This window comes from Providencia sp. wls1916 (assembly GCF_009706585.1).
Classification (GTDB): domain Bacteria; phylum Pseudomonadota; class Gammaproteobacteria; order Enterobacterales; family Enterobacteriaceae; genus Providencia; species Providencia lanzhouensis.
Map to the genome: position 1 here is coordinate 1 of NZ_WLUL01000009.1, position 55,899 is coordinate 55,899.

63 protein-coding genes (1 of these 63 only partly in view) are annotated in these 55,899 nt (G+C 41.7%); 36 read left to right on the forward strand and 27 right to left on the reverse strand.

Going from position 1 to position 55,899, the window contains the following annotated elements:
- From GKR61_RS03195 to GKR61_RS03205, 3 genes are all read left to right on the forward strand, one after another.
- The coding region (locus tag GKR61_RS03195; RefSeq protein ID WP_154599336.1) for a YbgA family protein at window positions 1–939 on the forward strand (939 nt) is incomplete at its 5' end.
- A 392-nt stretch (window positions 940–1,331) separates the two neighbouring features.
- Complete coding sequence (cspE, locus tag GKR61_RS03200; RefSeq protein WP_036954791.1) at window positions 1,332–1,544, forward strand: transcription antiterminator/RNA stability regulator CspE; 213 nt, start codon at window positions 1,332–1,334, stop codon at window positions 1,542–1,544.
- A gap of 346 nt (window positions 1,545–1,890) precedes the next feature.
- Entirely contained in the window at window positions 1,891–2,346 is a 456-nt protein-coding gene (locus tag GKR61_RS03205) for an Hsp20 family protein (protein WP_036954788.1), read from the forward strand.
- 779 nt (window positions 2,347–3,125) lie between these two features.
- On the opposite strand, the gene GKR61_RS03210 is transcribed toward GKR61_RS03205, so the two are convergent.
- Window positions 3,126–3,359, reverse strand: coding sequence for a DUF1161 domain-containing protein (locus GKR61_RS03210; protein WP_036954782.1), 234 nt, complete (start codon window positions 3,357–3,359; stop codon window positions 3,126–3,128).
- Between the two features lie 169 nt (window positions 3,360–3,528).
- Window positions 3,529–3,660 (reverse strand): entericidin A/B family lipoprotein, encoded by a 132-nt coding sequence (locus GKR61_RS03215; protein WP_154599335.1) that lies wholly within the window; start codon window positions 3,658–3,660, stop codon window positions 3,529–3,531.
- A gap of 314 nt (window positions 3,661–3,974) precedes the next feature.
- Between GKR61_RS03215 and GKR61_RS03220 the strand changes: the two genes are divergently transcribed.
- A complete protein-coding gene (locus GKR61_RS03220) occupies window positions 3,975–4,124 on the forward strand; it encodes a DUF4113 domain-containing protein (protein ID WP_230082494.1) in 150 nt (49 codons plus the stop codon).
- Between the two features lie 42 nt (window positions 4,125–4,166).
- On the opposite strand, the gene GKR61_RS03225 is transcribed toward GKR61_RS03220, so the two are convergent.
- On the reverse strand, window positions 4,167–4,511 hold the full coding sequence (locus GKR61_RS03225; protein WP_036954774.1) for a hypothetical protein: 345 nt from the start codon (window positions 4,509–4,511) through the stop codon (window positions 4,167–4,169).
- Window positions 4,512–4,691: 180 nt separating this feature from the next.
- On the opposite strand from GKR61_RS03225, the gene GKR61_RS03230 reads away from it, so the two are divergent.
- From GKR61_RS03230 to GKR61_RS17570, 4 genes are all read left to right on the forward strand, one after another.
- The gene (locus tag GKR61_RS03230) at window positions 4,692–5,048 is read left to right on the forward strand and encodes an MmcQ/YjbR family DNA-binding protein (RefSeq protein WP_036954770.1); all 357 of its coding nucleotides are present in this window, start codon (window positions 4,692–4,694) and stop codon (window positions 5,046–5,048) included.
- Between the two features lie 91 nt (window positions 5,049–5,139).
- The gene (locus GKR61_RS03235) at window positions 5,140–5,589 is read left to right on the forward strand and encodes a carboxymuconolactone decarboxylase family protein (RefSeq protein WP_036954767.1); all 450 of its coding nucleotides are present in this window, start codon (window positions 5,140–5,142) and stop codon (window positions 5,587–5,589) included.
- 142 nt (window positions 5,590–5,731) lie between these two features.
- Entirely contained in the window at window positions 5,732–5,953 is a 222-nt protein-coding gene (locus GKR61_RS03240; RefSeq protein ID WP_108478997.1) for a YdcH family protein, read from the forward strand.
- Between the two features lie 133 nt (window positions 5,954–6,086).
- Window positions 6,087–6,230: a hypothetical protein gene (locus GKR61_RS17570; protein WP_187369791.1), complete on the forward strand. Its 144-nt coding sequence runs from the start codon at window positions 6,087–6,089 to the stop codon at window positions 6,228–6,230.
- 82 nt (window positions 6,231–6,312) lie between these two features.
- Here the strand turns inward: GKR61_RS17570 and GKR61_RS03245 are convergent, their stop codons facing one another.
- On the reverse strand, window positions 6,313–6,549 hold the full coding sequence (locus GKR61_RS03245; RefSeq protein ID WP_036954760.1) for a helix-turn-helix domain-containing protein: 237 nt from the start codon (window positions 6,547–6,549) through the stop codon (window positions 6,313–6,315).
- A gap of 131 nt (window positions 6,550–6,680) precedes the next feature.
- Complete coding sequence (locus GKR61_RS03250; protein WP_108478225.1) at window positions 6,681–7,379, reverse strand: aspartate/glutamate racemase family protein; 699 nt, start codon at window positions 7,377–7,379, stop codon at window positions 6,681–6,683.
- Window positions 7,380–7,769: 390 nt separating this feature from the next.
- On the opposite strand from GKR61_RS03250, the gene sra reads away from it, so the two are divergent.
- From sra to GKR61_RS03275, 5 genes are all read left to right on the forward strand, one after another.
- Window positions 7,770–7,988, forward strand: a complete 219-nt coding sequence (sra, locus tag GKR61_RS03255; RefSeq protein ID WP_230082493.1) for a stationary-phase-induced ribosome-associated protein — start codon at window positions 7,770–7,772, stop codon at window positions 7,986–7,988.
- Window positions 7,989–8,255: 267 nt separating this feature from the next.
- Entirely contained in the window at window positions 8,256–9,035 is a 780-nt protein-coding gene (locus GKR61_RS03260) for a YaeF family permuted papain-like enzyme (protein ID WP_036954749.1), read from the forward strand.
- Between the two features lie 485 nt (window positions 9,036–9,520).
- A complete protein-coding gene (locus tag GKR61_RS03265) occupies window positions 9,521–9,949 on the forward strand; it encodes a universal stress protein (RefSeq protein WP_006660028.1) in 429 nt (142 codons plus the stop codon).
- A gap of 117 nt (window positions 9,950–10,066) precedes the next feature.
- Window positions 10,067–10,405, forward strand: coding sequence for a hypothetical protein (locus GKR61_RS03270; protein WP_036954745.1), 339 nt, complete (start codon window positions 10,067–10,069; stop codon window positions 10,403–10,405).
- A 188-nt stretch (window positions 10,406–10,593) separates the two neighbouring features.
- Entirely contained in the window at window positions 10,594–11,043 is a 450-nt protein-coding gene (locus GKR61_RS03275; protein ID WP_036954742.1) for a universal stress protein, read from the forward strand.
- 70 nt (window positions 11,044–11,113) lie between these two features.
- Here GKR61_RS03275 and GKR61_RS03280 read toward each other — a convergent pair whose 3' ends face one another.
- Window positions 11,114–11,407 (reverse strand): DUF5339 domain-containing protein, encoded by a 294-nt coding sequence (locus GKR61_RS03280; protein ID WP_036954805.1) that lies wholly within the window; start codon window positions 11,405–11,407, stop codon window positions 11,114–11,116.
- 246 nt (window positions 11,408–11,653) lie between these two features.
- On the opposite strand from GKR61_RS03280, the gene GKR61_RS17890 reads away from it, so the two are divergent.
- Window positions 11,654–12,061, forward strand: coding sequence for a hypothetical protein (locus GKR61_RS17890; RefSeq protein WP_051422785.1), 408 nt, complete (start codon window positions 11,654–11,656; stop codon window positions 12,059–12,061).
- Here GKR61_RS17890 and GKR61_RS03290 read toward each other — a convergent pair.
- Entirely contained in the window at window positions 12,056–12,694 is a 639-nt protein-coding gene (locus GKR61_RS03290; protein WP_036954735.1) for a TetR/AcrR family transcriptional regulator, read from the reverse strand. The two genes, GKR61_RS17890 and GKR61_RS03290, sit on opposite strands and share 6 nt — an antisense overlap.
- 148 nt (window positions 12,695–12,842) lie before the next feature.
- On the opposite strand from GKR61_RS03290, the gene GKR61_RS03295 reads away from it, so the two are divergent.
- The 4 genes from GKR61_RS03295 to phoH all read left to right on the forward strand — a co-directional run bounded on the left by GKR61_RS03295 (window position 12,843) and on the right by phoH (window position 16,677).
- Window positions 12,843–13,655, forward strand: a complete 813-nt coding sequence (locus tag GKR61_RS03295; protein ID WP_154599333.1) for a threonine/serine ThrE exporter family protein — start codon at window positions 12,843–12,845, stop codon at window positions 13,653–13,655.
- The gene (locus GKR61_RS03300) at window positions 13,655–14,116 is read left to right on the forward strand and encodes a threonine/serine exporter (RefSeq protein WP_080675670.1); all 462 of its coding nucleotides are present in this window, start codon (window positions 13,655–13,657) and stop codon (window positions 14,114–14,116) included. Before GKR61_RS03295 ends, GKR61_RS03300 begins: the two co-directional genes overlap by 1 nt.
- Before the next feature lie 323 nt (window positions 14,117–14,439).
- A complete protein-coding gene (locus GKR61_RS03305; protein WP_148444747.1) occupies window positions 14,440–15,405 on the forward strand; it encodes an endonuclease in 966 nt (321 codons plus the stop codon).
- Between the two features lie 486 nt (window positions 15,406–15,891).
- The gene (gene phoH / locus GKR61_RS03310) at window positions 15,892–16,677 is read left to right on the forward strand and encodes a phosphate starvation-inducible protein PhoH (protein ID WP_036954719.1); all 786 of its coding nucleotides are present in this window, start codon (window positions 15,892–15,894) and stop codon (window positions 16,675–16,677) included.
- 71 nt (window positions 16,678–16,748) lie between these two features.
- On the opposite strand, the gene GKR61_RS03315 is transcribed toward phoH, so the two are convergent.
- From GKR61_RS03315 to GKR61_RS03330, 4 genes are all read right to left on the reverse strand, one after another.
- Window positions 16,749–17,588, reverse strand: coding sequence for a siderophore-interacting protein (locus tag GKR61_RS03315; RefSeq protein WP_272537272.1), 840 nt, complete (start codon window positions 17,586–17,588; stop codon window positions 16,749–16,751).
- 154 nt (window positions 17,589–17,742) lie between these two features.
- Window positions 17,743–17,922, reverse strand: coding sequence for a DUF2474 domain-containing protein (locus tag GKR61_RS03320; protein ID WP_071992173.1), 180 nt, complete (start codon window positions 17,920–17,922; stop codon window positions 17,743–17,745).
- Window positions 17,879–18,889, reverse strand: a complete 1,011-nt coding sequence (gene cydB / locus GKR61_RS03325; protein ID WP_036954711.1) for a cytochrome d ubiquinol oxidase subunit II — start codon at window positions 18,887–18,889, stop codon at window positions 17,879–17,881. Before cydB ends, GKR61_RS03320 begins: the two co-directional genes overlap by 44 nt.
- Window positions 18,879–20,216, reverse strand: coding sequence for a cytochrome ubiquinol oxidase subunit I (locus GKR61_RS03330; protein WP_036954708.1), 1,338 nt, complete (start codon window positions 20,214–20,216; stop codon window positions 18,879–18,881). Before GKR61_RS03330 ends, cydB begins: the two co-directional genes overlap by 11 nt.
- A gap of 244 nt (window positions 20,217–20,460) precedes the next feature.
- On the opposite strand from GKR61_RS03330, the gene GKR61_RS03335 reads away from it, so the two are divergent.
- On the forward strand, window positions 20,461–21,879 hold the full coding sequence (locus GKR61_RS03335; protein WP_036954705.1) for an aminotransferase-like domain-containing protein: 1,419 nt from the start codon (window positions 20,461–20,463) through the stop codon (window positions 21,877–21,879).
- Window positions 21,880–21,925: 46 nt separating this feature from the next.
- Here GKR61_RS03335 and GKR61_RS03340 read toward each other — a convergent pair whose 3' ends face one another.
- Window positions 21,926–22,537, reverse strand: coding sequence for a LysE family translocator (locus GKR61_RS03340; RefSeq protein WP_154599331.1), 612 nt, complete (start codon window positions 22,535–22,537; stop codon window positions 21,926–21,928).
- Between the two features lie 151 nt (window positions 22,538–22,688).
- On the opposite strand from GKR61_RS03340, the gene GKR61_RS03345 reads away from it, so the two are divergent.
- A complete protein-coding gene (locus GKR61_RS03345; protein ID WP_051422784.1) occupies window positions 22,689–23,213 on the forward strand; it encodes an Lrp/AsnC family transcriptional regulator in 525 nt (174 codons plus the stop codon).
- A gap of 132 nt (window positions 23,214–23,345) precedes the next feature.
- On the opposite strand, the gene GKR61_RS03350 is transcribed toward GKR61_RS03345, so the two are convergent.
- The gene (locus GKR61_RS03350) at window positions 23,346–23,804 is read right to left on the reverse strand and encodes a hypothetical protein (RefSeq protein WP_036954698.1); all 459 of its coding nucleotides are present in this window, start codon (window positions 23,802–23,804) and stop codon (window positions 23,346–23,348) included.
- Between the two features lie 294 nt (window positions 23,805–24,098).
- Between GKR61_RS03350 and GKR61_RS03355 the strand changes: the two genes are divergently transcribed.
- Complete coding sequence (locus tag GKR61_RS03355; RefSeq protein ID WP_154599330.1) at window positions 24,099–25,091, forward strand: acyltransferase family protein; 993 nt, start codon at window positions 24,099–24,101, stop codon at window positions 25,089–25,091.
- Window positions 25,092–25,180: 89 nt separating this feature from the next.
- Here GKR61_RS03355 and GKR61_RS03360 read toward each other — a convergent pair whose 3' ends face one another.
- From GKR61_RS03360 to GKR61_RS03370, 3 genes are read right to left on the reverse strand one after another with little or no spacing between them, the layout of a single operon-like run.
- Window positions 25,181–26,416 (reverse strand): c-type cytochrome, encoded by a 1,236-nt coding sequence (locus GKR61_RS03360; RefSeq protein ID WP_154639545.1) that lies wholly within the window; start codon window positions 26,414–26,416, stop codon window positions 25,181–25,183.
- Window positions 26,413–26,964 (reverse strand): (2Fe-2S)-binding protein, encoded by a 552-nt coding sequence (locus tag GKR61_RS03365; RefSeq protein WP_108478219.1) that lies wholly within the window; start codon window positions 26,962–26,964, stop codon window positions 26,413–26,415. The genes GKR61_RS03360 and GKR61_RS03365 overlap by 4 nt, the downstream gene beginning before the upstream one ends.
- Window positions 26,961–29,756: a xanthine dehydrogenase family protein molybdopterin-binding subunit gene (locus GKR61_RS03370; RefSeq protein WP_154599328.1), complete on the reverse strand. Its 2,796-nt coding sequence runs from the start codon at window positions 29,754–29,756 to the stop codon at window positions 26,961–26,963. Before GKR61_RS03370 ends, GKR61_RS03365 begins: the two co-directional genes overlap by 4 nt.
- 207 nt (window positions 29,757–29,963) lie before the next feature.
- Here GKR61_RS03370 and GKR61_RS03375 point away from each other — a divergent pair, with 207 nt between their 5' ends.
- The 3 genes from GKR61_RS03375 (at window position 29,964) to GKR61_RS17895 (ending at window position 32,064) form a co-directional block, all read left to right on the forward strand.
- The gene (locus GKR61_RS03375; protein WP_154639546.1) at window positions 29,964–30,524 is read left to right on the forward strand and encodes a nucleotidyltransferase family protein; all 561 of its coding nucleotides are present in this window, start codon (window positions 29,964–29,966) and stop codon (window positions 30,522–30,524) included.
- 25 nt (window positions 30,525–30,549) lie between these two features.
- Window positions 30,550–31,515, forward strand: coding sequence for an XdhC family protein (locus GKR61_RS03380; RefSeq protein ID WP_154639547.1), 966 nt, complete (start codon window positions 30,550–30,552; stop codon window positions 31,513–31,515).
- 78 nt (window positions 31,516–31,593) lie between these two features.
- Window positions 31,594–32,064, forward strand: a complete 471-nt coding sequence (locus GKR61_RS17895) for a hypothetical protein (protein WP_036954676.1) — start codon at window positions 31,594–31,596, stop codon at window positions 32,062–32,064.
- 108 nt (window positions 32,065–32,172) lie between these two features.
- Here the strand turns inward: GKR61_RS17895 and ychF are convergent, their stop codons facing one another.
- Both ychF and pth read right to left on the reverse strand, forming a co-directional pair.
- Entirely contained in the window at window positions 32,173–33,264 is a 1,092-nt protein-coding gene (gene ychF, locus GKR61_RS03390; RefSeq protein WP_036954672.1) for a redox-regulated ATPase YchF, read from the reverse strand.
- Window positions 33,265–33,366: 102 nt separating this feature from the next.
- Window positions 33,367–33,957 (reverse strand): aminoacyl-tRNA hydrolase, encoded by a 591-nt coding sequence (pth, locus tag GKR61_RS03395; RefSeq protein WP_036954667.1) that lies wholly within the window; start codon window positions 33,955–33,957, stop codon window positions 33,367–33,369.
- Between the two features lie 309 nt (window positions 33,958–34,266).
- Between pth and GKR61_RS03400 the strand changes: the two genes are divergently transcribed.
- Window positions 34,267–34,539: a DUF2583 family protein gene (locus GKR61_RS03400; RefSeq protein WP_036954662.1), complete on the forward strand. Its 273-nt coding sequence runs from the start codon at window positions 34,267–34,269 to the stop codon at window positions 34,537–34,539.
- Window positions 34,540–34,861: 322 nt separating this feature from the next.
- Here the strand turns inward: GKR61_RS03400 and prs are convergent, their stop codons facing one another.
- From prs to lolB, 3 genes are all read right to left on the reverse strand, one after another.
- Window positions 34,862–35,809, reverse strand: coding sequence for a ribose-phosphate diphosphokinase (prs, locus tag GKR61_RS03405; protein ID WP_006661866.1), 948 nt, complete (start codon window positions 35,807–35,809; stop codon window positions 34,862–34,864).
- Between the two features lie 67 nt (window positions 35,810–35,876).
- Entirely contained in the window at window positions 35,877–36,752 is an 876-nt protein-coding gene (gene ispE / locus GKR61_RS03410) for a 4-(cytidine 5'-diphospho)-2-C-methyl-D-erythritol kinase (RefSeq protein ID WP_036954657.1), read from the reverse strand.
- Window positions 36,749–37,393, reverse strand: a complete 645-nt coding sequence (lolB, locus tag GKR61_RS03415) for a lipoprotein insertase outer membrane protein LolB (RefSeq protein ID WP_187129832.1) — start codon at window positions 37,391–37,393, stop codon at window positions 36,749–36,751. Before lolB ends, ispE begins: the two co-directional genes overlap by 4 nt.
- 357 nt (window positions 37,394–37,750) lie before the next feature.
- Between lolB and hemA the strand changes: the two genes are divergently transcribed.
- The 7 genes from hemA to GKR61_RS03450 all read left to right on the forward strand — a co-directional run bounded on the left by hemA (window position 37,751) and on the right by GKR61_RS03450 (window position 44,432).
- The gene (gene hemA, locus GKR61_RS03420) at window positions 37,751–39,013 is read left to right on the forward strand and encodes a glutamyl-tRNA reductase (RefSeq protein WP_036954652.1); all 1,263 of its coding nucleotides are present in this window, start codon (window positions 37,751–37,753) and stop codon (window positions 39,011–39,013) included.
- A gap of 31 nt (window positions 39,014–39,044) precedes the next feature.
- The gene (prfA, locus tag GKR61_RS03425; protein ID WP_036954647.1) at window positions 39,045–40,127 is read left to right on the forward strand and encodes a peptide chain release factor 1; all 1,083 of its coding nucleotides are present in this window, start codon (window positions 39,045–39,047) and stop codon (window positions 40,125–40,127) included.
- Window positions 40,127–40,960, forward strand: coding sequence for a peptide chain release factor N(5)-glutamine methyltransferase (gene prmC / locus GKR61_RS03430; RefSeq protein ID WP_036954644.1), 834 nt, complete (start codon window positions 40,127–40,129; stop codon window positions 40,958–40,960). Before prfA ends, prmC begins: the two co-directional genes overlap by 1 nt.
- Window positions 40,961–40,984: 24 nt before the next feature.
- Window positions 40,985–41,794, forward strand: a complete 810-nt coding sequence (locus GKR61_RS03435; RefSeq protein ID WP_036954641.1) for a transglutaminase family protein — start codon at window positions 40,985–40,987, stop codon at window positions 41,792–41,794.
- A gap of 43 nt (window positions 41,795–41,837) precedes the next feature.
- Window positions 41,838–42,692, forward strand: coding sequence for a 3-deoxy-8-phosphooctulonate synthase (gene kdsA / locus GKR61_RS03440; RefSeq protein WP_036954638.1), 855 nt, complete (start codon window positions 41,838–41,840; stop codon window positions 42,690–42,692).
- Between the two features lie 12 nt (window positions 42,693–42,704).
- Window positions 42,705–43,607: a TIGR01212 family radical SAM protein gene (locus GKR61_RS03445; RefSeq protein WP_154599326.1), complete on the forward strand. Its 903-nt coding sequence runs from the start codon at window positions 42,705–42,707 to the stop codon at window positions 43,605–43,607.
- Window positions 43,608–43,679: 72 nt separating this feature from the next.
- Window positions 43,680–44,432, forward strand: a complete 753-nt coding sequence (locus tag GKR61_RS03450) for a tetratricopeptide repeat protein (RefSeq protein WP_036954628.1) — start codon at window positions 43,680–43,682, stop codon at window positions 44,430–44,432.
- 95 nt (window positions 44,433–44,527) lie between these two features.
- On the opposite strand, the gene dauA is transcribed toward GKR61_RS03450, so the two are convergent.
- The 6 genes from dauA to GKR61_RS03480 form a co-directional block, all read right to left on the reverse strand.
- Complete coding sequence (dauA, locus tag GKR61_RS03455; RefSeq protein ID WP_154599325.1) at window positions 44,528–46,243, reverse strand: C4-dicarboxylic acid transporter DauA; 1,716 nt, start codon at window positions 46,241–46,243, stop codon at window positions 44,528–44,530.
- 280 nt (window positions 46,244–46,523) lie between these two features.
- Complete coding sequence (locus tag GKR61_RS03460) at window positions 46,524–46,937, reverse strand: hypothetical protein (RefSeq protein ID WP_036954619.1); 414 nt, start codon at window positions 46,935–46,937, stop codon at window positions 46,524–46,526.
- Window positions 46,934–48,274: a phosphatase PAP2/dual specificity phosphatase family protein gene (locus GKR61_RS03465; protein WP_036954615.1), complete on the reverse strand. Its 1,341-nt coding sequence runs from the start codon at window positions 48,272–48,274 to the stop codon at window positions 46,934–46,936. Before GKR61_RS03465 ends, GKR61_RS03460 begins: the two co-directional genes overlap by 4 nt.
- A gap of 167 nt (window positions 48,275–48,441) precedes the next feature.
- Entirely contained in the window at window positions 48,442–50,208 is a 1,767-nt protein-coding gene (locus GKR61_RS03470; RefSeq protein WP_036954612.1) for a bifunctional alpha/beta hydrolase/class I SAM-dependent methyltransferase, read from the reverse strand.
- A 9-nt stretch (window positions 50,209–50,217) separates the two neighbouring features.
- On the reverse strand, window positions 50,218–50,841 hold the full coding sequence (locus GKR61_RS03475) for a CDP-alcohol phosphatidyltransferase family protein (RefSeq protein ID WP_036954608.1): 624 nt from the start codon (window positions 50,839–50,841) through the stop codon (window positions 50,218–50,220).
- 299 nt (window positions 50,842–51,140) lie between these two features.
- The gene (locus GKR61_RS03480) at window positions 51,141–51,980 is read right to left on the reverse strand and encodes an AraC family transcriptional regulator (protein ID WP_154599324.1); all 840 of its coding nucleotides are present in this window, start codon (window positions 51,978–51,980) and stop codon (window positions 51,141–51,143) included.
- A 152-nt stretch (window positions 51,981–52,132) separates the two neighbouring features.
- On the opposite strand from GKR61_RS03480, the gene GKR61_RS03485 reads away from it, so the two are divergent.
- The 4 genes in view from GKR61_RS03485 to GKR61_RS03500 are tightly spaced (at most 15 nt apart) and all read left to right on the forward strand, a layout consistent with a single transcriptional unit that may run on beyond the window.
- Window positions 52,133–53,083 carry a 4-hydroxyproline epimerase gene (locus GKR61_RS03485; protein ID WP_154639548.1) on the forward strand — a complete coding sequence of 317 codons (951 nt, stop codon included), beginning with the start codon at window positions 52,133–52,135 and terminating at the stop codon, window positions 53,081–53,083.
- A 9-nt stretch (window positions 53,084–53,092) separates the two neighbouring features.
- Window positions 53,093–54,340 (forward strand): NAD(P)/FAD-dependent oxidoreductase, encoded by a 1,248-nt coding sequence (locus GKR61_RS03490; RefSeq protein ID WP_154599323.1) that lies wholly within the window; start codon window positions 53,093–53,095, stop codon window positions 54,338–54,340.
- 15 nt (window positions 54,341–54,355) lie between these two features.
- A complete protein-coding gene (gene dapA / locus GKR61_RS03495) occupies window positions 54,356–55,222 on the forward strand; it encodes a 4-hydroxy-tetrahydrodipicolinate synthase (RefSeq protein WP_108478204.1) in 867 nt (288 codons plus the stop codon).
- A gap of 11 nt (window positions 55,223–55,233) precedes the next feature.
- Window positions 55,234–55,899, forward strand: the beginning of a protein-coding gene (locus GKR61_RS03500; RefSeq protein ID WP_036954587.1) for an aldehyde dehydrogenase. 819 nt of this gene lie beyond the right edge of the window; the window shows 666 of its 1,485 coding nt (coding positions 1–666); it begins with the start codon at window positions 55,234–55,236; its stop codon lies beyond the right edge, outside the window.

Consider the following 55,899-nt stretch of genomic DNA (forward strand, 5'->3'; position numbering starts at 1 on the left):
GTAGGTATTAGCTCATGCTTATTGGGTGATAGCGTTAGATTTGATGGTGGTCATAAGCGCTTTCACTTTGCTGTAGATGAGTTATCAGATTATTTCGAATACCAACAAGCATGCCCGGAAATGGCGATTGGTTTACCAACACCTAGACCTGCATTGAGGCTAGTTAAATCTGACGAAAATAGCGTTAGACTCAAGTTCAGCGATGGTCGTGAAGGCGATTTAACTGAAGAGATGCTTCAGTTTTCGACCACTTATTTGAGTGGGCTTTTAAATTTAAGTGGTTATATTGTATGTAAAAACTCACCTAGCTGTGGCTTGGAAAGGGTTCGAGTATATGATTCAGTTGGCAATGGTAATAAAAAGTCTGGAATTGGGCTTTTTACTGAACAATTACTCAAAGTAATGCCTTGGTTGCCTGTTGAGGAAGATGGCAGGTTAAGCGATCCTCATATTCGAGAAAATTTTATTATACGGGTATTTGCTCTTCATGAGCTAAATGAACTAAAGAAAAACTCCTTCAATCGGCACTCATTAATCGACTTTCATACTCGATATAAGCTCCTTTTATTGGCGCATTCACAGCCTCTTTATCGAGAACTTGGTCGTTTTGTTGCTAGTAACAATGAATGGGATTCAATCGATTCTTATTTTGATGAGTATCGAAATAAGTTTATGAATTTATTACAACACCAAGCGACTAGGCGCAATCACACTAATGTGCTTATGCATATCCAAGGTTACTTTAAACGTTATCTGACATCAAACCAAAGGCAAGCATTGAGTAAGTTAATCCTCGAATACCGCCAAGGAACACAGCCTTTATTGGCTCCATTAACATTAATTACGCACTATTTATCTGAATATCCTGATAACTATTTGAATAATCAAAAATACTTTCATCCTTATCCTCAGTCATTAAGATTGAGATATGGGTTATGATATTAAAATACTACTTCAGTATTTTAAAGTTGCTCATATGATTGGTTCTTCCAATCATATGAATATTGAATCTAAAGACCATGTTGGCTATCTATATGAGTTATTTGAAAAAATTATTGCTAATGAATGGAGGGCACACTAAGCAAAATCCCCCCTTTTGCCGTGAAATTGAAAATTAAATTTGCTATCCCAGTGTTTGTGTGGCTTAATACTTCCACTGGTTTGGAAGTACAGACCTATTTATGAAAGCAAGTTTTGAAAAGTTCCCCCGTTTAGCGTTATCCCACAGATACCCATTCGTAGTGAATTCCTTCTAATTAGTTCCATAAGTATCAAGAAAAATCAAACCTATATGCCATGTGGCAACAATTAAAAATTCAAAGGAATTCAATATGTCTAATACAATGACTGGTTTAGTAAAATGGTTTAACGAATCTAAAGGCTTTGGCTTTATTTCTCCTGAAGATGGAAGCAAAGATGTGTTTGTTCACTTTTCTGCAATCCAAAGTGATAGCTTTAAAACTCTTAATGAAGGGCAAAAAGTCAGCTTCTCGGTAGAAAATGGTGCAAAAGGTCCAGCTGCTGTAAATGTAGTGGCTCTTTAAGATCGATCTCTTTATGAGATGTCCTTGAAATAAAGGTTCTCTATATAGACTCTATCATTTTGAAGCAACCAAAAGTAACCCTTCCGGTGTTAAATGCACTTTTGCAAAAGTACCATTGAAAGCTCAGACATGTTAGTCACCAGATTGGATATTTTTAAAAACCTCGCTATGGCGGGGTTTTTTTATGCTTGCTTACATTTAATGTAAAGAATTGTAAGTGTTGAATTGAAATTTTCATTAGCGACACTATATAAGTTATGCACCAAGATAAAGAGTTAATCCATACGGGCGAATGGCTAATGGTGCTTATGTAATAGGTAGTTAGTTTGATATTGAAGGAGAAATTATGTCTAACATTAGATCTTTTTCACTACTTCCAACATTATCTGATAACCTACTTTCTAGCAGGTTTGACCAAATGGATCGTTTATTCAGCCAATTAACTGGTAACCGACCATTAACCTCAGAGCATCCTTATAATTTAAAGCAAATAAATGAATCAAATTATCAATTAATTGTCAGTGTTCCTGGTTATAAAGAGGATGACTTAAGCGTATCCTTAAAAGGTGGGAAGCTCTATGTACAAGGTGAGCAATCAACTGAATTAGTTAATGATTCAGAGAAATGGATCCATAAAGGTATAACACAAAATAAATTTTCTCTTGAATTTAATCTCGGTAAGAATGTAAAAATTGAAAGCGCAGAATTATCAAGCGGTTTGTTAACATTAAATATTGAATATGAAATTCCGGAAGAAGAGAAACCTCAGATCATAGCTATTGAAAATAAAGATACAAAATAATTTTTCTGTATTTTTAACCCGTCAGCAATGGCGGGTTTTTTTTGCCTAATACATGTTAGTGCAGGGAACATGAAAGCCAGCTGTAAAAAATCGTAATTGTTACTGCCACTGGCTTGGATGATGTAATCACTGCTCGACCTACTGACTCCGCTACCCGAAATTATTGGTTATTCAGACAACGAATCGCGGAGTCCAAGCAAACGTTAATACCAATCAGTGAACGCTCTTGCGAAAAAAATTAAATTTATGAAAGCCAGAGTGCTTAACAAGTAGATAGAGAATTTTAAAAAAAGTGTCATTATATCTGGTTGTTTTTTATCTTGAGCAATAATGAATAGGATGCAGGCAAGGGCAGGGATAAATACGAGTAAGAGAATAATGGGGTTAGTATACATATATATCGATACTGCTCCCTTATGTAATGAAAATTTTATTCAATAGTAAAGTATATTTTTAACAGGAAAGCAATATGGAAAATTGAGCAGTAACGAATTTAACAATAGAGTGGTCAACAAATCCAATTGTTTAAATTGTTAATATATTAACAATTAATATAAAAATTTCACCAATACACAGATATCACTTCATAGCGGATCGAGTGATTTAACTTAAAGGGAGAGGGAACCTTGGCTACAATCGCGATCGTGGCAGTGAACTTTACAAATGCAACCAACATAAATCAATTTGTGGTTGGTGACCATTTGCAGGAAGATGATTGCGTCTTATTAAGTTGGTAATGAGAAATGAAAGGGCTTTGCAACAAGCCCTTTTGGGGAGAATTATTTTTTTGTATAAATAATTTTTTGTGTTTCATTAGAACAATTACCTACAACAGTACCTTGCTGTGAGGCTGCTTCTTCATTTGAAACGACGGTAATGGTAAAGCTCTCTTCAGGCACGCCATTGTTAATAATTTTTTGCGTAATTTCTTCAACAACGCTTTCACATGACGCACTCGCAATCGCTGGAATAAATAATGTTATTAATGTAGCAATAATTATTCTTCTTTTCATATGCAATATTCCTTATAAGCTGGAGTCATTTAATAGAAATTCTTTTAAAAAGCTTAATAAGTATACTTAAATGAAATATTTAAAGCTATCCGTTGATAGTAGTAAAACACTAGAAGGTATCTTCATCTCTAACCCGCTAGTGTTTTATTAATCTGTTAAATGTAGGTTTTTACTGGGCTACTCTCTGTATTGCCTTACCTCCAGCCTCTATGTCTTCACCAACACCTTTAGTGGTGTTACAGGCAGTTAATGTGAAAACAACAGCTAATGTGCAAATAAGAAAACTGATTTTTTTCAACATATTTTCTTCCTTTTAGGTGTGAAGTTATAAGTTACAAAAGATCATTTTTAATTATAGCAGAACAACTTGATTGATATTTTCACTTGCATAGAGCTGTCATATTTTTAGTGTTAATACTTTAAGTATTAACACTTATTATACTGTCAATCAACATTAGCAATGAAGGGTACATTCTATGAAATTAGAAGAGATATTTATCCGTATGCTTAATGTTTTTCAATGCTTGTTAGTCGGTATTCTTTTAATATTATTATCAATCGCTTTACCACTCTGGTTATGGCAATCAAAAACCATTTAAGAACGGCGATGAGCTTATGAAAACATTAGACACAATAAATAATAGTGGCCTAGGTAAAGTCTGGTTTGCTGCGAAAGGAAGCGATAGTGGATATCAGATGAAGCACGAAATGTCGTCACCAGTATACACGACAAATTTTGATGAGTTGCCTGTGGCGAGCGCTTGAAAAGATCATGCCTTGGGTCATGGAATTTAACTAGACGGTTTTTTACTCATCATCTAAATGGAATTTGTGTAACATTCGATGCGCAATAGGTGCAAATATCAATCCTAGAGTGGTCATAAAAACCAGACTGGTGAATACACCATAAAAAGCGAAAAAAATCTTTCCTGAAATGTTTTGCGGAACAATGTATGGACCAATTCCATTAGCTATAAAGGCACTGTTGAATGTGGCATCATGCCAACTTATGCTCGAATCAAAAGCTATATGCCCGACAATGCCAATGAGTAAAGTGGTAACGATAAGTGCAAAAGCGTAACCAAAATGTAATAGCATTCGCTTTAAAAAAGCGCGGAAAGAAATTAATGGCATATTTTTAGATTCAAACATAATTTTTCCTAAAAAGTAATTTAGTGAGGTAATTACATAATAAACTTATGTAAGATTACCTAAAATTTTTATTTTGACAATAGTGTCATAAGTTAGGCTAAATTCGCGTATTTTTTCGTTTGTTGCAATTTATATTCTCGCTAAGTTAGCATAACTGAAACTTATCAGTGGGATGGTGAGATGAACAAAAATGAACTTATGGAATATATCCAGAGTAATTATGGTGCTGTCGCTGAGTACCCATGGGCTAAGTTTCCTAGTTACATTATTTATAGACATAAAAATAACGCAAAGTGGTTTGCTGTCATTCTGACGATTTCTTCAAAGAGATTATACGAAAGCGAGAGTGATGAGATGGTTAATATTATAAACCTCAAATCTCCTCCTGAATTAGTTGGTTCATTGAGGTTAAAGGAAGGGGTATATCCAGCATATCATATGAATAAAGAGCACTGGATTACTATAAAGTTGGACAGTGGATTTCCTGAAGATGAGCTTAAAGCGTTGATTGACGAGAGTTACAAATTGACTGCATAAGCTTAATCATTGATAGTGCAACACTAAATCGATAGATGAATCTTATTTAAACTGGTTATATATACTCATTGCAATATAACTTGGAGTGAATATGAACAGAGCATCATTATCTAAAAGTTCTCCTGATGCGTATAACAAATTGATTGAGATTAGCAATTATATTGATGAGCAAGCAGTATCATTAGGATTGGAAGAAGGATTTATCCACCTGCTTAAATTGAGAGTTTCCCAAATTAACGGCTGTGCTTTTTGCGTGAGACTTCATACCCAAGACGCTCAAAAATGCAATGTGAGTATTGATAAAATCGCATTGGTTACTGTATGGGAAGAAGCAGATTATTTTTCAGAAAAAGAGAAAGCTGCATTCTTATTGGCTGAATCAGTCAATATGGTTCATGTGGGGCATATACCTAATGATGTTTATGAAAAAGCCGCGGAGCACTGGAGCGATGAGCAACTAGTATTAATTGAATGGGTATCTATCATCATAGGTTCTTTTAATCGCATTGCTATCGCGAGCCGCTATAAAGTGAAGCCGTAATTATAGCAGTCTTATTCGCTAGTCGAATTATAGGTTAATATTAGTGATACTTGTCCTATATTTACAATAAGTAAAGTGACTTCATTTTTAATCTACGTGACACTGGATCGTGCGTATTAATCAGCTAATGGAGTAATTACTTATGTTCCCAGAGTATCGTGATTTAATCTCGCAACTTCGTCAGTCAGATCCTGATTTTAGAGCCTTATTTAATAGGCATAATCAACTCGATCATGAAATAGCTAGACTGGAGCATCCAGACAGAAGTGGGTATGGCACTGATGTTATCGAGTTAAAAAAAGAAAAACTTCGTCTCAAAGAAGAGATACATCAAATACTTAAAAACCCGCCAGAATTGAGTTAAATCGATAAATTACGACAATTCATAGCCTCGCCAAGTGTGGGGCTTTTTATTGATTTTATTAGAAGTAATTTGCACTTAATCCTATATGCGGAACTACTTAGCTAAGATAGTGTGTCCGAAAAGGAGAATATATATGCCTGTATTTAACCCAATAGAAATGATCGCAGAAGTGATGATGAGCTCTATCAGTATGATTGCAACGCCTGTGGAATACCTACTTTATAGTGGAAAAATAACAGAAATATTCATGATGAATGTATTTTATATTCAACCCTAAGGGCGCTCTCAAATACATCAATAAACGAGACTTAGCATAAAGTGAAAGCTAAAGGCTTTATGCTAAGAGGAGAGTTTAAATATTATGATTCTGGATTTAAATAAGCGTCGAGCAGTGTGTGAAGTTCAACATTTAATACTGAGCTTAGTGCAATAAGATGTGCAACATATATAGATGAGGAGCCGTCTTCATATTGGGAGTATGTGCGCTCTGAAACTGAAATGGCTTTGGCTATCTCGGTGACAGTTATTTGACGAGCGAGACGCTGTTCTTTGATGAATTGACCTAAAGAGAGGTTGTTAAGTTTTCTTTCGTTCATCTGTACAGCCCTAAAATTAGTGGTGGACAATAAATAACATAGATATGTTAAACGTTAATAGGGAAGTATCTGCATTTTGGTGATGATAGGATAATTTTATGATAATTATCCTAATGTATGGTAATTCGCTCTTACTGGTTTTTTAGTGCGTATTGAACCGCACTTTGCGCATGAATTGCCGTGGTATCAAAGACGGGCACGGAAGTATCATCTCCATTTACCAGCAATGTAATTTCAGTACATCCAAGAATAATACCCTCAGCACCTTGTTCAACGAGTGATTTCATAATGCGTTGATACTCGGTTCGTGAAGCCTCAGAGATAACGCCTAAACACAGCTCATTGTAGATAATATCGTGAACGATTTTTCTGTCTGTCTCATTCGGTGTGATAACGCTTAAATTAAATTTATCAATCAGACGATCTTTATAAAAAGCTTGCTCCATGGTAAATGCAGTACCTAACAACCCAATAGTTTTAATGCCTGATTGTATTATTTTTTCGCCTGTTGCATCTGCAATGTGAAGGAGAGGAAGGTTTGATTTTTCTTCGATTTGGGAAGCAACTTTGTGCATCGTATTTGTACACAAAACTAAAAAATCAGCGCCAGCAGCTTGTAAACTCATCCCTGCTTTTGCTAAATGGTCAGCAGCAAGATCCCATTGACCGTGAGATTGAAAATGCTCCACTTCAGCAAAATCAACACTGTATAAAACAATCTTAGCGGAATGCAACCCTCCTAGTTTTTGCTTAACACCTTCATTTATTTGCTGATAATAGAGTTGGGTTGATTCCCAGCTCATTCCCCCGATAAGTCCTATAGTCTTCATTGCTAAGTACCTTATATGTGTTTTTTCTTACTATACTGAGCGTATTTATGGGGAGTCAATCCGTTAATATCATTTTTTATCAATAATATAAATAAAGCTGAGATTATTTTTAACTGATAACTATCTTACTAGTTTTAATATTGGAGTTATCTTTCTATAATTAATCGTATATTAGAGATTAACTTCATTTTTATTTTTTGAAAGATTAATTGATAACGCACAGGGACTGTCCAGTAAATCTTTATTAAATAATATTTTATTGCTGCTATACTACTAAAGTTACTTATTTTATTTTTTAGATAAATAGTAAGTAAAATAAACCTAGTGACCTACACTGACTATTTTTTTTGATGTTCAGTTTATGAATTTAAATTTTTAGTTAAGGAGTTTATGATGGTAAGTAATAATCAGGCTCGTCGTTTATTAGGGATGCCGTTTAAATTAAGTCGTTCTAAGCGTAATATTCAAGTCTCTGTGATTGCAAAGGAAAATGCTACGACTTTACCTGAAAACCTGAAAGATAAGCAATTTGTTGCGGTACAGAAAAATAAAGCAACCGAGAAGAAAACCTATCATTCCGTCAGCGTATTTTATCCAGAATATATCTAATTTAATTTTAGGGTAAGATGTGACCCTCTAGATTGACTAGAGGGTTTCTATTCCTCAATAATAAATTCCTTTCATATATCCATGTCTTTTTTTGAATTATCTGATGGTATTTTATCATTGGAATGGTTCATGATCCTTCAGTAATTTTTTGTGATCGCGACTAAGTTTCTATCTATTAAAAAAAATAAAATAGTGTGATAGTCATATTCTGTCGATAAAATCGGGAGCGAGAATAATGATAAATACAACTAAAATGGATATGTGTAGATGAAATTATGCCAATGGATGCTATTTTTTTGTTTTCTATTTATAAATGGTTGTTCAACACAATTTAAAACTGAAGATGAATCAAATAAGCTGAAGTTTAGTATTCAGCACGCTAACACGATCCCGATTAAGGATTCAGTTGAAACATTGACAGTGGCAGATATGCTGCCCGGAGATATCCTTTTGTCTTCAGCAACGGGGGTGAACTCGTGGGGGATCCGCTTATTTAGTGTGAGTGGGGTGAGTCACGCTTCTATTTATTTAGGATTTGGTCAGGTGGCAGAATCGGTTGGAAGTGGAGTCAGAATTATTCCTCTCGACCAAGCAATCACGGATTCTAATAATATGGTTGTATTACGGCATAACTTATTAACGTCATTTCATGCAGAAAAACTGCGTGAGTTTTCTACTGCTAATGACGGAGGCAAATACAACATGAAAGGGATCATCATGATTGCGCCGTGGATGCTGACAAAACGCGTGTGCGAATTACCACTAATTGGACAGACTATCCGTAATTTTTGCCTTAAAACACTGGCTACAGTGCAATTAGGGGATGATATTGAACAAGCCAACGGTTTCTTTTGTTCGCAGTTTGTCCTAGATGCGTATAAATATGCCGGTGTACCACTGTTTGAAGGGAACTCATCATGGATTACGCCTGCTGATATTTTGCACATGCGTTCAGGGGATGTACCAACCTTTATGCCGACAGAACGTTTAACCTATGTTGGACATTTGAAAAACTGGAGCTTTGGGGGCGCGATCCTCAATAAGTGATGAGGTATTGCAGGCGAAGTTTTGATGAAATACTGTTTGCCATAGAATAAAAAAAGGCCAACTCAAACGAGTTGGCCAGCTAAACTGGAAGCAATGTGAGCAATGTCGTTGTGAAAAGACCGAGTAATTTACTCAACTATTCACGGGATAAAAGATAACTATTCTCATTTAAGAAATCAACCCCTTTTTTCATATAACTATTATAATTTTTTATCCCATCATAAATCCCAAAAATGCTTAAAAAACAAATTGATCAATAGTTTTATTGGTTTGTTTTAATGGAATCTCAGTTAATTCCTACGAAAAATATTTAACATTTTTTGCTTTTTCTCTGAGTGATGAAGTGAATTTTAGTGCTGATAAAGAAATAATGTTGTTAATTTGTAGCCGGAGATCTCATTTATCTTTTGAGATAAGAGACATTTACGTACAGTTGATTATAATTTTATTGTTAATGTTTATTCGATAATTTATCAGGAGGGCTTATGTACAAAACAATTTTGGTCCCTATCGATCTCACTGAAGAAGAGTTGACCAGTAAAGCGGTTCGTCATGCGGTAAATTTAGCGAAACAATCTGGCGCAAAAATTCACCTGATCCACGTATTGCCTATCTCTTCGGCAATTATCAATGCATATGCGTTGGGTTATATGGAAATTAAAGACCGCGCGACAGTGAAAGCAGAAGAAGACATGAAAATGCTGATGGATTCGATTGATCTTCCTCATGATGATGTCAGTTACACTATTACGTTTGGTTCACCTCGTGATGAAGTGATTAACACCGCAAAAGATATTAATGCCGATATTATTGTGATTGGCTCTCGCCGTCCAAATATTACGACTCACTTGTTAGGCTCTACTGCGGCAGGAATTGTTCGTTACGCAGAAACATCCGTACTGGTTGTTCGTTAATTTATTCTTTTTTAAAACCTATGCAATGAAGTTCCCGTAATATTGCATAGGTTTTTTTATGTCGTTTGCAAGGTCATTGTTGAATTGGCATATCGGCATGGACTGAGTAGGATTTTTATGGAGAAATTCACTAAAGAATTAATGCGCATGGAACATTTTGTTTTACGAGTTCTGCGTTTTTATTTTTTAGCGTTATTAGTGTTTTTCATTGGCTTACTGCCTGGGATTATTGGTTTTTATTTTATTGAAGGGCATTCGATAATGGAATCTATGCTGAATGCATTATCAATGCTGAGCGGCCAAGCGATTGAGCCGGCACCAATCACCCAAACAGGCCGTTTCTTTATCGCTATTTACGGTTTATTTTTACAAAGTGTATTCATTATTAGTATTGGCTTAATCGTCACGCCGTTTATTCATCGCATATTACATAAGTGGCACTTAGAAGAGGATTAGATTGAATAAAGTGCCAAATGTTGTGGTTATTTTACTGAATTGATTTTCAGATTAGTAAACCAGTTCACGACATTTTGATTTTATTCAGACTATACTTTTATTGGCAAAAAATAACCATTAAACCGCTATCTCATCTATTCAAAAAACGAATAAATTGAATGAGAGATACATCCTTGAGAGGGGCTTATATGAATAAAACTATTTTGGTTCCCGTTGATATTTCTGAAGATGCATTGACTGATAAAGCGTTAAAGCAAGCTATTCATTTAGCAAAAATGGATAACGCTAACATCCATCTATTTCACTCAGTACCGGATGTTTCAAGATTTTCGATGAGTTATAGCTATCATTATGATTTGCTTGCATCATTTACAAAAAAGGCAATAGAACGTTCGGAAGAACAGCTTGTTGAACTGGTTAATCATATTGTGAAAGATATGGATTTCCCAGCAGATAGGATCTCTTATAAAGTGGAGTTCGGCTCTCCAAGAGAAAAAGTGTTAGATGAAGCTGAGAAAGTTCATGCCGACCTTATTGTGGTTGGCTCGCGTAACCCAAGTATTTCAACACACTTATTAGGTTCGAATGCTTCAGGGATCGTCTCTTATGCGAAAATATCCGTTTTAGTCGTAAGATAATTTTATTGTTTAATATACAGATTGGATTCATAGAAAAGACCTGAGTTATCAGGTCTTTTTTTTAGGGTAATTAAGATTTATTGACCGTTTCTTTAGCGTGCTCAATAGCTGTTAATGCTTGGCTACATGCTTGCTCTTGTGTATCTTCAGGATAACTTGCGAGGGTTTTTCTCGCGTCTTCTAATTGTGATTTCATTAATGCGATTTGTTCATTCGCATTAGGCTCATTTTTATATTGTTCTTCAGCTTGTTGAACTAGCGCATTCATTTCTTTGAAATATTTGTCACAAACTTGTCCTGCATTTGCATTCAATGCAGTCAGCGAAACAAATAGACCCAATGCAATTGGCAGAATATTTTTCATCATATTTTCACTTTCAAAAGTCATATTTCGGTCAGCATAGCATCCCATTTTTTAAAAAGACATCGACCAATGATGAATATTTCAGTGAGTTTTAATTTTTATCAAATTAATCATGCCAATATTAAAGCAAGTGGCTATAGCATAAATTGCAAACTATAAATGATAATCATTATTGACTGCGTGTAATAATAAAGTGTACATTTCAGTACATTTTATTGAGTTAACAACCCAACGTAAGGAATGATAATGAATAACAGTATTATGATTAATACTCAGAACTGGCCTGTCTGTGCTATGAATACGTTTCCAACGTCAATGATGGAAACTCAGTCATGGTTATCGGAACTTGAGCAATTGTTAGCAAAAAAGACTCCATTTGTTTTAATTTATCCGCCAATGGAACCGAAAGGAAAACCAACAGCAGAAGACATGGAATGTATGAAATTTGTACGTCGTTGGTTGAAAGAAGGAAGAGGGGCGATGGCTGAATATTGTCAAGCTATGGTGATCACATTACAGCCAGATGGGAGAGATAAAGATGAAATGGAACGTACAGCACCTGTTATTTCATCCCTGTATGGGCCTGAAGTTTTTTTAGTGGAAAGCTCCCAAGCTGCGCAACAGCGAGCCACTGAAATTTTAAATGGGCTATGATTTACTGGTACTAATTTTACGAATATAGCTAGCGATGATATCCACGGAAAGCCCAATTTGTTGATGGATAAATTCATCGCTAGGTTTAAAGTTTTCGACACAGAAAGTTTTGATAAAAACATCCGCTTTTAGCATCTCTAAATAACGGGATGAAATGCTTAACAGTGTGTCGTTATCGACTTTGACAGTCGGAATTTGTGCAAGCTTTTCGGCAAGGCGCTGATAGCTTTGTACGGGACCTTGTTCGAAAAAGAGTTGGCTAATCTCAGGGAAGCGGTTGTATTCCCCTAGTATTAAGCGGTATAGCCCGATAGATTGGGGTTTAATCACATTGACTAAAAAACGCGAACCATAAAACGATAATACCGCTTCAATGCTGTCTAAAGGCGGCTCTTTATGGTCTGGTTCAGTAAAAATATCGTCTATCATATATGCCACAACTGCGGCAAATAAACCTTCTTTATCCCCAAAGTTTTTATATAACGTCGAACGGGAACCGCCCGCGCGTTCGATGATCATATCTAATGTCGTGCCTTCAAAACCATATTGCAGAAAAATATCCGCCGCAGCCGTAATAAGTGCTTGGTGGCGACGCTGTCCTTTTGGTGTTTTGGCGGAACTTGTCTGGTTCATGAAATCAATTTCCTAACAAAATGGCGGCACGAGGCTAAATTATCTGAAAGAGGTCATAATTCAGTTTGTTATTTTCCTCTATGATGTATATGAATATTATCATGTTTAAATCAATATCTGAATTTTTGTCAAATCCTTGGGGGAGAGAATGAAGGATTGCACGATTGATGAAAAAACGCAGAGAGAAGAAGAAGTTGTTGATACACAGAGAGAAATTACAAAGCTGTGTATTGAATGCGGTTTGCTGCTATTACAGCATGGGGCTGAGAGTATGCTGGTTGAGCAATTAACAACACGCTTAGGTATCGCTTTGGGCGCTAACCAGGTAGATAGTGCGATTTCATCTAACTCACTCGTATTAACCACAATCATCGATGGGCGCTGTTTAACATCGACTCGGCGGATTATTGACCGTGGCATTAATATGCATGTAGTGACTGAAGTTCAGCATGCGGTGATCCTCGTTGAGCATCATTTACTTGACCGTAAACAACTACAAAAAAAATTAGCAGGTATCAAACCATTACGTTATCCCCGCTGGTTAATGGTGGTGATGGTGGCGCTTTCTTGTGCTTGCTTCAGTTCCCTTAACGGTGGTGGTTGGGAAAGTGCGTTGATCACCTTTATGGCGAGTGGCTGTGCGATGTATATCCGGCAAGTGTTAACATCTCGCCAGATTAACCCATTGATTAACTTCTGTATTACAGCATTTGTCGCGACATCCGTTTCGGGGTTATTACTCAAAGTACCTTATTTAAATGTGACTGAAACCATTGCAATGGCGGCAAGTGTGCTGCTACTAGTCCCAGGATTTCCATTAATTAATGCGGTGGCGGATATGTTTAAAGGCCATGTGAATACAGGGATCGCTCGTTGGATGATGGCGAGCTTATTAACGCTGGCAACTTGTATCGGCGTGGTACTGGCAATGATCATTTGGAATCTAAGGGAGTGGGCCTAATGTTTTTCATTGAGCTAATTGAGAAAATGGTCTTAGCGGCTGTCCCCGCCGTCGGCTTTGCAATGGTATTTAATGTGCCTGTGAGGGCGCTGAAATATTGTGGGCTATTAGGCGCGATTGGTTATGGTTCACGAATGATTTTAATGTCGCTGGGTTTGCAAATTGAATGGGCGAGTTTTCTTGCTGCGATTTTAATTGGCATGATTGGCATCCAGTGGTCGCGTTGGTGGCTGGCTCATCCAAAAGTTTTTACCGTTGCAGCGGTTATTCCTATGTTTCCGGGGATCAGCGCTTATATCGCAATGATTTCTGTGGTGAAAATTTCTCAATATGGCTATACCCCAGAGTTAATGGAAACGCTGGTTACTTACTTTTTAAGGGCATCTTTTATTGTCGGTGCGCTCTCTATCGGCATTTCATTACCGGGATTATGGCTATATCGCAAAAAACCAAGTGTTTGATGCTCAAGAATATTTCATTGTTTGAAGTCATTAAGCAGTAAACCACGTCATAGCAAAAGCGTTAATTGATAGTGATTAACGCTTTTTGTTAATAAAGTTTGTTATCTATTCTTTGTATATTATTGCACAAATTCCGATATTGCTTTTGGTGTAATAAAATTGAGTATCAATTGATATCAAAAAGACTTATATTTCATTCAACTAGCGAGTATACATAGCGTATTCAGCAATTTTTGCATGAATAACTTGCGTGTTGTATTTAATAAATTGCTTTTTTTCCTATCAATGGTGTTATTTTGAAACAGATTTTTTATTTTTCGCGCATGATCATTGCGTTAGTATGTTTTTCCTCGTTATTTATCTCTTCTGTTTATGCTGCACCGAACAACTTCACTGAAGCGAAAACGTCCAGTAAAAGCCTCGTTTATGGTGATCAAAATCATCAAGGACAAGGAACGCTATACTGTGGCTGTGAGTGGGAATGGACAGGTAAAAGTGGTGGACAAGTTGATTTAGCCTCCTGTGGCTACCAAGTGCGCAAGCAGCAGAGCCGTGCGGAGCGTATTGAGTGGGAACATATCGTTCCTGCTTGGGTGTTTGGTCATCAAAGACAGTGCTGGCAAAATGGCGGTCGTAAAAATTGCGTCTCAACTGACCCAGTGTTTTCTCGAATGGAGGCTGATATGCATAACCTCGCGCCTTCAATTGGGGAAGTGAACGGTGACCGCAGTAATTGGAGTTATGGTCAGTTACCTGCTAATGCGCCTTATTCTTACGGTGCATGTCGTAGTCGTATTGATTTTAAACAGAGAATCTTTGAGCCACGCGACGAGGTAAAAGGGCAGGTTGCACGGGTCTACTTCTATATGCATGACCGTTATAACTTATCCATGTCACGCCAACAGCAGCAGTTATTTATGGCGTGGGATAAACAGTACCCAGTGGATGAATGGGAACAAAAACGTGACCAGCGTATTGCTAAAATGATGGGGCACCATAACCCATTTGTGACGGGCGAAAGAACATGGAGTTTAGGACACAAAAATAGCGGCGATGGCTTAAACATGAGTGATAAGCCCAGTGAAATAGTTCCTCTGCCAGCACCTCAATCTACCCCAAACAAGGAAAATGAGATGCAGGTAAAAGGTAACCGTAATTCAAAGAAATATCATTTATCCCACTGTTCTGGCTTTAAAACCTTATCGGATAAAAATGCAGAATTCTTTGCTAATGAAGCGGATGCTCAAGCAAAAGGTTATCAGCTTGCGGGTAATTGTAAACCACGCTAATCAAATTTAAGCTGTAATAATGCAATGTATTGATGGGTTATTGCAGCTTTTATATGATATTTCTCACATTTTATCTGATGGGTAGGTGAATTTACACATTTCCTGTTAATTTAATGTTGCAATTCAAAAAAAACACGCGCTATATTTAATATAAGGAAACGTTGTAGGTTGATGATATTCGGGTCAATGTAATATTTATAGTGCGAGTGAATTATTTTTTATATTGTCATAATATTGTCATGCAGATTCTTTAGTTTACGAGTATCGCCTGTATAGGAGAAACTAATGAGAACTAGGTGTTTGTTAATCAATGTGCGAGACCGGTTACCACTCCATCATGAAACTGACATGATGAGATTGTTAACCGGTTTTTTTATACCCAAATTATCAACCTAAGTTACACAAGAGCTTGAAGGGAGCTCCTCTCTGTTTTGAATAGTTCGTCATCTGAAATTGACATCATCGATACCTGGAAGGGTTAATACTATGAGTAGACAGAAAGCTGCAACAAAAGCACGTCGTGAAATGAAACGTACATCACGCAAAGATCGTTCAGGGAGGTATGATATGAACAACGTTACCTCCTTCGCTGAATTTACGGGCATTGAGCCGATAGGTATGGCGAAAGAACGTCGCGATGAAACTCCGATAACACCACGTAATGAAGCCCAAAAGCTCTATATTAATTCCATCAAACACAAACAACTGATTTTTGCTAATGGTGAGGCAGGGTGCGGTAAAACCTATATTAGTACTGCGTTAGCCGCAGATGCCTTGATTAACAAGGAAATCAGTAAAATCATTGTGACCAGACCGGTATTGCAAGCGGAGGAAGATCTTGGGTTCTTGCCGGGAGATATGTCTGAAAAGTTTGCGCCTTATTTCCGACCCGTTTATGACGTATTAATGAAGCGATTAGGCGCTTCGTTCCTGCAATATTGTTTACGCCCTGAGATTGCTAAAGTCGAAATAGCACCATTTGCTTATATGCGCGGTCGCACATTCGAAAATGCTATTGTTATTCTCGATGAAGCGCAGAACGTCACAGTCACTCAAATGAAGATGTTTTTAACCCGTTTGGGTGAGAACGTAACGGTAATTGTGAACGGTGACGTAACCCAATGTGATTTACCAAGCGGCGTTCAGTCAGGTTTGGGGGATGCGTTACAGCGTTTTAGTAGCGATGAAATGGTCTCGATGGTCAACTTCACGATTGATGATTGTGTAAGATCTCAGCTGTGTCACAAAGCGCTGATGGCTTACAATGACTAATAACTAGTTTAATCCACTACACAGGCTAATTAATGTATGAAACTGCCCCAGATTAGGGGCAGTTTTTTTAATTAGTCGTCGGGGTTATCCATGACGGCATGACGTTCATGATGATAACCCTCCTCATCATAGCCATATCGCCAGTAAGGAATCGCGTAGATATCATCGCGATTAAAACCTTTTTCACGTCGAATAAAGCGGCGTAATTCGCGGATAATTTGGTCTTCACCAGCAATCCAGAAGCCCACATCGGATTCTGGAATATCCCACGATTTAAAGGTATTAATCAGATTGGTAGTCTGGCTAATATCTCCACAAATCCAATCAATTTCGATACCAGCCGGTTTGGTTAACTCGCGAATATCCGTTTGATGGTCAAGGCGTAAAACGACGCGTCCCGTTGCTGTGTCAGGCATTTTTTCCAGTAGCGCTGCTATTGCGGGTAAAGAGCTTGAATCACCCGCCATAAAGTAATGTGCGCGGATAGGCAGTAGTGGATCTGGCCCTCCAGGGTTGGTGATTCCCAGCCAATAACCCGGTTTTGCATCACGAGCAAACAGATAAGCCGGCCCCGTCACCCCTTCGTGCATGGCAAATTCAATATCGATTTCGTTGAGCTCAGGGCGAATAGCGCGAACGGTGTAAGTGCGCACAAAAGGGCGCGGCTTATCTTCTGGCCAGCTACGTCCTTTTTCAGTGAGAAAAGGAAGCGCGGGTTGGCTTTGATGGTCAGGAGCAATAAAAATTTTGAGATGACCACCTTCACACTTCGTTGGATAATTGGCTAACTTTTCACCCGTAAATGTGATGCTGCGAATAGAAGGGCTGATATCGACAATAGATTTAACTTGAATGAGCTGTGGGGGCGCTGGGCGGTAGATATTTTTTTCAACAGTCTGTTCACTAGCCACTAACCGTCTCCTTTCTTAATGATAATATTATTATATGTTAATTATTATCATTATCATATCATGAATGTTTATAGGAAAACTATTCAAAAGATGCAGGATTATTGAGCGTCTAATTATAAATATGCCGCAGCATTTTAATGCTGCGGCAACGAGTTTACTTCACTTTCATGCCGGCGGCAGTCATCAACAATCTAAATAAGGAAGAAAAGGCGAATAGTGCCAATACGCTTCCTAACCAAATTGCCGCCATCCAGCCGAGCTTCTTCCACCAAGGTGAGCGAAGAGTTGTATCAGTGATAGCCTTGGTCTGGGGTAATTTTTCCTCTGAAGACATAGTAACTCCAATAGGTGTAAACCAAAATAACAGGGATGATGAACAGGGCGCCAACTAGCATAAAGCCTAAGCTTTCTGAAGGACCTGCCGCATCGCGGAATGTAATTGCTGGCGGAATTAAACTTGGCCAAACGCTGATGCCTAATCCTGTAAATCCTAAGAAAATCAGCATTAATGCAGCAAGAAATGGCACGCTATCGTAACGTTGGCGTTTGGCACTTTTTAAAATCAACCATACACAACCGAGCACTAATAGAGGAACGGGTAAAAAGAAAAACAAGTTTGGCAAGCTAAACCAGCGTTCATAAACGGCGTCATTTAACATTGGCGTCCATAAACTGATAACGCCAATCACTGCTAACATGACCAGTGTTAATGGGGTTAACACGCGATACATGGTTTTGCGCAGATGTCCTTCCGTTTTCATGATCAACCAGCCACATGCCAGTAAAGCATAAGCGATGACTAAACCGAATCCACAGAACAGCGGGAAAGGTGCGAACCAGTCAAAATAGCCGCCCATATACACGCGGTTTTCAACGTGGAAGCCTTGAATAAACGCGCCAATCACAATCCCTTGGGAGAATGTAGTAAGAATTGAGCCCCAAATAAAGGCGTGATCCCAGCGGCGGCGATGAGATTCATCGGCGCGGAAGCGAAACTCGAAGGCGACCCCGCGAAAAATCAATGCCAGTAACATAAAGGTTAGTGGAATAGATAGCGCATCTAAAACAATGGCATAGGCTAATGGGAATGCTCCAAATAGCGCCGCACCACCAAGCACTAACCACGTTTCATTACCATCCCAAACAGGTGCCACACTGTTCATCATCAAATCTCGGTCTTGGCTCTCTTTTAAGGCTGGGTACAAAATACCAATACCTAAGTCAAAACCGTCCATCACGATATACATCAACATACTGAAGACGATGATGACAAACCAAATTAGTGGTAAATCAATGCCCATGAGTTGCCTCCTCGGAGATACCTTTACGAATTAATTTCATCATGTACATGTAGCCAATCCCAAATACGCCGCCGTACACCACAAAGAAGGCTAGCAAGCTCACGCTCATGTGCATTTCACCATGGGCGCTCACGGCATCTGCGGTACGTTGTAACCCGTAGACAACCCAAGGCTGACGACCGATTTCGGTGGTAAACCAACCGGCTAAGATGGCGATTAAACCTGATGGCGCCATGACGAACATAAAACGCAGGAACAGTTTGGATTCATACAGTTTTTTACGCGAACGCAGCCATAATCCCCAAACACCAGCAGCAATCATTAACATGCCTAAGCCCACCATCACGCGGAATGACCAGAACACCATAAACACATTTGGTCTATCTTCAGGTGGAAACTCTTTTAGTGCTGGAACCTGTTTGGTGGTGCTGTGTGTCAAAATCAGGCTCGCCATGTAGGGAATTTCAATGGCATATTCGGTTTTTTCTTTTTCCATATTTGGAATACCGAAGAGGATCAGCGGGGTGGCTTCGCCGGGTTTATTTTCCCAGTGACCTTCCATTGCTGCGACTTTAACAGGCTGATGTTTTAGGGTATTTAACCCGTGAGCATCGCCGATAAAAGCTTGGACTGGCGCTAAAATCAGGATCAACCACAAGGACATGGAGAACATTTTCTTCATGGCGGAGGATTTATTGCCTTTGAGTAAATGCCATGCGCCGGATGCACCAATAAAAAATGCCGCTGCCAAGAATGCCGCAGTGGTCATATGGAGTAAGCGGTATGGGAATGATGGGTTAAAGATCACCGCTAACCAATCGACAGGGACAATTCGCCCATCGATAATTTCAAAACCTTGAGGCGTTTGCATAAAGCTATTGGATGCAAGGATCCAGAAGGTTGAAATGATGGTACCGAGTGCAACCATGCACGTCGCAAAGTAGTGAAGCTTTTCGCCCACGCGATTCATACCAAATAGCATGACACCGAGGAAGCCAGCTTCTAAGAAGAAGGCGGTGAGCACTTCATAGGTTAAGAGTGGGCCGGTGATGCCACCTGCAAAATCCGAGAAGAAACTCCAGTTAGTTCCAAATTGGTATGCCATCACCAATCCAGAAACGACCCCCATACCGAAATTGACAGCAAACACTTTTGACCAAAAATGGAACAGCTTTATATAGTCAGTATCGCGGGTTTTGAGCCATAAACCTTCGAGTACCGCCAAAAAACTGGCAAGTCCGATGGTGATGGCAGGGAAGATAATATGGAACGATACCGTAAACGCGAATTGAATACGGGCAAGCTCCAGCGCAGTTAGTCCAAACATATTGACCCCTGAATGGAATTGATTTCGACACGCCACATTTCCAGCCATTGCGAAGCAATTTTGGACTGTTCCTTAGCAATAAATAATTGATTTCGCTGGATTGTTAACACTCATAAATCCAACTAAAAATGTTTTGTGGTTATAGTTAAAAAAAGTCAGGTGAATGTGTGGATAAGTAGAACATGAGACGATAAACTATAATAGTAACAATTTTTAGCAAATCACCTATAACAGTGAGGCGGGAATGACGAGATACGAACAGCTAGCAGCACAAATTCGTCAACAGATTGAAGATAATATTTGGCAAGTAGGTGACAGGCTACCTTCACTGAGAGAGAGCGTTAAGCAATCGGGTTTAAGCTTAATGACGGTGGTACAAGCTTATCAATTACTGGAAAGTCAGGGGTGGGTCGCTGCGCGCCCGCAATCTGGCTATTATGTTGCAAATCGCAATAATGCATTTGCCGCCGCAAAAGGGGGAAAAGGGCTCCATCTAAATGAAAATGTGGAGATTAACGCCTCTATTTTCGGTGTACTGCAAGCATGCAAAGACCCAGATATTATCCCATTTGGCTCTGCTTTCCCAGAGCCCGCTTTACTGGATGATCCAAAACTAGCCAAGTCTCTCGCTTCGGTGGCGCGTCGTTTATCGAAAACCAATACCACCACTAACTTACCTCCGGGGAATGAACAGCTACGTCGCAATATTGCCCAGCGCTATGCAACGCAAGGGATCCACGTTGCCCCTGATGAAATTGTGATCACGGCAGGTGCGATGGAGTCATTGGTGCTGAGCTTACAAGCGGTTACTCAACCGGGTGATTGGGTAGTGATTGAATCCCCTGCATTTTATGGTTCCTTGCAGGCGATAGAACGCTTAAAACTTAAAGCGATAGCCATCAAAACTGACCCACTATTTGGAATTGATCTTGATGCGTTAGAGGACATTGCGGATAAATACCCGATCAAAGCTTGTTGGTTGATGACACACTACCAAAACCCGTTAGGCGGCACGATGCCTCCAGCTAATAAAAAGCGGTTAGTGAATATTTTGAACAGTCATAAAATTGTGTTGATCGAAGATGATGTGTATGGCGAGCTTTATTTTGGTACCCAGCAACCTATTCCTGCAAAATCACTTGATTCACAAGGAAACTTTTTCCACTGTTCATCATTTTCGAAATGTTTAGCGCCGGGATACCGTGTCGGGTGGGTAGCAGCAGGTCATCACGCGAGCAAAATTCAGCATTTGCAGATGATGAGCACCGTTTCGGCCAGTGTACCAACCCAACTGGCGATCGCGGAATACTTATCTCAAGGGGGGTATGATAGTCATCTGCGTAAGCTTCGCCAAACGATGGAACAGCGGCAACATTTAATGCTGAGCGCAATCGCTAAATATATGCCGTCCACGGTTAAAGTGAATACCCCAAAAGGGGGCTATTTTTTATGGTTGGAATTTGAACCACCATTTAACGCCATCCAGCTGTATCAATTAGCATTAAAGGAAGGGATTAGCATAGCACCGGGGAGCATGTTCTCAACCAGCGACCAATTCAATCATGCATTTCGCTTAAATGCATCATTTGCATGGAATGACAGGCTTGAACAGGCGATGCAAGTTTTAGGGCGTTTATGCTATCGATTAACGGGGCTAAAATAGGGAAAATAGGGTGAGCGTGGAGGTCGCGCTTACCCTTAAGAGTTGCTTAGCTGCTTGCAAGTCCGATAGCTGCAAAGGTTAACATTCCACCAGCAACACCTTCGGTAATGCGACGTTTTTTATCGTTATATTGTTGGCGATTATGCATTGATGCGAATATCATGCCGATGGCACCGTAAATAATGATGCATGATGTGATGAAAGTCGCTGATAAGATTAAAGATTGTATTGCAACACTTTCGGAAACATGGATAAAATTAGGTAAAATTGCGAAATAAACTAGTAACCCCTTAGGGTTAAGGAAGCTAGTGAGGAACGCTTTGCCAATCACAGCTTGCGTGGAAACGGCATTAATCCAAATCTTTCTCGATTTCATGGCCGATAACAGCATACGGACAGCTAAGTAAGCAACATAGGCAACTCCTACCCATTTGATGGTTTGGAAGATAATTGGTGAAGTTGCAACAATAGCCGCAAGCCCAAGAGCGGCTAAAATGGCATGGGTCACATAGCCGAGAATAATACCCAAATTGGCTTTCCATGCAGCAGAGATTCCGCCTGATAACCCTTGTGATGAGATAAATAAAATATCGGGACCTGGTGTGCAAATCAAAGGAATGACAGTTGCACTAAACAGCAATAACGTTTGTAGATCCATCCAAACACCTCTAATTTATTATTATTTTCTTATGAAGAGAACAAAGTTTGGTTATTATAGCTATTTCCCGTTGAAATTTGGTTGTTTTGTTGCTTGTCATGGATGCTTATTTGACATTTAATATCAAAAAATAAAATCAAAAGAGGTTCGAATGCCAAAGAATACTGGCTCGCATTATGCAGAAAAGCATGAGCTGGAACATAGCAGCTCATCCGCCATCAAATTAGATGCGATTGATAAACATATTTTGCAGGTGCTGCAACGAGATGGAAAAATCCAAAATGTTGAACTGGCAAAAGAGGTTGGTTTATCCCCGTCACCTTGCTTAAGACGCGTTAAGTTGCTGGAAGATGCTGGCGTAATCAAACGTTATGTTGCGGTGTTGGATGGTACAAAGATTGGCGCGGGCTTGTCCCTGTTCGCACGTATTTGGTTTAAAACTCAAGATGCGCAAACCATTAATCAATTTGTAGCCGATATTCAGCAAATGCCAGAAGTGGTGGAGTGCCATTTAATGGCGGGTGAATGTGATGCGCTGATCCGTATTGTGACGGAAGATATGGCATCTTATCGTCGTTTTCACGCTGACTATTTGACGCAAATAAGCAGTGTGCAGAGTATCAAAACAGAAGTGCCTATGGAGACCGTCAAAGTCACGTATGCACTTCCTTTATAAGTTTACGAAACCCATCTATTTACCACGCTATACTGCTCAATAATCTCCATTAATATTATTGAGCAGCTTGCTGATTTGTATTGATTACCCTACAAAAGCAGTAATATCGTCGTAAAAATATCTCCGAGAATATTAATAAGGGCGCTCAGGCAGATCGTAAATATGTTCACTGAGATTATCGACAATGGTGTTCGGTAAACAATCGATTGAAGCAATCGATTTACCTTTATTGTAAACATCAACCCCACCCGCGCGTTTTGTTCCTAGATAGTCAGAGTGAACGGTATATACATATGTCCCATTTTTAAAATCTAGCTCCATAATTTGGGCGTGACCTGTATCCGTATCGGCGGCTTGTGTTTTTAATAAATTTTGAGTTAGTTGTTGTGGTGAGCGAACAATTTCAATATCGGGAATATCATCTATTTTTCCAAAAGCATATCGATACTGACCATCAACGTATGTCACGCGAACTTGCTTGTTATTTTTGTTTACACACTGAAAAACAGTGACAGTATAGGCGTCAGCCAGTGCTGGGGCAGACATGAGTACAGGTAATGCTAGAGCAAGTAGTGTACGGCGAAGTTTCATGGGATCCCTACTAAAAAAGAGTTATCAATATTGATATTATCGGCATCGTATTCGGATGCTCTAGAGAGAGTTTAGCATTTAAAATTAAGCTAAATGTATTGATGACTAAAAAGCAGATTATTCCACACGGTATGTTGTCAATATTAGACAAAGTGCACGAATGTAGCAGGTAAATGGCAAAATTTTCTCAGACTTTCGGCAAGAATTAGATTATTGCAATGACGTTTGTTAAATTAGGGAAGTAGTTTTAAAGCACGAGGGTGCTAATCGAATAATGATAATACAAGGTGAAATATGCGTGATGGAACTCGTGCTATGCAGGTGAAAAATCGTCATTTACCGAATTGGCAAACATTAAAATTAATATTGAGTTCTTTAATTGTCTTTAATTTTTATTTAAATGTTAATCCAACCGTGAAATCCGATTATTCAATATTGATTGAAATATTTGATTGGGTATTAATCCCGATGTTTGTTTTTATCGCTGCATATTTAAGCAAAGGAATTTTATGGCAAGGTTGGCGTGCCCATTTAATCCCACCTTTAATTATCTATTTCACGTTTCAAACGATAGATGCGATCCCGCTTTATTTTACAAATCGATTAAGTATCGAGGAATATTTACTGTTCCCTCAAAACGGTGTTTGGTTTTTTTTAGCGGTACCGATATGGCAAGCCGTTTTTTTATTACTGCCTTCATTTATAAAGAATAATGTCGGGGGAGTGACTGTCACCTTGCTGTTATCCATCATCATTGCGTTTTTCTCCAAGATACACTTATCGGATCTTACTGGTTTTTCGGCGATTATTCAGTATTTTCCATTCTTTGTTATGGCATACTTTTGTGATGACAAGAAAATAGTTTGGCTCAGACAAAATGTATTTTTTGTCGTATCCGCAGTAATCGCCTTAGTTGTGATTTATATTTATACCCCAGTAGATATTGAATCTGAGCTAATAAAGATTTTAGGGGAAAACCAACTTACTTATCATTTCTTTGAGTATATTTTTGCATTTCTAATGGGCGTGTTAATTTCAATTGCAGTGATGTGTATTGCATTATCGACTGAGCGATTTGTGAAAATAGCAAATAACGCATTGGGAGTGTATTTAATTCATCCGATCATCTGTTTCTTACTATTAACTGGGTTAAGTTCATTCCATATTGAAGCGGGTTTACCGCTTTTAATTTTGCTCACTCTCTTCACCATTACGTTAGCGTTATTTCTAGCCAAAAATTCGACCATTCATTGGTTTTTAAACCCTGAATTAAAGTCGAGAAAATAATAGAGAATAGTAAGATTAGAAACGGAAAGGGTCTATAAAATAAGGCTTACCGAATAATCTCGGTAAGCCTTTATTAAGAGTAAAATAACTTATTTACGCAGGGCTTTAACTTGCTCAGGGGTCACATCACCGGCTTGTCCACCCCATTGAACACGCAGGAAGTTGACCAAATTGGCAATTTGCTGGTCGCTAAGCTTGTCGGCGAAACCTGGCATGCTTTGCATGTTTTGGTTATTTGGGAACGCTTGCTCCGGCAAACCATCCAATACGGCATTAATAAGATTGGTACTGTCCACATCACGCAGGGTCGAATTACCTTTCATCGCCACTGCCACATTAGGTTTACCGCTTCCATCATAGGAGTGGCAACCAGAGCAACTTTCCAGATAAACCTGTTTACCTATTGCGTTGCCATCACCCATCTTGAGCGGTAATGTGGCTGGTGGGTTATCACCCATTAGGTAGGTCGCAATGGCCTTGTTATCTTCCGGGGTCAAATGCTGCGTGCTGAGGTAAATAACCGGATGCATATCGCTGTAGGCTGAACCTTGCGGCGCTAATCCTGTCATGAAGAACTGTTGGAGATCTTCTTTTGTCCAACCACGGGCGGCGAGGGCGTCAGGGGTAATGTCAGGGGCAGTGAAACGACCCAATGCACCACCTTTCATATACTTATCTAACTCCATTTCGCCGAGCGCTCCTCTTGGTGTATGACATTCAGAGCAGTGTTCAAGTACATTGACTAAATATTTTCCTTGCTCCCATTCAGGAGAACTGCCTTGGGAGCTATTTGGCAATGGTTTGTCATTGAAAAATAATAGGTTCCAGCCAATCATCGCCATACGCTGGTTTAACGGGAAAGGCAGCGAATTTTCTGGTGGTGCGACATCTACCGCTGGGCGGCTCATTAAATAACTGTAGATAGCATCAGAATCACTGCGAGTTATTCCTTTATAGGAGGTATATGGCATCGCAGGGTAGAGGTTTTTGCTTGGTGGCGAAACACCTTCAGTTAATGCTTTATGGAACTCTTCTTTTGTCCAGCGGCCAATCCCATAATCAGCAGAAGGTGTTAAGTTACTGCTATAAATAGTACCAAAGGGGGTATCGAGAGGAAAACCACCCGCTAGAGGTGCGCCATTTGTGCTGGTATGGCATGCCGCACAGTCACCGGCAAGTGTTAAGTAACGACCACGCTCAATCTCCTCGGCGCTCGCGGTGACTTTTTGCACTGGACCGTCAGGTTTGCGACTCTCATACCAATACAGAATCGCCCAGACGACAATAGCTATCGCTATCAACCATAAAATAATACGTTTGATCATTTTATCGTCTCCTTGATTAGTCCCGGAGTACTCATCACCACATCTCGTACTGCTTCATAGTAACGAACATAACCCGTACAGCGGCAAATGTGATTATTTAAAGCTGTTTTGATGGCTTCTTCTAGCTCTGCTTCGGCAATCGGGTTGCGTTGCAATTCCTCAACGAAAATCGTTGCCGCATTGACAAAGCCTGGGGTGCAGTAACCACATTGGAAACTAAAATGGTCGATAAATGCTTCTTGTACAGGAGATAATTTAACGTCACCATTTTCTTCTTTGGTGGCAGCCCCTTCAATGGTACGAATGCTTTTGTTGTTGAAAAAGTGTGCGCCTGTAATGCAGGTGCGAACTTCTTCACTTGTGCCTGATGGGTTATCCAAAATCACCACACATGCGTGGCAAATACCTTGACCACAGCCAAGTCGTGAACCCGTAAGGTCAACATACTCATGAAGAAAATCAATCATCATGAGACCTTCAGGTACATCCATCGGTCCATATTGTTGACCGTTAATGTTGATGGTAAGTGGCAGAAAATTTAGGCTCATGATAATACCTCTAGAATATCGTTAGGGCGAACAGGCAGACTCAAGAAATGGTGCCCTGTTGCATCAGCAATCGCATTGACGATGGAAGAAACGACAGGGATCATAACAACTTCAGCGACCCCTTTTGGTGGGTCGGTATCGGATAACCCTGGCAGGATTTCGCTAGTTTGTTTCCAAACTGCAACATCATTTGCGAGGGGTAAATGATAACGGTTAAAGTTCCATGTTCCATTTCCGGGGCCATCTTCGTAGAGAGGTAAATATTCATGGAGCGCATGACCAATACCCATCGCTAATCCACCTTGGATTTGCCCTGAAACCAATTGAGGAACAATTAAGTTTCCGCATTCAACGACGGTATGGTGGTCGAGTAATTCGACATGACCGGTGGCCTTATCAATGGCAAGTTCAGATAAGGTAGCGACGGCGCTGTAATAGGTAACGCCAGCATTGTTTCGTTGAGTATCAGGGTAATACGCTTTTTCGCGATGCCATACTTGATAATCTTTGTCTGCAAATCGTAGGGAAAGACCATCAACAGGAAGGCGGCGGGTTTCATCATTAATTTTGAAATCAGCTTCAGCCCATTCCCAGCGGTTAAAGACATGGCAAACTGCGCCAGTTAAACCACCCATCTCAAATGTACGGTCGATTAAGCGTTGTAAGCTGAGCACTTCTAGCCCATCAGCGGTGAGACCATTGGCAACCCAACGGGCATCCTCACGACGAACCACGAGCGGCGCTGCTTGCCCACCACCAATACCCTCTTGCCAAATTGACATTGCCGCTGGCCACAGACCATATTCAAAGACTAATCGAGCGGCTTCTTCAGTACTGTGGGTGAAATAATAAGCGGAGTTACTGGCGCTAGCTGGGGAGCAGTAATTCGGTGTCCAAAGCGGGTTAGTGGCGAGGCGTTCTTGTTCATCTTGCGCCATGGCAAATGGGTTTCCTGTCGAAATCATCGGCAGAACTGACCAATCCACAACCGAAAAATGGGCTTCTTCCGCAGGTTTGCCTAACCACTTGGCACAGACTACGGCTTGGGATGTGGACATCCCCGTACCAATCTCCGCACCACTATGATAAATAGCTATTTTCCCTTCAGGTGTGAGTTCAACGCGCGCAAAGGAGGATTCAGCACCTGTACCGAAGTCTTTTTGAACGCAAGAAATGCCGGTACCAAATAATTTGCCTGCATTTTTAGCTTCAAACTCGGCTTTACGTTTTGCTCTTTCTTTCCACATTGGGTGCTCAGCGCAACGGCTCAGCACTTCATCCGCACGAATTGCGCCGCCTGGGATAGCCCCTTGGGTATTTTTCATTCCTGATTTGATGATGTTTTTCAGGCGAAACTCAATAGGATCGGCTTTGAGTAATTTTGCGGCTTCTTCCATGATCATGTCAGTGGCAGCCATGGCCTGTAACGTACCATAACCACGAGCAGATCCCGCATCGACCGCGCGAGAAGCGATACCCACAGCCGATAAATCACTGCGAGGAATATAGTAGATGGCTTGGGCGCCAGTGGCTGCAACCATCACAACGGAAGGCGTAAAGTTACATCGACCGCCGCCATCCCCAATAAATGAGGCGGAAAGTGCTTCAATTTTATGGGTTTTCTTATTGACGGCGAGGGTGTAATCCATGTCAAACGCATGGCGTTTGATGGTGGATTGGAACTGTTCATAACGGTCGTTGGCTAGGCGGATCGGAACGCCACCACCATACAGAGTTGCCATCGCACCATAATAAGGGAATGGGGTGTGATCTTTCGAGCCATAACCCACCGTAAAGCAAGGGTGTAAGAATATTTGCTTAATTGGGAATTTAGATTTTGCGAGCATTTCAGGCAGTGATGCGGCAACTTCTTGCGGGGACTGTGTTGGGATCACTAAATGGAAAGATTGTGTTTTGGCATCATACCAGCCATTGGCATTATCGGGTTCGAGCGCTGAGGTATCAATAGATTGCGAAAAGTATTTACGCTTGATAACCAGCCAATCTTCCGGCGGATTTTCTAACTGTTTTGCAAGTTCATCCGCATAATACATGCCTTCTTGATCAAGCTTTCCACCTTCACGACCTTCAGGCCAGATTGGGAGATGCTTTTTCATACCAATCGGGGAAATAGGCATATCTTTCATGCTGGAGTATGTATCAGGTGAGAATGGTGTTTCTCCGCCGATACGAACCCCACGATAAGTTCCCCAAGGATCTCGCTGTAATGGTCCCGTATAAGCACCATATTGGATGACATCATCGTGGAATTTGAGTGTCTCTTTAGCGAAGTTAAATTTGGCAAAATCATGATAAATTAGTAACGCGACGGCTTGCCCTAAGTAAGCAGGGGTTTTTCCTGTCGGTAATAGTAAATCTTCACCATAGAACTCAGGGAAGGCGACGCCATCTTTTTCTAAATCACTGGCGGTAACAATACGGTCAGGCATTAAGCCATCATTAAGTCGTTCGAGATTAAAACCTTCGTAGATTTTATCGGCTTGGGTGACGCGTAGAAGAAAGGCGTGTCCTTGTTGTTTGGGCCAGTGAGGGATATCGCGGGCTCGAATATCTCTTGCAAAGACTTTTTCACCTTGCACTTTGGCATAGCCATCAATTCGGAATTTGATTTTTTTATCGACAGGGTTCCAGTCGGGAGCCTGAAGAATTTTTTCCTCGAATAGCACATCAAAAGCTCGGCTATACAAAGGGGCGATATAACAAGAGATCCCCGCAACAACAGCACATTTGATAAAGTGTCTGCGGGATAGTCCGACATGGTTATTGCTCATAATATACCCTTACACTTATTTTCATTGCTTCAATTATTATTTTTTATTTCATTGCTAGTTTCGTGATATAAATATTTATATATCCAATGGTTCTATATCGAAATATGAGTAGAATTGGATGGATAATAAAAATGATGACGATTAGCATAATCTGCATATTATTATTTATAATATAAACAATAAAATTAATTATGTATAATGTAAACCATGAATATAGGTATATTAATATTAGCGGCAGGAAAAAGTGAGCGTTTTCAACGTGCTGGTGGTGAAGGAAGTAAATTAAATTATCGAATTGACCAACAAACGGTGTTCGAAAAAACGCTTGTAAATTCAATGAATAGTGAATTGCCTATTCATGTAGTCACTCGCGCTGATAATTTGGGTGTCATTAACAATTGTTTACATTTTAATATTCCATTTTCCGTATTAAATAGCCATGGACTAGGGGAATCGATTGCGTTAGGCGTAAAAAATACCTCTAATTGGAGTGGCTGGTTAATTCAGTTGGGTGATATGCCCTATATTTCTCACGAAATATTTATTCGAGTTGCGAACGAATTAAAAAATTATTCATTAGTGCGACCTGTATATAAAAACATACCGGGGCACCCTGTCGGAATATCAGAAAAGTATCGACAAAATTTGCTTAATTTATCGGGAGATAATGGCGCAAAATCAATATTACGTCATCAATTGGTTTACGAAATGCAGATAAATGATGAGAATGTCATTAAAGATATTGATTATTTTCCAAATAAAAACTAAGAATAAAAATCAATAGGGACTGAATATGCTACGTGAAGATGTGTCCGTGATTTCTCAAGCAATAAAGTGGGCAATGGATGAACCAGTCTGGTTATGCACTGTGCTGAATACTTATGGTTCATCGCCGCGAAGCCCCGGCTCTTTATTGGTCGCTAAAGGAGATGGGATGTATGTAGGTTCTCTCTCTGGAGGCTGTATTGAAGAGGATTTTCTGCAACGAATTCAGCAAGGTCATTATTTAAAAGATAGCCAAGTTGTTCGCTATGGTCAGGGCGGGGTGGAAGCCAAAGTCAATTTACCTTGTGAAGGGGGTTTAGATGTTCTTATCGAATATTTACCCTGTAACCCGCATTCTCATCAATACCTTTCACAAATTCAAACAGCACTACTCGGTTATACCGCCATCATCAAAAAACTGACACTCCCCCTGCGAAGTGAAATTTCGACGGTACCAAACTCACAACATCCCACGCATATTGAGCGCAATGGCGATGAGATCCAATTTTATATCATGGCGCCACCCAAGCTAATCGTTGCAGGTATTTCTAATGTCGGTGTTTACTGCGCTAATTTTGCGGTCACATTAGGGTTTGAAGTGATTATTTGTGAGCATCGTGATGACGAATTGTTACGCTTTGCTGGGCAAATTGCAGAACAAGTTGAGATTAAAAAAATATTCCCTGCCCGCTTTTTAGAAGAGAATCCAAGCGCATCTAATACCGCTATTGTGTCTTTGACTCATGACCCTCGCATTGATGATTTAACATTAATGGAAGCAGTGAATACATCTGCATTTTATATTGGTGCAATGGGCTCGACCCGAACGAGCGCTAAGCGCCGAGAGCGTTTGTTAAATTCAGGGGGATTAACGCTTGAGATGTTAGAGCAGATTCATGCGCCTATCGGTATTCCCATTGGCAGTAAAACCCCACCAGAGATTGCGTTAGCGATTATGGCCGACATAGTGGCACATAAGAATGGGCGGGGTTAAGCTAGTTTTGCCCATTTCGAATCGGGAAAATAAATAGTGGGAAATGTATGGCTATTTTAAAACATGGAAGGATTCATAATGCGTTCTAAACTCATTCATCAATGGAAGTTCAAAAGGAGAGCTAGGCTCTCTTTCTTAGGCGCAGAGATCCTTTGGTCGGTAGTTTTAGGCATCATTCAGGCATTAGTCTATCAATGGTATTTGAGCGCTCATCCAGAGGATGCAAGTTTAGTTTTTCAAAGTAATTTTTATCATCAATTCTCTTTTAGCCAGTTTGGGTTGATGGAAGTTCTGTTTGCGATTATCCAAATCTATATATTTACACTGCTTCTTACACAACGAGTTAGGGATATGGGTATTAAATATCCATTTATAATTTCGCTTGTTTTTACATCAGCATCATTGTTTTTAGCACCATTAAGTATGTTTAACTCATCGACTTTTTCAGTTGTATTTATGTTTATTTTGTTGATTGGGGCATTGATTGCTTTATTTGCACCATCAGCGCCGGAAACAAATGTGAATATAAAAAATGATGTGGTGAATTGAAAGATAGGGGGAGATAATTGATGTGGGCTGAAATGTAGATTAGATAAACAGCATAACGATCTTATGCTGTTTATCTTAGATAATACTTTTTACGATGTAAGTATTGGCTTACACATTAAACAAGAAGTTCAACACATCGCCATCTTTAACGATGTAATCTTTACCTTCTGCACGCATTTTACCGGCTTCTTTCGCACCTTGTTCACCACGGAATTTGATGAAATCTTCGAATGCGATAGTTTGTGCGCGGATAAAGCCTTTTTCGAAGTCAGTATGGATTTTACCTGCTGCTTGTGGAGCCGTTGCACCAACAGGGATAGTCCATGCACGCACTTCTTTCACGCCAGCGGTGAAGTAAGTTTGCAGGTTTAATAATTCGTAACCTGCACGAATCACACGGTTCAGACCTGGCTCTTCAATGCCTAAATCAGCCATAAACTCATCGCGTTCTTCATCGTCCAACTCGGCGATATCAGATTCGATAGCGGCGCAAACAGGCACAACTACAGAACCTTCGGCTTTAGCGATTTCGTAGACTTTGTCCAAGTATGGGTTATTTTCAAAACCATCTTCATTGACGTTAGCAATGTACATGGTTGGCTTCAGGGTCAAGAAGCTTAAATAACGGATTGCGGCTTTATCTTCAGCGGTTAAATCTAATGAACGCAGCATGCCAGCTTGTTCTAAGTGTGGCAGGCATTTTTCTAGAGCTTCTAATTCCGCTTTTGCGTCTTTATCGCCGCCTTTTGCGCGTTTTTGTACGCGGTGAATAGCACGCTCACAAGTATCTAAGTCAGACAGCGCTAATTCAGTGTTGATCACTTCAATATCGGCTGCTGGGTCAACTTGGCCAGCAACGTGGATGATATTGTCATTTTCGAAACAACGAACGACGTGACCAATCGCTTCCGTTTCACGGATGTTAGTCAGGAATTGGTTACCAAGACCTTCACCTTTCGATGCGCCTTTTACCAGACCCGCGATATCAACGAATTCCATCGTGGTTGGCAGGATGCGCTGAGGCTTCACAATTTCAGCTAATTGATCAAGACGTGGGTCTGGCATTGGCACAACACCCGTGTTTGGTTCAATTGTACAGAAAGGGAAGTTGGCTGCTTCGATGCCGGCTTTGGTCAATGCATTAAACAGAGTGGATTTACCCACGTTAGGCAGACCAACGATACCGCATTTAAAACCCATATGTTTCTCACCTTAATAGCGGGGGCAGGCGAGTGCTGCCCCTAATGTTTAGAAAATTGGCGCTGATTATACACAAAAACTCGTGTTTGATGAAATCAACTCTTAGGCTGTGGCTTTAAAACCATGTAAGCGATTGATAGCTTTATCCATTCCATCTGATAACAGGATGTCCGTGCAGCGCACAGATTCATCAATCGCATCATCAATAAGCTTCTGTTCTGACAGCGGAGGCTTGCCTAAAACGAACCCAACAACTTTGTTTTTATCGCCTGGATGCCCAATACCAATGCGTAAGCGGTAAAAGTTAGGGTTATTGGCAAATTTACTTTGAATATCTTTTAAGCCGTTATGTCCGCCGTTACTGCCACCGAGTTTCATTTTGGCAACACCCGGTGGTAAATCGAGCTCATCATGAGCCACTAAAATTTCATCCGGATTAATGCGATAAAAATTAGCGACCGCGGCGACGGATTTACCGCTCAAGTTCATAAAGGTGGTTGGAACCAGCAAGCGAATATCATTGCCATTAAGATTGATGCGAGCTGTATAACCAAAAAATTTAGGCTCTTCCTTTAACGATTGGTTATGGCGTTGTGCCAGTAAATCAACATACCACGCACCAGCGTTATGGCGGGTTTGCGCATATTCAGCGCCCGGATTGGCTAATCCAACAATTAATTTTATTTTACTCACGGGGACTTTTTCACTGTCAATGTATAGAAATTGGTGACTAGTTTACCTCGTGTCGGGGGGGATGTACAAAATTGTCATTGATAAGGTTGTGCTAGTGATAATTAGTTTGTGAATTATTCGTCAATACCATCATCAGTTGTTAAATTGATTAAAAGCACTTTTTGAGTAGATATCCTTAAACTCTTCTATACATGTGAAGCTTATCGCAAATAATTTTACTTAAAGAGCTATACTCTTTACATAAATATAAAGTTTTATCGAACTTTTCTTTAATGCTTGCGTATCAGTTTACTGATATTGGAGGTAGATATGAAACGGAAAATGGTTACTCTCATTGGTAATGGCTTGATGGGTTTGGGTATGGTGGTGATGGGGGGAAGCATCGGTTTAAACCTGTTTTCTCATATTGTTGATTTAGGGTTGTCCGATGACATCATCAATGGCTCACTGTTCGGGATCTTTATCGGTGCATTGGTTTGGTTAGTGGGCGCAAGAATGGGCGGTAAAGAGAAAGTGGAAGACCGTTACTGTTTGCTGAAACGCCAATTTCATTCCCGTAACGATAACCACCGTTACCCATAGTGAGTTGGGCTGAAGCTCATTAATGGATATCCTCAATGAACAAAAATGTGTCATTGAAAAATAGGTAAAATCTAAATAAGAGTGAAATTCGATATCAATGATTTCACTCTTATTTTTTGTCTAAAGCCACGATAAATGAAACCGTTCAAAAAAATAAAGCCCCTACGGTTGATGAACAACAGTAGGGGCGCTACTTATAAATTTTTGTATCGTGACCACAATGAATGTGGTGCGATAAAGCACATTTCTCGCCTCAATAATTTAATGAAAAACTACTGAAACCAGCATGTTAAAACGGGGTCATTAAGACCCCGCTTTAGAATTAGTGCTCGAACATCGCAGAAATTGACTCTTCATTGCTGATACGGCGAATAGCTTCGGCCAGCATGCCTGAAAGGGTCAGGGTGCGAACTTTGTTCAGCGCCTTGATTTCAGGAGAAAGAGGAATTGTGTCACAAACAATGACTTCATCAATTACAGAGTTTTTGATGTTGTCTACAGCATTACCTGAGAAGATTGGGTGAGTTGCATAAGCGAATACACGCTTAGCACCACGTTCTTTCAGCGCTTCAGCTGCTTTACACAGTGTGCCACCAGTATCAATCATATCGTCAACTAAGATACAGTCACGACCAGAAACGTCACCGATGATATGCATCACTTGAGAAACGTTTGCGCGTGGGCGACGTTTGTCAATGATTGCCATATCAGTATCGTTCAGTAATTTCGCGATTGCTCTAGCACGAACGACGCCGCCGATGTCTGGAGAAACAACGATTGGGTTTTCTAAATCTTTCTGCAGCATATCTTCCAGAAGGATTGGGCTACCAAATACGTTATCTACAGGAACATCAAAGAAGCCCTGGATCTGCTCTGCGTGTAAGTCAACAGTAAGAACACGGTCAACACCCACACTTGACAGAAAATCGGCAACAACTTTAGCGGTGATTGGTACACGGGCAGAACGTACGCGACGATCCTGTCTTGCATAACCGAAGTAAGGGATAACAGCGGTAATACGACCAGCAGATGCACGGCGCAGGGCATCGACCATAACAACGAGTTCCATCAGGTTGTCATTGGTTGGTGCGCAAGTTGACTGGATGATAAAAATATCACCACCGCGAACATTTTCATTAATTTGAACACTGACTTCGCCGTCGCTAAAACGACCAACAGCCGCGTCTCCAAGATTAGTGTAAAGGCGGTTAGCAACACGTTGTGCTAGTTCCGGTGTAGCGTTACCAGCAAAAAGCTTCATATCGGGCACGAGAAAAACCTCAGGCTTGCGTCCAGAGAGATATTGTTGACCAACAGCAATGATGGATAAGTCATCACTATCGGTGCAATACACGGGTTATCCCAGCGCGGAATTTGTGCACAGGAGAAACATTCGCTCCTTGAGCGACGAATCCTTGCACCCACGATGGGGATTTATTTAACACCTTCAGGGCATCCGCTTGGGTTTCAAATTCAGAAAACACACAAGCGCCTGTTCCTGTTAGGCGAGACGGAGCATATTCTAACAGCCAAGAAACGAGCTGTTCAACCTCACGAAAACGTTTTCTTGCGATCGGTTCACAGTCATTTGCATACGGAGCCAGTAATAATGCGGCTAAAGAGCGTTTTGGAGAATTTCTATTTAATTCTGGATCTGTGAAGATCATCGGGGTTGAGATTTCAATTCCGGGGTGTGCGACTAAATACCAACGCTCTTTTGGTTCTGCGGGTGTTAAAATTTCGCCAATGCCTTCAGCAAAGGCGGCATGACCGCGAACAAAAACGGGAACATCAGCACCAAGGTGTTTGCCTAATTCGGCTAAAACCTCATCAGAAACGTGAGTTCCCCAATGCTCATTAAGCGCAATCAGCGTTGTCGCGGCATTTGACGATCCGCCACCAATACCACCACCCATCGGCAGCACTTTGTTGATGTGAATATCTGCACCTAACGCCCCTTGATGATTGAGGGTTTCGCGACAATAGGTTTGCAAGCTTTTTGCTGCACGAATAATTAAGTTTTTTTCGGTATCCACACCCGGCATCGGGGTGAGCAAATTAATCTGATCATCCGAACGAGTGCTAAAGGTGATTTCATCACCATAATCTAAAAATTGAAACAGAGTCTGTAGCTCATGATAACCATCAGCTCGCTGCCCAGTAATGTATAAAAAAAGATTCAATTTTGCCGGTGATGGCCACGTTAACGTCATTTTTTCAGTGTCCAACTATCCATTTTTAATTTGATGATTTTATCCCCTTGCTTCAACTCCATGTGGTTCGGCAGCATCGGCGAGGTTTTGGTATCGTAAGAGAGATAATCCAATTTCCATGTTTCGCCATTGATTTTAAACGTCACGGATTTGAGCAGGTGGTTGCTATCGAGAGTATATTCAGTGGCACGTCCTGGAGAACCGACCAACCAAGCGGTGAGATCATCAATGGGGATATCCATACCAGTTAACTGATAAATTAATTCACTTGGCACATCACTCATGTGAGTTTGCCCATCTTTCGTGGTTAATTTGGTTAAATCAGGTTCCACACTAAGTTCCAGTTCACGCGTACCTAATGGGTTAGTCAGCAATAAACGGTATTTTTCGGGGGTATATTGCTGCCAGAAAAACTTCGCGTAAGTTTTGGTTTCTGTTCCGGTACCTTGACCGCCAATGTACACAAAGGAGCCGCGAGTTTGGTAATCACGCAGTTCAACCACTTGTGATTGGTGGGCTTTCCACTGCGCATCCGTTGAAGATGAAGTGCCTTTCGTAGTGTCTTGAGATGTGGTCACACAGGCAGTCAGCAGCAGGCAGGAAAGGGGCATTAATCGCCAAAAGTTTCTGGCTGGGCGCATAAACGACAGAGCTGAAGAAAGTTGCATATCGGTTCTCAAAAGGTAATTTTCAGGAATATTGCGCTAATCTGCAGTGGTTATCAATGAAAACATACTAAAAAATAGGGAATTTGCTTTCTGTGCCAAATAGCGGCATCCTTGATGCATCTTATTGATATTGATATCAGACAGTCCGATAATCAACGTAAATTTTGGTGTGCATCATCTTTCTGATTGTTGATGATAGGCTACCCGTAGAAACAGACGCGTTAATCATCTACAATATACGCATATAAATCGCAGTAATGAGCTAGGTCACTAGTATCATGCTGACAAATAAATTAGCAATGTGAGCAATGTGAGTAAGTCGTAAGCACAATGACCCTATTAGCCTTAGGCATTAATCATAAAACAGCACCAGTGGCTTTGCGTGAGCAAGTCGCTTTTGGTCCTGAAAAAATCGACCACGCACTTGAGGAGTTACTGAAACAGCCTCAAGTGAGTGGCGGCGTTGTGCTGTCTACCTGTAACCGAACTGAACTGTATCTTAGCCTTGAATCCCAAGAAAAAGCGCAGGAGCAGTTAACTAAATGGTTATGTGATTTTCATGGGATCACAGCCAAAGATCTACAACCTAGCCTTTATTGGCACCAAGATGCGCGCGCAGTTAGCCATCTTATGCGTGTGGCAAGTGGGCTAGATTCGTTGGTTCTTGGTGAGCCTCAAATTCTCGGTCAAGTGAAAAAGGCGTTTGCGCTTTCGCAAGATAATCATTCTCTATCTAGCGAATTAGAGCGCTTATTCCAAAAATCGTTTTCCGTGGCTAAACGTGTACGAACTGAAACTGATATCGGCGCGAATGCGGTCTCTGTCGCTTTTGCGGCTTGTACACTGGCGAGACAGATTTTCGAATCACTCAAACATTTGAATATTTTGTTAGTCGGTGCAGGGGAAACCATCGAATTAGTCGCTCGTCATTTGCGTGAGCATGGCGTGCAAAAAATGATGATAGCTAACCGAACGCTAGAACGTGCAGAACTTCTAGCCAAAGAAGTGAACGCGCAAGTTATCTCATTAGCCGATATCGATAATCGTTTAGCTGAAGCGGATATTGTGATTAGTTCAACGGCTAGCCCGCTGCCAATTATTGGTAAAGGGATGGTCGAGCGTGCGATGAAAGCTCGCCGTAGTAAACCTATGTTATTGATTGATATCGCAGTTCCTCGTGATATCGAGCAGGATGTAGAAAAACTTAGAGATGTTTATCTCTACACTGTTGATGATCTGGAATCCATCATTGCCCAAAACTTGGCGCAACGTAAAGCCGCCGCGGTTGAAGCGGAATTTATTGTTGAGCAAGAAAGCGGTCATTTTATGGATTGGTTGCGCTCACAAGCCGGAGTCTCTACAATTCGCGAATACAGAGAGCAGGCGGAAGCAATTCGGGCAAGTATGACCGAAAAAGCACTTGCAGCCATTGCCCAAGGTGCCAACCCTGAGCAAGTGATTATGCAGCTATCACAACAGTTAACCAACCGCCTGATCCACGCTCCGACTAAATCTTTGCAGCAAGCTGCGGGAAATGGGGATGTTGAGCGTCTAAATCTACTTAGGGACAGCTTAGGGCTGGACCATCAATAACCACTTTTTAATCATAGGTCTGATATAACGAATGAAGCCTTCTATTGTCGCAAAACTAGAAGCATTACAAGAACGCTACGAAGAAATTGAAGCGCACCTTGCTGATGCGGGTGTGATTGCTGATCAAGACCGTTTTCGTGCTTTATCAAAAGAATATGCTCAGTTAACGGATGTCGCGAAGTGTTTTACTGCGTGGCGCACCGTTCAGGATGATATCGAAACAGCACAAATGCTGTTAGATGACCCTGAAATGAAAGAGATGGCTCAAGAAGAGTTAAAAGAAGCCAAAGAGCGCAATGAAGAGCTAGAGCAACAATTGCAATTGTTGTTACTTCCAAAAGATCCTGATGATGAATATAACTGCTTTGTGGAAATCCGCGCGGGCGCGGGTGGCGATGAAGCGGCAATTTTTGCGGGTGATTTATTCCGTATGTACAGCCGTTATGCGGAAAGTAACCGCTGGCGCGTTGAACTGATGAGCACCAGTGATGGTGAGCACGGTGGATACAAAGAAGTTATCGCAAAAATTTCGGGTGATAGCGTATATGGTCGCTTGAAGTTTGAATCCGGTGGTCACCGCGTACAACGTGTTCCTGAGACGGAATCACAAGGCCGTATTCATACCTCCGCATGTACTATTGCTATTTTACCTGAACTGCCAGAAGCGGAATTACCGGAAATTAGCCCAGCGGACTTACGTATTGATACATTCCGTTCATCGGGCGCGGGTGGTCAGCACGTTAACACCACCGATTCGGCAATTCGTATTACCCACTTACCAACGGGGATTGTGGTTGAATGTCAGGATGAACGTTCACAACACAAAAACAAAGCGAAAGCGATGTCTGTGTTGGGTGCACGTATTCGCCAAGCTGAAATGGATAAACGCCATGCAGCGGAAGCCTCTGAACGCCGTAACTTATTAGGTTCCGGTGACCGTTCTGACCGTATTCGTACTTATAATTTTCCACAAGGTCGAGTCACTGATCACCGTATCAACCTCACGCTGTACCGTTTGGATGAAGTGATGGAAGGAAAACTGGATGCATTAATTCAGCCTATCATCAACGAATATCAAGCTGATCAGCTTTCTGCTTTATCTGAGCAGGACTAATGCGTTATAGCGAATGGTTACAGCAGGCAGTCGTCAGACTGTCTGCCAGTGATAGCGCTAAACGAGATGCGCAGATCCTGTTGCAGCATACGACAGGGCGCAGTCGTACTTACATCCTCGCTTTCGATGAAACCGAACTAACTCCCCACGAACAGCAACAATTAGAAGCGCTATTAGCCCGTCGTGAACAAGGAGAGCCGATTGCCTACATTGTGGGTGAACGCGAGTTCTGGTCACTGCCGCTATATGTATCCCCCGCAACCTTGATCCCGCGTCCAGATACCGAATGCCTTGTTGAGCAAGCGTTAGCACGCCTTCCTCAAGACGCGTGTCGTATTTTGGATCTTGGCACAGGAACGGGGGCTATTGGGTTAGCCTTGGCGTCAGAGTTACCCAATAGTCGCGTAACGGGCGTGGATTTTAATCCCGATGCGGTGGCGTTAGCGCAACGAAATCAACAACGTTTAGCCATTACAAATATTCAGTTCTCACAAAGTGATTGGTTTACTTCACTACCAAATGAACTATTTGATATGATTGTGAGTAATCCACCTTATATTGATGAGAGTGATATTCACTTGAGTCAAGGTGATGTGCGTTTTGAACCATCAACGGCGTTGATTGCTGATGAGGATGGTTTTTCAGATTTAGCACACATTATTGCCACATCAAAACAATACCTAAAACAACAAGGGTGGCTGCTGCTTGAGCATGGTTGGCAGCAAGGTTTAACAGTGCGAGAGCTGTTTAATGAAAATGGGTACACCAATGTCGAGACCTGTCTGGATTATGGTGGTAAAGAGCGAATTTCCCTTGGCCAATGGAATGGTTAAGCGGGCAATTGCAGTGGAATTGTAATGAAAACAATAGCAAATATTGAGTTTAATCAGCTACCGTTAAGTGAAGGCATTATGATGGTTTCTAACATCATTCGCGCCGATTTTCCCTTTATGCAGGTACAAACGCAATTAGATGATTTAGTCACTAAAGCGCGTGCAGCGATAGATTTGACGGCGGATAACCAGTCAAAGATAGAACAGCTGATTGCACTGTTTTATAGTGAGTGGAAATTTGGTGCGGCGCACGGTGTTTACGCGCTATCTGATATGCTGTGGCTGGATAAGGTTTTAGCCTCTAAGCAAGGTACTCCAGTCTCTCTTGGCTCAATTTTCTTATTTATTGCTGAACAGCTCGATTTAGAGATTGAAGCTGCAATTTTCCCGACTCAATTACTTTTTGTTTCGACAAAACGCGATGGTTCTCAGTGGTTTATTAACCCTGTTAGCGGTGAAACCTTATCACAACATACATTAACTATGTGGTTAAAAGGAACCGTTGATCCATACTCCGAATTTATCTTTGATGAATTGGATGTGGCTGAACATAGCGTTATTGTTCGCAAAATTTTCGACACGTTAAAAGCGGCGCTGATGGAAGAGAAAAAAATGGAGATGGCATTAAAAGTCTGTGAGACATTGCTAATACTCGATCCTGAAGACCCTTATGAAATTCGCGACCGAGGGCTTATCCTCGCGCATTTAGATTGTAACCATGTGGCGCTGAGTGACCTTAACTATTTTGTTGAGCATTGCCCAGAAGACCCTGTGTCGGAAATGATTAAAATTCAAATTTATTCGCTGGATAACCTTCCAGTTGTACTGCATTGATTAACGTATAGACAGTTTTTGTCTTCCTATAAAGGGTAAGAGTATGCAACAGAAAGTAGTCAGTATCGGTGATATTAAGGTCGCAAACGATCTGCCATTTGTTCTGTTTGGTGGCATGAACGTACTTGAATCTCGCGATATGGCGATGAAAGTGTGTGAGCATTATGTCACTGTGACACAAAAATTAGGCATTCCGTATGTATTTAAAGCCTCTTTTGATAAAGCTAACCGATCATCTATTCACTCTTATCGTGGACCGGGCTTGGAAGAGGGGCTGAAAATCTTCCAAGAAATCAAACAGACTTTTGGTGTGAAAATCATTACCGATGTTCATACTCCAGAGCAAGCTCAGCCAGCTGCTGAAGTGGTGGATGTTATCCAACTGCCAGCATTCTTAGCGCGTCAAACTGACTTAGTTGCGGCAATGGCGAAAACTGATGCGGTTATTAACATCAAAAAACCTCAGTTCATCAGCCCGGGACAAATCGGCAACATCGTTGAGAAATTTATCGAAGGTGGTAACGATAAAATTATCCTGTGTGACCGCGGTGCAAACTTTGGCTATGACAACCTAGTGGTTGATATGCTTGGTTTTAATGTCATGATGCAAGCCTCTAACGGCTGCCCAGTTATTTTTGACGTAACACACTCACTGCAATGCCGTGACCCATTTGGCGCTGCATCAGGTGGTCGTCGTGGACAAGTTGCTGAACTGGCAAGAGCGGGAATGGCGGTAGGGTTAGCAGGTCTGTTCCTTGAAGCTCACCCAGATCCAGATAACGCACGTTGTGATGGTCCTTCTGCATTACCATTAAATAAATTAGAGCCATTCTTACAACAAGTTAAAGCCATTGACGAAGTTGTAAAAAGCTTCCCTGCGTTGGACACCAACAGCTAATTATCGCTTCAAATGCAATTAAATGATGTTGTTTCCATGTTCGGCGCTGATCTCCAGCGCCGATATGGTGAAAAAATTCATAAAGTCACCTTACATGGTGGCTTTAGCTGCCCAAACCGTGATGGCACGTTGGGGCGAGGTGGCTGCACCTTTTGTAATGTGTCATCCTTCAGTGATGAAAAACAGTCTGAACAACCCATTACCCTTCAAATCCAGCAACAAATTTCCCGAATCTCTCGAGCCAATCGCTATTTGGCGTATTTCCAAGCCTATACCAGTACATACGACGAAGTATATCGTTTAAAACAGCTGTATGAAGAAGCGCTGCAACAGGCCGATATGGTTGGCTTATGCGTAGGCACTCGCCCTGATTGTGTGCCTGACGCGGTGTTATCTTTACTGGCGGATTATCGCCAGCAAGGTTATGAGATTTGGCTAGAACTTGGCTTACAAACTGCTCACGACAAAACATTGCACCGTATTAATCGCGGTCATGATTTTGCTGCCTATCAAGCGACCACCCAAAAAGCCCGTGCGCTGGGACTCAAGGTTTGTACTCATTTGATTTGCGGCCTGCCAAATGAAAATGCGGCAATGAATATGCAGACGTTAGAGGCGGTTTTGGCGTGTGGTACAGACGGTATAAAATTGCATCCACTGCATATTGTTGAGGGCAGCATTATGGCAAAAAGTTGGCGAGTGGGTCGCATAGACACCCTATCTTTAGAAGAATATACCGCAACTGCGGGGGAGATGATCCGCCATACGCAAACGGATATTCTGTACCATCGTATCAGTGCCAGTGCGAGAAAACCGACTCTATTAGCCCCACAATGGTGTGAAAATCGTTGGGTAGGCATGAACAGTTTGTACCAGTATTTGCTTGCTAATGGTGGGCAAGGCTCTGCGTTATAGCGTCTCAAGAACCGTTTTAAAAATATCATTTATTCATACGAATTCACTTTTATAAATAATAATAAGGCACCTATGTACCCAATCCTCTCTGTTATTAAAAATACCAGCCGCCAATTTTGCTTAGGCGCGGTGGGTTTAATGTTCTCACTACATTCAATGGCGCAATACGATATTACGCCTGAAGATAAGAAAATATTTGAACAGACCAAAACAGCGGCTCAAAACAATGACGCTAAAGCGCAATATGAATTAGCTGGAATGTATTTGTCGGGAATTGGTGTATTACAAAACCAAAACAATGCCAAGTTATGGGCAGAGAAGTCAGCACAAGCAGGCAATGCAGATGCGTATTCATTATTGGCGGATATTACGTTAATTAGTGGGGACAGAACGTTTACTGAGGAATTTGTCAAAGCCCGTGAATATGCGACTAAAGCCGTTGCTGGTGGGAGTATTCGAGGGAAGATAAGTTTAGCAGAAACGTTGATTACACCTGAGTCAGGTGATGTTGATTATCCGCGCGCCATTACGCTACTTGAGGAAGTCAGTGCGTTAAATGATAAAGATTATTTTAATGCGCCTTTATGGTTAGGCATCATTTATTATGATGGTAATGGGGTGCCGCAAGATGAGAAAAAAGCCTTGGAATGGTTTGCGAAAGCCGATGCATTAACCTTCGCTGGCTTTGCAGAAGGTATGGCTTCATTTCAATTTAATGATGGTAACAATGGTGCAGTCAGAGATGACGAGCAGAAAGCGACAAAACTCCGCGCAATGGCTTGTGAATTAGGTAAAACCGAAGGTAATGAAATGTACTGCTACTGATTTTTAGCGTACATGATGGAATTAAAAATGCCGCCCTTGTTAAGTCAGTGCGGCATTTTTATTGTCAGCGTTAAGTTAATAACACGGTAGCACTGTTATGACTGAAGCTGCTTTTTATTTTCCTGGATCTGATGAACTTCTTCTAATGCACTTTTCAGTGAATTTTGGAAGCTCAGCACGCCATCAATCGGACGAACATTGGCACGCGCTAATGTTTTCAGTGGTTGGAATGGAATATCGCACACAATAATGTGGGTGTCTTTACGAACGATATCAATAAATTTATGGAAAGCTTCTAGCCCCCCTGCATCAAATACAGGTACGGCATCCCACTGCATCACAATTGTTTCATAACCGTGACTTTTTACCCGCAGCTCATCAAAAATACGCTCTGCGGCGGCAAAGAACAGGGGACCATTCACTCGCACAACCAGCAGGCTTTTATCTTCTTGAGTCTCTGGTAGTTGGGTTACTCGTGTCATATTGGCAATTCGGCGCATAAACAGCAGTGATGCGATAACAATTCCGACAGTGATAGCAATAACCATGTCAAATAGGACAGTCAATGACATACACAGCAGTAAAACAATAATGTCATCTTTTGGCGCGCGGCGGATCAACGTAAACACTTTGCCAGCGGCACTCATATTCCACGCCACAATTAGTAGCAGTGAGGACATAGCAGCGAGCGGTAAATAGGAGAGCAATGGTGCAAGAATAAGCAAGGTCAGCAATACTAAAATAGAGTGCACAATAGCCGATATAGGGGATGTTGCACCAGCGCGGACGTTTGCAGCCGAACGGGCAATCGCCGCGGTTGCGGTGATCCCTCCAAAGAATGGGGCGGCAATATTCCCTAATCCCTGACCAATAAGCTCACTATTGGAATGGTGTTTTTTCCCCGTCATGTTGTCGAGCACGACGGCACACAATAGGGATTCAATTGCACCAAGAACAGCCATTGACAAAGCGGCAGGCATCAATGCGGTGATCATCGACCAACTGATGGGCGCACTACCCGGTAACTCCCAAGGCAACATAAACTGCGGCAGAATAGGCGGAATACCGTTACCTTGAGTTCCATCCGGTAATAAATAGCTAAATTTAGAACCGATAGTTTCTACCTGAATATCAAACAGGGTTAGCACCCACATGATCAGGGTGCCGACAATAATTGCAGGCAAGTGTCCCGGTAGGCGAACTTTGAGTTTAGGCCAGAAAACCAGCACTAATAAAGTCGCAAGCCCAATCAAGGTGTCACTGTATTGTAGGGTTGGAAATGCTTTAGACAGCGCAATCACTTTATCGACATAGTTTTCAGGAACATGCTCCATGTGCAGACCAAAAAAATCTTTGATTTGCATGGTCGCAATCGTAATCGCAATCCCCGACGTGAAGCCAAGCGTGACGGATACAGGAATATATTCGATAAATTTACCGAAGCGAGCAAAACCCATCGCCAGCAAGATAATCCCTGACATCAATGTCGCGACTAATAAGCCACTAAGCCCGTATTGTTGGGATACGGGGTATAAGATAACCACAAAGGCCGCAGTTGGACCAGAAACGCTGTAACGGGAACCACCCGAAATTGCAATGACAATCCCCGCAATGGCAGCGGTGTAAAGACCATATTGAGGTGGAACACCACTGGCTATAGCGAGTGCCATAGCCAGTGGAATTGCAATAATCCCAACGGTAATGCCCGCAATTAAATCCTTCATAAATCGGGCTGCGGTGTATTTCTCTTTCCAACAGGAATCAATCAATGCGCTAAAAGGACGCAATCTATTAATATTTTTTGTACTCATTAAAACCCTACCAAAATAACAGGGTGAAAAATAAACGAAATGAAGGTATGAGGATACGCCTAACTGAATCAAAAAAATGTGTTATTTATCAATGAAACTACAATTATCATAACGTTTTCAGTATCAAAAGTAAAAAAGCGTTATTTACTCCGTTAAATATCATTAAATGTATTTAAAATAATTATTAACTATCGATTTGCTATTTTAAACAGCAATTTAAAAGGTGTGATAATTAATTAATAGTCAATTTACCGTTTATTTAAATACCACCCAAAACAAACTAAAAAATAAGCGAAAATAATAACCATCCCCACAAGAGAACCACGCAATAACTGGTACGCTGAAATAATTTGCGAGTGCCTTCCCAGCGACTTTCCATGCTTCGGTTTTCCCTATTTGGGTTTCTAGAGGATTGAGGAAATAAGAGTCCGAGAGCATTATCAAAGGCTTGGGTATCACCCTGGCGATAAATTAGCCTGAAGAAATGATGGTCAAGCCATAGGCGGAAAATGAAGTATTGGCTGGCAAAAAATAGCCCGACACTCACCGCGAGGCTAAAATGTGAGATTGAATCATGAAGCAGTAAAGCGAATTGACCCAATAACGCGAGGATGGCACCTACGGCAAAATAGCGCCAACTTGCGGTGAATACCACAATCACATCTCCACGGTTTTTATCCATCAATGAACTCATTGCTGTGTTCTCCGTATATGAAATTGCTGATACCAGTGATGTAACTGTTCAACAGTCGCTGAATTTAAAATCACCTGAGGGCGAACTTGTTCCACATGAGCGATTGCCTCATCGATATTTTCCGCCATATTTTGATGTACCATCCAAGCCACTACAACCGTCGCACTACGGGAATAGCCTAACTTACAGTGAACATACACCGAACCACTTTGGGCGAGTCTATCCATGGTCATAACGGCTTTCTCAATATCCTCGGGGCTTAGAGGTAACAAATCAATCTGTGGCTGACTACAATAATTTTTACCTTGGCTGTAGTTATTGCGAGGCCACTCGCAAGTCATATCGAGAACGGCTTGAGTTTGCAGTGGATATAACGGGCGTCCTCCCAAAACTATTTTTTCGTTCACAATACTAGGTTGCTGGCAGCGCTTGGCATAGTAATGATAGGTACCCCAAGCGATCAGGCGATAAGGAAGTAAAACTAATGTGGCAGAAGGAGAAACCTGCCCAGAGGCTGTTTTCTGGAATATCGAAGCACCAGCACCTAAATAGCCTAGTGTGACGAAAGTTAAGGCGATTGCAGGCCATAGGAGCCACCATGTTGCACCTTGCACGAGAAAGGCGAGAGCATAGCAGGCGATAGCGCCGACTCCATAGTTTGTTGCTATTTTCAGGCTACGAGGGCTACCGGTATAGCGCCATTGCCAGCGAGTGTTAATGGGTAACAAGTAGCTGATGATGACACCAACGGCGAAGCCGGTGATCACATCGATAAAATGATGCTGCCATGTGGTGAGAACGGAGAACAAAATAAGGATTGACCAACTGTGCAGTAACCAGCGCCATTGAGTTGGAGTATGTGCTCGGAAGCGTAACCATAGTAACCACAGTAAAATAATATGCAGTGAAGGGGCTTGGTTATAAGGTAAGTCAAACAGCTCTAAGCTATCGAACATCCAGCCGAATGCCCCATTGGTTTCAGGGCGAGGAAAGCTGAACTTAAGTGGAAAAAGTAAAAAGCCGGCACAGGCGATGAGGGAGGCTGCAACTAAACGCAAACCATGGATGCATTGCTCACGGCGGGTAACACAGACAAACAAGGAAAGCCCATAGAACAGGTCGATGCTCCAATAGGGGATAATGGTCCATGGCAAAAATGGAATGTGTGTTTCCCATCCGTATACATAAGAAGGCACATTAGGCAGTGTCGCGGTGTAATTATTGACTTGCCCATAGGTTAAAAAGAAAAAAGGGGCTAAAAATAGCAACCAAACTAACCCATAGAGCCAAATCTGGCGTCGTGATGTCGGGCGCGTATCTTGGGCTAAATGGAGCATGGGTTCGGTTCCTATCCTTATTAATCGCCTCTCGATGCACTGAAGGTACATCAATCAGTCATCTGCAAGCCAAGTGAGCTATTTGCAGGTTAAATGAGAGCTGAGCAGATAAAAATACAGGTTATTGATAATGATACCAATAACCTGTTGGTTAAAAAGATAAATTATTAACGACGCCTTGCAAGGGAAACACTAAAAATGCCCCAGTTATCGATGGACTGCGTGATTTTTTCGAAGCCAGCTTCTTCGACTAAAGCATCCATTTCGCCTTGGCTGCGGCAGCGCATTACCCACGCTTGTCCACCTTGGTGACTTGGCAGTACTCGGGCGATCATTTCAACTTGTGGGTGCCACGGCTGGCAGGTATAGACGAGTAGACCACCAGATGGAATGGCACGAGAAAGCCCATCAAGGGAAGCGCGGATCAGCTCATTGCTTGGGAAAAGCTCATATAGACCGCTGACAATTCCCAACGTCGGTGCAGGAGAAACTGCCGCGAGATCGTCTGCATCAAATGCGTTACCTTCTTCAAAGCGAACTTTATCTTCCAAGTAACGCTCTTTGATATGTAAACGCCCTTGCTCAACGTTAATTGGGCTGTAGTCGCGCAGTAGAACGGAATCGACTTTTCCGTAGTCATTAATGGCATCAAAAATGTAGCGACCTTGACCCGCGGCAATATCCATAATGCGAACAGGCTTCCCGTTATTAGTCAGTTCACGAATAGCTTGGCGAATAATGTTTTCAATATTGACTTTACGCTGGCGGATCCCTTGCCAGCCAATACTGTTGAGGTACTGCCTATCGATAATACGGCCAAATAGACCGGAACCTTGCGCCTCGTTGCGATAGACATAATCGAGGGTAGAGCCGGAATCAAAACCCTTATCGTAGCCGATACGTACACCTTCAGATGCTTTGCCTAATGTGCTCATCGATTTGCTCATGATTTTATAAGCAAGGTTTTTCGGGCAGTATTTAGGCAGTGGCACACTCAATGAGCGGAATGCGTCAGCACTGGTGCTCCAGGTATCTTCGAACTGATAATCATGTTGATACAGTGGCAGAGTGAATAATTTATCAACAAACTGGCGGATCATTTCGATAGGAATATGGCGTTCTTTTTCACCTAATGTATCGTGATAAAAACCAGGAAGAATATGTTTCTCTTTAATTGAGGTATTTAGGCGCTCATAAAATTGATGCTGTGGTTTATGGTGTACCACATAGTCACTACCAGAAATAAACAACTGAGTTGGCAAAGTGATGGCCGCGGCATCCGCTACCACCCGGTCTGCGGTGGTATACAGTTCCAAAAGAATATTCACGGCAATTGGGCGCGTGATCAGTGGGTCATTGTTAAACGAGTGGATACGCTGCTCATCGTGGGTTAAAAACTTGGCTTTTACATAAGAATTCACGTAGAACAAACCGCGAATTTTTTGCATTAACCCTAAGCCTGTACGGGCAAATGGGACGTACAGTTTGACCTTAAATGCAGGTGAGGCTAACACCATACCTCGGATTTTAGGCGCATAGTCATGCACCCACGTAGAGACCAAAACGGCGCCGACACTTTGACCAATAACAATAATGTTTTCGAATGGGATCTGATATTGCTCTGATACGTAATGGACAAATTCATCCACATCGCGGATGGAAGTACCTAGCGATGGGCTGTAGCCACGCGGACCCTCATTACGACCGTGTCCACGAGCATCCCATGCAAACATAGCAAAATCAGGGAGGTTCAACTCATCCACTAAATGCGCAACACGACCAGAGTGCTCATGACCACGGTGAAACAGAATAATGGCTTTATCGGTGATTTGTTCAGTTGGCCAATAACGATAAAACAAATTGGTATGATCACTGGTGGTAAATTGAGATTCGACAACAGGACGCTGAGTCGAATAGTCAGTTTGAGCGTTCATAATTATTCCTTAATTATTTTCCGATACTGCACTTAATTCAGTCAGTGCGCGGCGAATACGGTTATAGCAGGTATAGGACAACAGCAAGGCAAAGATGACAAACAGGATATTGATCCAACTTGCGGTCATCAGTTGCGGAAAAATACAGACAAACAACCCGAGCGCGCCAAAAACAAAAGCACGATCGCTTTTGCCTACGGGACCATCATAACGCCGAGATGCGCCAATCGCTTGAGCAATGACGCCGATAAATTCAGTCAAAACGCTGAGGAATAGGATCAGTAAAATCCACCAAAATGCATGCGGGAAAATCAGCACGAAAGGCAGGTATAAGGCAACATCAGAAATGACGTCGCCTAACTCATTTAGCATTGCTCCAAGGTGACTTTTTTGGTTATGTTCACGTGCCAGCATGCCATCAATAGCATTGAGCGCCATGCGAATGAAAAGGACAAACGGCAGCAGGATAAACAAATAAGGGCTAGGGAAAATGGCTAATAGAGCACCAACGATAATGGATAACCCTAATGCTGCGAGGGTGACTTGGTTGGCTGTAATTCCCGCCTCAAAGAGCTGACGAACGATAGGGCGTAACAGATTCTGAAACTTCGGTTTCAGATCATAAATGGTCATTCACTCATCCTTAAAATATGCCGCATAGTGTGCAGTTTAGTGCTATATCAATACGCGATTATGTTTTAGCTGCAATAAGAGCTGTCCTAAGTTCACTGTTACAACTATTTATCGTGATAACTATTCACCGTGACAGCAATTTATCGTTACAGTGATTCATAGTGACAACAAAAAGAGACTCAACGATTACTTCCTAAAAGAGCAACTGAGAATTTAGAGGGAATGGATAGAAAAAAGTTCGCGTGTTTCAAAAAAGAAAAGACGCGCAGCCTTTAAAGAAAATGCGCGTTTTCTGAGGGTTAAATAGAATAAGCCATATCCAATTCATGAGTGGCTTTATTATTATTGCACTTATGATTAAGAGTAGAACGCATGCGTTTAAATTGGCTTGGGGTCATATTAGTGAGTTCTTTAAATTTACGGCAGAATGCGCTGTGGTCGGCGTAGGCACATTTAATGGAAATATCCGTAATCGAATAGTCTTCTTCTAATAATTCAATCGCGTGTTCAAGGCGTTTCTTTTGAATATATTGTTGGGGAGTAATATGAAATACCGTTTTAAATTGACGATTGAGTTGTGATAATGACAACCCTGAAATCTCAGCCAGAGTCGTTATTTTAATGGCAGTATCAAAATGCTGACTAATATAGTGTTCAACGCGTCCCAATTGACCATTTAATTTTGGACTCACTGATTTTTCATCCTGCAAATCTACCGAAATTCCCGCAACACCGATAACCTGATTTTTAGTATCAAAAATCGGCACCTTGGTTGTTAAACACCAGCCTAATAACCCTGCCTTATAGAGATGTAATTCTAGTTTATTGATAACACTGATTTTTTTCTGCATAACCAAATAATCTTGAGAGCTATAACTTTGGCCTAAATCTGCATGGAAGATATCTTCTGCAGTTTTTCCTATTACGCCATTTGGTTGATCAACTTTACACCGTTTAGCCAAGTTTTCATTGGCAAGTAAGTATTTGGCATTACGGTCTTTAACGAAAAAAGTCACATTAGGAAGCGTATTAATCAGTGGCATCACTAACCCAAGATGATTTAACAAATTATTAATATTATCTACGGGAAAAAGCATGTTTTCCTGACTAATCAACAACAGTTTATTTAAATCAATCATATTGCGCTCCAATGCATTCAACTAATTTTAATAGTTATCTGAAATGTTTTTAAATTGTGCAGAAATACGCATGGGTTGATTCGAAAGATATCAAGAGTTGTTTACATAAATCAAGCATTCTATTAACAAATGATATTAATAAGGATGAACTGATGCAGAGTAAATATAAGAAAATTGAAGTCATTGACTCTCATACCGCAGGAGAACCGACACGTTTAGTAATTGAGGGTTTTCCTGATTTAGGGAATGCAGACATGGCGTCGCGCCTGCAAAAATTACGTACGGAATATGATCATTGGCGCTGCACAACGATTTTAGAACCACGTGGAAATGACATTTTAGTGGGCGCATTACTTTGCAAACCAGTGAATCCGAAAGCTGCCGCCGGGGTGATTTTCTTTAATAACGAAGGCTACTTAGGTATGTGTGGTCACGGCACCATTGGTTTGGTCGCATCATTGCATTACTTAGGGCGCATAGGTTACGGGGAGCATTTAATTGAAACCCCTGTCGGGGATGTGACCGCTAAATTACATGAAGATGGTAGCGTGAGCATTCAAAACGTCTACGCATACCGCTATCGCAAAGCCGTCCAAGTCAACGTGCCGGAGGTTGGGCTAGTGACTGGGGATATTGCATGGGGAGGAAACTGGTTTTTCCTCGTCGAAAATTCACCACTCGCTATCCAGTATAGGAACGCGAAGGCGCTGACTGAAATCTGTTTGAAAATCAAACAAGCCCTTGTTGACCAAGGTATTTTTGGTAAAGATAACCAAGAAATCGACCACATCGAACTATTTGGTCATTGCGAAGATGCGGATAGCCAAAGTTTTGTTTTATGCCTGGGCGGTGCCTATGACCGTTCTCCTTGTGGTACGGGAACAAGTGCCAAGCTGGCGTGTCTTGCGGCAGACAACAAACTCGCGGAAGGCAAAATTTGGCGTCAGGCAAGTGTCATCGGTAGCCAATTCCAAGCTAGCTATCAGATTGCAGATGCTAATGGCATCATCCCGACTATTCGCGGAAATGCCTATATCAGCGGCGAAAATACCTTGTTGATCGATAAAAACGACCCGTTCCGCTTTGGGATCACGGTGGAGTGAGGTAAGCCAATGGATAACAAATATTCTGTGATTGTGGTGGGTGGTGGCATTGTCGGGCTCAGTATTGCGTTATCTGTCCAGAATCAAGGCACGGGCGTTTTATTGGTCGACAAAAACCAAATTGGATCTGGTGCTTCATTTGGCAATGCAGGGCATATCGCCACGGAGCAGGTTTTTCCTGTGGCTGACCCCTCCGTTTTGAAATCAATTCCTAGCATGTTGCTCGACCCGTTAGGCGCATTGCGTATTGATTGGCGTTATATATTGCCGCTCACACCATGGTTACTGAAATTGTTGGGCAATATGCGCCACAAACCGTTTATGCATATTCACCACGTTCTCTCCATGCTCAATGGGGCATCATTGGCTTCTTGGCAGGCATTTTCTAAGCAGTGGCAGTTAGAGGATTTAGTCAAAATCCAAGGTTCTTTGCTGGTGGCTGAGAAACAGTCGACCCTCGAAAAACTGCGTCGCCACGGTGAGTATTTAAATAGCATGGGGGTGCATAACCAATTCTGGGATCAATCCCAACTGTTGGCACAGCAACCTGAACTTGCCAATAACCAAATCGGTGGATTGTTCTATCCCGAGACTGGACATGTGGTGGATCTCGCCTTAATGCATGAGCGATTAACTCAAGCATTCATACAGTTAGGGGGAAAAGTCCTGACTGAGTGTGAAGTCACGGCGATTGATTCGTCATCGGCGAGCCAAGCTCATTTAACCACATCACAAGGCACATTTATCGCTGATAAAGTGGTGATTGCGGGTGGTGCATTTTCGAAATCGTTAGTGAAGATGGTGAGCCGCATTAATGTGCCGTTAGAAACGGAGCGCGGTTATCACTTGATGCTGCCAAATGAAAAAGGGCGTTTATCAATTCCCATTTCCAGTATGGATCGCCGCTTTATTATGACGCCGATGAACGGTGGGTTACGTCTTGCGGGTACGGTGGAATATGCAGGACTAAAACGCCCACCGAATATGCAGCGCGCTCGTCACTTTTTACCGTTAGCTAACCCGATGCTAAAAATGCCATTGGATAGCCAGAATACCAGTGAATGGATGGGTTTTCGTCCCACTATCTCAGATTCCTTACCGGTCATAGACCAAAAAGGTCCGTATGTTTTTGCTTTTGGGCATCAACACTTAGGGCTAACACAAGCGGCAATTACCGCAGATATCGTTAATAACATGATCCACGGGCAACCGACACCGCTCGATTGCTCGCCTTTTTCGATAAAGCGCTTTCTTTAATTCAGGAGAATTATAATGAATTTTCATGGCATCCTTGTTCCGTTAGTCACTCCGTTTCATGATGATCTTTCATTGAATATCACGGCGTTAGCAGAGTTAACCGAAAAACTGATCGCCAGTGGTGTGACTGGGTTAGTTGTCTGCGGCACCACGGGTGAGTATTACGCATTAAATGAAGATGAACGTAAAACCGTATTAACCACGGTCAGTAAAATTGCCAAAGGGCGTGTGACACTGATCGCAGGGATTAATGACTTATCTACCGAGGGCGCAATTAAACGCGCAGCACAAGCGAAAGAACTGGGCTACGAAGGGTTGATGCTGTCGCCGCCTCCGTACAGCCTGCCGGATCAAAACGGCGTTTATGCTCACTACGAAAAGGTGGCGAAATCCACCTCGCTACCAATCATTATGTATAACTTCCCAGCCCGTATTGGTATCGAAATTGAGTTAGATACCGTGGTGAGATTGGCTGAAATCGACAATATCGTCGCTATCAAAGAGAGCAGTGGCAGCTTTAGCCGCGCTCTGCATCTGTTACAAACGCCATTTAAAAACTTTGAAGTGATTTGTGGCTGTGATGACCAACCTGTGGACTTTTTCTTCTGGGGCTCGAAAAGCTGGATTGCCGGTGCAGGTAATGTTTTCCCTGCCGAGCAAGTGGCGATTTTTAACGCATCGCAAAAAGGGGATTGGGCGAAGGCGAAGCAGATCATGCAAGAGATTTACCCAGCCATTTATTCCATGGAGTCAGGTAATTATAACCAAAAAGCCAAAGCGGGTTGCTTAAAAGGCACCTTTAACGTGGGGCCAGTTCGTTTGCCTCTGTCAAATATTAGCCAGCAAGAACGTCATGAGTTTCTTGCGCTGATCAAACCATAGCGAGGTTGCATATGTTGATCACCAAAGAGCAGATATTTGAGCGAGCAAAACAGAGCCAACTGTGGGCGGGGAATTTAATTGCGGGCTACCAAAGTGGTAGCGCCAAACTCAAAAATTATACGCCTATTGATAATAGCGCGATTGGTTATATTGCGGATGGCAGCGCGCAAGATGTTCATGCAGCCGTAAATATTGCTCGAGAAACCTTTGAAGAAGGGTGCTGGAGTGGGTTATCTCCCCAAGAACGTAAGCAAGTGATGCTGCGCTGGGCGCAGTTAATTGAAAAGCACAGTGAAGAGCTGGCGGCCTTAGACTGCGTGGATGCGGGGAAACCCATCACGGAATGTTTGCACACAGACTTACCCGCAACGGTGGAAACCTTCTATTGGTATGCGGAAGCTATCGATAAACTGTTCGGAAAAATTGCGCCAACGGGTCGCCAAGAAATGGGGCTGATTGTTCATGAGCCGATTGGGGTTGTGGGCGCAGTTCTACCTTGGAACTTCCCTGCTCAAATGTTTGCATGGAAAGTGGCACCGGCGTTGGCGGTCGGGAACTCGGTGATTGTTAAACCCGCAGAATTAACTTCCTTGAGTGCCTACCGCATGGTGGAACTGGCTTATGAAGCTGGCGTCCCTAAAGGTGCGTTAAGTTTAGTGTGTGGACTAGGTGAGAAA

Excerpts from the sequence above, each read along its gene's own strand:
- GKR61_RS03320 (WP_071992173.1), bottom strand. The coding sequence starts at position 17,922 with ATGTCTTCAGAGGAAAAATTACCCCAGACCAAGGCTATCACTGATACA.
- GKR61_RS03250 (WP_108478225.1), bottom strand. The coding sequence starts at position 7,379 with ATGAAGACTATAGGACTTATCGGGGGAATGAGCTGGGAATCAACCCAA.
- GKR61_RS17890 (WP_051422785.1), top strand. The coding sequence starts at position 11,654 with ATGAATAACAGTATTATGATTAATACTCAGAACTGGCCTGTCTGTGCT.
- GKR61_RS03280 (WP_036954805.1), bottom strand. The coding sequence starts at position 11,407 with ATGAAAAATATTCTGCCAATTGCATTGGGTCTATTTGTTTCGCTGACT.
- lolB (WP_187129832.1), bottom strand. The coding sequence starts at position 37,393 with ATGCGCCCAGCCAGAAACTTTTGGCGATTAATGCCCCTTTCCTGCCTG.
- GKR61_RS03475 (WP_036954608.1), bottom strand. The coding sequence starts at position 50,841 with ATGACCATTTATGATCTGAAACCGAAGTTTCAGAATCTGTTACGCCCT.
- kdsA (WP_036954638.1), top strand. The coding sequence starts at position 41,838 with ATGCAACAGAAAGTAGTCAGTATCGGTGATATTAAGGTCGCAAACGAT.
- GKR61_RS03245 (WP_036954760.1), bottom strand. The coding sequence starts at position 6,549 with ATGAACGAAAGAAAACTTAACAACCTCTCTTTAGGTCAATTCATCAAA.
- GKR61_RS03485 (WP_154639548.1), top strand. The coding sequence starts at position 52,133 with ATGCAGAGTAAATATAAGAAAATTGAAGTCATTGACTCTCATACCGCA.
- dapA (WP_108478204.1), top strand. The coding sequence starts at position 54,356 with ATGAATTTTCATGGCATCCTTGTTCCGTTAGTCACTCCGTTTCATGAT.
- sra (WP_230082493.1), top strand. The coding sequence starts at position 7,770 with ATGATGGTAAGTAATAATCAGGCTCGTCGTTTATTAGGGATGCCGTTT.
- GKR61_RS03370 (WP_154599328.1), bottom strand. The coding sequence starts at position 29,756 with ATGAGCAATAACCATGTCGGACTATCCCGCAGACACTTTATCAAATGT.
- GKR61_RS03220 (WP_230082494.1), top strand. The coding sequence starts at position 3,975 with ATGAAAACATTAGACACAATAAATAATAGTGGCCTAGGTAAAGTCTGG.
- prmC (WP_036954644.1), top strand. The coding sequence starts at position 40,127 with ATGCGTTATAGCGAATGGTTACAGCAGGCAGTCGTCAGACTGTCTGCC.
- GKR61_RS17895 (WP_036954676.1), top strand. The coding sequence starts at position 31,594 with ATGCGTTCTAAACTCATTCATCAATGGAAGTTCAAAAGGAGAGCTAGG.
- GKR61_RS03380 (WP_154639547.1), top strand. The coding sequence starts at position 30,550 with ATGCTACGTGAAGATGTGTCCGTGATTTCTCAAGCAATAAAGTGGGCA.
- cydB (WP_036954711.1), bottom strand. The coding sequence starts at position 18,889 with ATGGGCATTGATTTACCACTAATTTGGTTTGTCATCATCGTCTTCAGT.
- GKR61_RS03205 (WP_036954788.1), top strand. The coding sequence starts at position 1,891 with ATGTCTAACATTAGATCTTTTTCACTACTTCCAACATTATCTGATAAC.
- GKR61_RS03215 (WP_154599335.1), bottom strand. The coding sequence starts at position 3,660 with ATGTTGAAAAAAATCAGTTTTCTTATTTGCACATTAGCTGTTGTTTTC.
- dauA (WP_154599325.1), bottom strand. The coding sequence starts at position 46,243 with ATGAGTACAAAAAATATTAATAGATTGCGTCCTTTTAGCGCATTGATT.
- ychF (WP_036954672.1), bottom strand. The coding sequence starts at position 33,264 with ATGGGTTTTAAATGCGGTATCGTTGGTCTGCCTAACGTGGGTAAATCC.
- hemA (WP_036954652.1), top strand. The coding sequence starts at position 37,751 with ATGACCCTATTAGCCTTAGGCATTAATCATAAAACAGCACCAGTGGCT.
- GKR61_RS03360 (WP_154639545.1), bottom strand. The coding sequence starts at position 26,416 with ATGATCAAACGTATTATTTTATGGTTGATAGCGATAGCTATTGTCGTC.
- GKR61_RS03355 (WP_154599330.1), top strand. The coding sequence starts at position 24,099 with ATGCGTGATGGAACTCGTGCTATGCAGGTGAAAAATCGTCATTTACCG.
- GKR61_RS03265 (WP_006660028.1), top strand. The coding sequence starts at position 9,521 with ATGTACAAAACAATTTTGGTCCCTATCGATCTCACTGAAGAAGAGTTG.
- GKR61_RS03375 (WP_154639546.1), top strand. The coding sequence starts at position 29,964 with ATGAATATAGGTATATTAATATTAGCGGCAGGAAAAAGTGAGCGTTTT.
- GKR61_RS03295 (WP_154599333.1), top strand. The coding sequence starts at position 12,843 with ATGAAGGATTGCACGATTGATGAAAAAACGCAGAGAGAAGAAGAAGTT.
- GKR61_RS03225 (WP_036954774.1), bottom strand. The coding sequence starts at position 4,511 with ATGTTTGAATCTAAAAATATGCCATTAATTTCTTTCCGCGCTTTTTTA.
- GKR61_RS03480 (WP_154599324.1), bottom strand. The coding sequence starts at position 51,980 with ATGATTGATTTAAATAAACTGTTGTTGATTAGTCAGGAAAACATGCTT.
- cspE (WP_036954791.1), top strand. The coding sequence starts at position 1,332 with ATGTCTAATACAATGACTGGTTTAGTAAAATGGTTTAACGAATCTAAA.
- GKR61_RS03290 (WP_036954735.1), bottom strand. The coding sequence starts at position 12,694 with ATGAACCAGACAAGTTCCGCCAAAACACCAAAAGGACAGCGTCGCCAC.
- GKR61_RS03235 (WP_036954767.1), top strand. The coding sequence starts at position 5,140 with ATGAACAGAGCATCATTATCTAAAAGTTCTCCTGATGCGTATAACAAA.
- GKR61_RS03365 (WP_108478219.1), bottom strand. The coding sequence starts at position 26,964 with ATGAGCCTAAATTTTCTGCCACTTACCATCAACATTAACGGTCAACAA.
- GKR61_RS03490 (WP_154599323.1), top strand. The coding sequence starts at position 53,093 with ATGGATAACAAATATTCTGTGATTGTGGTGGGTGGTGGCATTGTCGGG.
- GKR61_RS03445 (WP_154599326.1), top strand. The coding sequence starts at position 42,705 with ATGCAATTAAATGATGTTGTTTCCATGTTCGGCGCTGATCTCCAGCGC.
- GKR61_RS03345 (WP_051422784.1), top strand. The coding sequence starts at position 22,689 with ATGCCAAAGAATACTGGCTCGCATTATGCAGAAAAGCATGAGCTGGAA.
- GKR61_RS03450 (WP_036954628.1), top strand. The coding sequence starts at position 43,680 with ATGTACCCAATCCTCTCTGTTATTAAAAATACCAGCCGCCAATTTTGC.
- GKR61_RS03275 (WP_036954742.1), top strand. The coding sequence starts at position 10,594 with ATGAATAAAACTATTTTGGTTCCCGTTGATATTTCTGAAGATGCATTG.
- GKR61_RS03230 (WP_036954770.1), top strand. The coding sequence starts at position 4,692 with ATGAACAAAAATGAACTTATGGAATATATCCAGAGTAATTATGGTGCT.
- GKR61_RS03400 (WP_036954662.1), top strand. The coding sequence starts at position 34,267 with ATGAAACGGAAAATGGTTACTCTCATTGGTAATGGCTTGATGGGTTTG.
- GKR61_RS03465 (WP_036954615.1), bottom strand. The coding sequence starts at position 48,274 with ATGCTCCATTTAGCCCAAGATACGCGCCCGACATCACGACGCCAGATT.
- GKR61_RS03470 (WP_036954612.1), bottom strand. The coding sequence starts at position 50,208 with ATGAACGCTCAAACTGACTATTCGACTCAGCGTCCTGTTGTCGAATCT.
- GKR61_RS03210 (WP_036954782.1), bottom strand. The coding sequence starts at position 3,359 with ATGAAAAGAAGAATAATTATTGCTACATTAATAACATTATTTATTCCA.
- GKR61_RS03335 (WP_036954705.1), top strand. The coding sequence starts at position 20,461 with ATGACGAGATACGAACAGCTAGCAGCACAAATTCGTCAACAGATTGAA.
- GKR61_RS03260 (WP_036954749.1), top strand. The coding sequence starts at position 8,256 with ATGAAATTATGCCAATGGATGCTATTTTTTTGTTTTCTATTTATAAAT.
- phoH (WP_036954719.1), top strand. The coding sequence starts at position 15,892 with ATGAGTAGACAGAAAGCTGCAACAAAAGCACGTCGTGAAATGAAACGT.
- GKR61_RS03435 (WP_036954641.1), top strand. The coding sequence starts at position 40,985 with ATGAAAACAATAGCAAATATTGAGTTTAATCAGCTACCGTTAAGTGAA.
- GKR61_RS17570 (WP_187369791.1), top strand. The coding sequence starts at position 6,087 with ATGCCTGTATTTAACCCAATAGAAATGATCGCAGAAGTGATGATGAGC.
- ispE (WP_036954657.1), bottom strand. The coding sequence starts at position 36,752 with ATGACGTTAACGTGGCCATCACCGGCAAAATTGAATCTTTTTTTATAC.
- GKR61_RS03240 (WP_108478997.1), top strand. The coding sequence starts at position 5,732 with ATGTTCCCAGAGTATCGTGATTTAATCTCGCAACTTCGTCAGTCAGAT.
- GKR61_RS03330 (WP_036954708.1), bottom strand. The coding sequence starts at position 20,216 with ATGTTTGGACTAACTGCGCTGGAGCTTGCCCGTATTCAATTCGCGTTT.
- prfA (WP_036954647.1), top strand. The coding sequence starts at position 39,045 with ATGAAGCCTTCTATTGTCGCAAAACTAGAAGCATTACAAGAACGCTAC.
- GKR61_RS03305 (WP_148444747.1), top strand. The coding sequence starts at position 14,440 with ATGATCATTGCGTTAGTATGTTTTTCCTCGTTATTTATCTCTTCTGTT.
- GKR61_RS03300 (WP_080675670.1), top strand. The coding sequence starts at position 13,655 with ATGTTTTTCATTGAGCTAATTGAGAAAATGGTCTTAGCGGCTGTCCCC.
- GKR61_RS03270 (WP_036954745.1), top strand. The coding sequence starts at position 10,067 with ATGGAGAAATTCACTAAAGAATTAATGCGCATGGAACATTTTGTTTTA.
- GKR61_RS03340 (WP_154599331.1), bottom strand. The coding sequence starts at position 22,537 with ATGGATCTACAAACGTTATTGCTGTTTAGTGCAACTGTCATTCCTTTG.
- GKR61_RS03350 (WP_036954698.1), bottom strand. The coding sequence starts at position 23,804 with ATGAAACTTCGCCGTACACTACTTGCTCTAGCATTACCTGTACTCATG.
- GKR61_RS03460 (WP_036954619.1), bottom strand. The coding sequence starts at position 46,937 with ATGAGTTCATTGATGGATAAAAACCGTGGAGATGTGATTGTGGTATTC.